This is a genomic window from Neobacillus niacini NBRC 15566 (genome assembly GCF_001591505.1).
Taxonomy (GTDB): domain Bacteria; phylum Bacillota; class Bacilli; order Bacillales; family Cytobacillaceae; genus Neobacillus; species Neobacillus niacini.
The window spans coordinates 1-57,671 of sequence record NZ_BCVA01000038.1 but is presented as its reverse complement, the minus strand read 5'-3'; the positions used below and the strand labels follow the sequence as shown (position 1 = coordinate 57,671).

General features: G+C 40.9%; 60 protein-coding genes and 1 pseudogene (1 of these 61 running past the window's edge). 18 read left to right on the top strand and 43 right to left on the bottom strand.

Translation table 11 applies throughout. From position 1 onward, the window contains the following. Positions 1 to 1,062 carry the 3' portion of a transglycosylase domain-containing protein gene (locus BANA01_RS21905; RefSeq protein ID WP_063254762.1) on the top strand. It extends 1,008 nt beyond the left edge of the window, so the window shows 1,062 of its 2,070 coding nt (coding positions 1,009–2,070); the start codon falls outside the window, past its left edge; the stop codon is at positions 1,060 to 1,062. 158 nt (positions 1,063 to 1,220) lie between these two features. Here BANA01_RS21905 and BANA01_RS21900 read toward each other — a convergent pair whose 3' ends face one another. Both BANA01_RS21900 and BANA01_RS21895 read right to left on the bottom strand, forming a co-directional pair. After that, the gene (locus BANA01_RS21900; RefSeq protein ID WP_063254761.1) at positions 1,221 to 1,733 is read right to left on the bottom strand and encodes a YwhD family protein; all 513 of its coding nucleotides are present in this window, start codon (positions 1,731 to 1,733) and stop codon (positions 1,221 to 1,223) included. 21 nt (positions 1,734 to 1,754) lie between these two features. Further along, positions 1,755 to 2,408 carry a site-2 protease family protein gene (locus BANA01_RS21895; protein ID WP_063254760.1) on the bottom strand — a complete coding sequence of 218 codons (654 nt, stop codon included), beginning with the start codon at positions 2,406 to 2,408 and terminating at the stop codon, positions 1,755 to 1,757. Positions 2,409 to 2,517: 109 nt separating this feature from the next. On the opposite strand from BANA01_RS21895, the gene BANA01_RS21890 reads away from it, so the two are divergent. Then, on the top strand, positions 2,518 to 2,703 hold the full coding sequence (locus BANA01_RS21890; protein WP_045515968.1) for a 2-hydroxymuconate tautomerase: 186 nt from the start codon (positions 2,518 to 2,520) through the stop codon (positions 2,701 to 2,703). A 90-nt stretch (positions 2,704 to 2,793) separates the two neighbouring features. Here BANA01_RS21890 and BANA01_RS21885 read toward each other — a convergent pair whose 3' ends face one another. From BANA01_RS21885 to BANA01_RS21875, 3 genes are all read right to left on the bottom strand, one after another. Next, positions 2,794 to 3,297 carry a YwgA family protein gene (locus BANA01_RS21885; RefSeq protein WP_063254759.1) on the bottom strand — a complete coding sequence of 168 codons (504 nt, stop codon included), beginning with the start codon at positions 3,295 to 3,297 and terminating at the stop codon, positions 2,794 to 2,796. Between the two features lie 23 nt (positions 3,298 to 3,320). Further along, positions 3,321 to 4,619 carry an HD domain-containing protein gene (locus BANA01_RS21880; protein WP_063254758.1) on the bottom strand — a complete coding sequence of 433 codons (1,299 nt, stop codon included), beginning with the start codon at positions 4,617 to 4,619 and terminating at the stop codon, positions 3,321 to 3,323. Between the two features lie 119 nt (positions 4,620 to 4,738). Continuing rightward, a complete protein-coding gene (locus BANA01_RS21875; protein ID WP_063254757.1) occupies positions 4,739 to 4,960 on the bottom strand; it encodes a YuzB family protein in 222 nt (73 codons plus the stop codon). 259 nt (positions 4,961 to 5,219) lie between these two features. Here BANA01_RS21875 and BANA01_RS21870 point away from each other — a divergent pair, with 259 nt between their 5' ends. Beyond that, the gene (locus tag BANA01_RS21870) at positions 5,220 to 5,978 is read left to right on the top strand and encodes an RsfA family transcriptional regulator (protein WP_063254756.1); all 759 of its coding nucleotides are present in this window, start codon (positions 5,220 to 5,222) and stop codon (positions 5,976 to 5,978) included. Positions 5,979 to 6,045: 67 nt separating this feature from the next. Here the strand turns inward: BANA01_RS21870 and lipL are convergent, their stop codons facing one another. Then, positions 6,046 to 6,876: an octanoyl-[GcvH]:protein N-octanoyltransferase gene (lipL, locus tag BANA01_RS21865; RefSeq protein WP_063254755.1), complete on the bottom strand. Its 831-nt coding sequence runs from the start codon at positions 6,874 to 6,876 to the stop codon at positions 6,046 to 6,048. Between the two features lie 83 nt (positions 6,877 to 6,959). Then, the gene (gene pta, locus BANA01_RS21860) at positions 6,960 to 7,934 is read right to left on the bottom strand and encodes a phosphate acetyltransferase (RefSeq protein ID WP_063254754.1); all 975 of its coding nucleotides are present in this window, start codon (positions 7,932 to 7,934) and stop codon (positions 6,960 to 6,962) included. 235 nt (positions 7,935 to 8,169) lie between these two features. On the opposite strand from pta, the gene hemQ reads away from it, so the two are divergent. Together hemQ and gerQ are read left to right on the top strand one after the other, a co-directional pair. Then, positions 8,170 to 8,913, top strand: coding sequence for a hydrogen peroxide-dependent heme synthase (gene hemQ / locus BANA01_RS21855; protein ID WP_063254753.1), 744 nt, complete (start codon positions 8,170 to 8,172; stop codon positions 8,911 to 8,913). A gap of 212 nt (positions 8,914 to 9,125) precedes the next feature. After that, positions 9,126 to 9,590: a spore coat protein GerQ gene (gene gerQ, locus BANA01_RS21850; RefSeq protein WP_063254752.1), complete on the top strand. Its 465-nt coding sequence runs from the start codon at positions 9,126 to 9,128 to the stop codon at positions 9,588 to 9,590. Between the two features lie 43 nt (positions 9,591 to 9,633). Here the strand turns inward: gerQ and BANA01_RS21845 are convergent, their stop codons facing one another. The 14 genes and pseudogenes from BANA01_RS21845 to fdhD form a co-directional block, all read right to left on the bottom strand. Beyond that, positions 9,634 to 10,005 (bottom strand): DUF423 domain-containing protein, encoded by a 372-nt coding sequence (locus BANA01_RS21845; protein WP_063254751.1) that lies wholly within the window; start codon positions 10,003 to 10,005, stop codon positions 9,634 to 9,636. Positions 10,006 to 10,288: 283 nt separating this feature from the next. Continuing rightward, a complete protein-coding gene (locus BANA01_RS21835; RefSeq protein WP_063254749.1) occupies positions 10,289 to 10,576 on the bottom strand; it encodes a YwdI family protein in 288 nt (95 codons plus the stop codon). Between the two features lie 419 nt (positions 10,577 to 10,995). After that, positions 10,996 to 12,015 (bottom strand): MoeB/ThiF family adenylyltransferase, encoded by a 1,020-nt coding sequence (locus tag BANA01_RS21830; RefSeq protein ID WP_063254748.1) that lies wholly within the window; start codon positions 12,013 to 12,015, stop codon positions 10,996 to 10,998. A 28-nt stretch (positions 12,016 to 12,043) separates the two neighbouring features. Beyond that, positions 12,044 to 12,277, bottom strand: coding sequence for a molybdopterin converting factor subunit 1 (gene moaD / locus BANA01_RS21825; RefSeq protein WP_063254747.1), 234 nt, complete (start codon positions 12,275 to 12,277; stop codon positions 12,044 to 12,046). Further along, on the bottom strand, positions 12,270 to 12,734 hold the full coding sequence (locus tag BANA01_RS21820; protein WP_063254746.1) for a molybdenum cofactor biosynthesis protein MoaE: 465 nt from the start codon (positions 12,732 to 12,734) through the stop codon (positions 12,270 to 12,272). Before BANA01_RS21820 ends, moaD begins: the two co-directional genes overlap by 8 nt. Before the next feature lie 13 nt (positions 12,735 to 12,747). Then, on the bottom strand, positions 12,748 to 14,670 hold the full coding sequence (locus tag BANA01_RS21815) for a molybdopterin biosynthesis protein (RefSeq protein ID WP_063254745.1): 1,923 nt from the start codon (positions 14,668 to 14,670) through the stop codon (positions 12,748 to 12,750). Positions 14,671 to 14,683: 13 nt separating this feature from the next. Next, a complete protein-coding gene (locus tag BANA01_RS21810) occupies positions 14,684 to 15,916 on the bottom strand; it encodes a molybdopterin molybdotransferase MoeA (RefSeq protein ID WP_063254744.1) in 1,233 nt (410 codons plus the stop codon). 6 nt (positions 15,917 to 15,922) lie between these two features. Beyond that, the gene (gene mobA / locus BANA01_RS21805) at positions 15,923 to 16,534 is read right to left on the bottom strand and encodes a molybdenum cofactor guanylyltransferase (RefSeq protein ID WP_063254743.1); all 612 of its coding nucleotides are present in this window, start codon (positions 16,532 to 16,534) and stop codon (positions 15,923 to 15,925) included. A 15-nt stretch (positions 16,535 to 16,549) separates the two neighbouring features. After that, complete coding sequence (locus tag BANA01_RS21800) at positions 16,550 to 17,359, bottom strand: formate dehydrogenase accessory protein FdhE (RefSeq protein WP_063254742.1); 810 nt, start codon at positions 17,357 to 17,359, stop codon at positions 16,550 to 16,552. Between the two features lie 330 nt (positions 17,360 to 17,689). After that, positions 17,690 to 18,427, bottom strand: a complete 738-nt coding sequence (locus BANA01_RS21795; protein WP_063254741.1) for a formate dehydrogenase subunit gamma — start codon at positions 18,425 to 18,427, stop codon at positions 17,690 to 17,692. Beyond that, positions 18,420 to 19,250 (bottom strand): 4Fe-4S dicluster domain-containing protein, encoded by an 831-nt coding sequence (locus tag BANA01_RS21790; RefSeq protein WP_063254740.1) that lies wholly within the window; start codon positions 19,248 to 19,250, stop codon positions 18,420 to 18,422. The genes BANA01_RS21795 and BANA01_RS21790 overlap by 8 nt, the downstream gene beginning before the upstream one ends. Positions 19,251 to 19,252: 2 nt before the next feature. Beyond that, a pseudogene (gene fdnG, locus BANA01_RS21785) lies at positions 19,253 to 21,649 on the bottom strand (formate dehydrogenase-N subunit alpha); the annotation flags it as partial. Positions 21,650 to 21,661: 12 nt separating this feature from the next. After that, positions 21,662 to 22,234 (bottom strand): twin-arginine translocation signal domain-containing protein, encoded by a 573-nt coding sequence (locus BANA01_RS30835; protein WP_063254738.1) that lies wholly within the window; start codon positions 22,232 to 22,234, stop codon positions 21,662 to 21,664. 73 nt (positions 22,235 to 22,307) lie between these two features. Beyond that, on the bottom strand, positions 22,308 to 23,069 hold the full coding sequence (gene fdhD / locus BANA01_RS21775; protein WP_063254737.1) for a formate dehydrogenase accessory sulfurtransferase FdhD: 762 nt from the start codon (positions 23,067 to 23,069) through the stop codon (positions 22,308 to 22,310). A gap of 466 nt (positions 23,070 to 23,535) precedes the next feature. Between fdhD and pdxK the strand changes: the two genes are divergently transcribed. The 3 genes from pdxK (at position 23,536) to bshB2 (ending at position 25,554) form a co-directional block, all read left to right on the top strand. Further along, positions 23,536 to 24,363, top strand: a complete 828-nt coding sequence (pdxK, locus tag BANA01_RS21770) for a pyridoxine/pyridoxal/pyridoxamine kinase (RefSeq protein ID WP_063254736.1) — start codon at positions 23,536 to 23,538, stop codon at positions 24,361 to 24,363. Positions 24,364 to 24,512: 149 nt separating this feature from the next. After that, entirely contained in the window at positions 24,513 to 24,863 is a 351-nt protein-coding gene (locus BANA01_RS21765) for a YojF family protein (RefSeq protein WP_063254735.1), read from the top strand. Between the two features lie 19 nt (positions 24,864 to 24,882). Beyond that, the gene (bshB2, locus tag BANA01_RS21760) at positions 24,883 to 25,554 is read left to right on the top strand and encodes a bacillithiol biosynthesis deacetylase BshB2 (RefSeq protein ID WP_063254734.1); all 672 of its coding nucleotides are present in this window, start codon (positions 24,883 to 24,885) and stop codon (positions 25,552 to 25,554) included. 540 nt (positions 25,555 to 26,094) lie between these two features. On the opposite strand, the gene BANA01_RS21755 is transcribed toward bshB2, so the two are convergent. Continuing rightward, positions 26,095 to 26,838, bottom strand: coding sequence for a Crp/Fnr family transcriptional regulator (locus BANA01_RS21755; RefSeq protein ID WP_063254733.1), 744 nt, complete (start codon positions 26,836 to 26,838; stop codon positions 26,095 to 26,097). Positions 26,839 to 27,070: 232 nt separating this feature from the next. On the opposite strand from BANA01_RS21755, the gene BANA01_RS21750 reads away from it, so the two are divergent. From BANA01_RS21750 to BANA01_RS21720, 7 genes are all read left to right on the top strand, one after another. Further along, the gene (locus BANA01_RS21750; RefSeq protein ID WP_063254732.1) at positions 27,071 to 27,514 is read left to right on the top strand and encodes a cytochrome C; all 444 of its coding nucleotides are present in this window, start codon (positions 27,071 to 27,073) and stop codon (positions 27,512 to 27,514) included. A gap of 16 nt (positions 27,515 to 27,530) precedes the next feature. Further along, positions 27,531 to 29,399: a Sec-dependent nitrous-oxide reductase gene (gene nosZ, locus BANA01_RS21745; protein WP_063254731.1), complete on the top strand. Its 1,869-nt coding sequence runs from the start codon at positions 27,531 to 27,533 to the stop codon at positions 29,397 to 29,399. 67 nt (positions 29,400 to 29,466) lie between these two features. Further along, positions 29,467 to 30,033, top strand: coding sequence for a hypothetical protein (locus tag BANA01_RS21740; protein ID WP_063254730.1), 567 nt, complete (start codon positions 29,467 to 29,469; stop codon positions 30,031 to 30,033). Then, positions 30,030 to 31,346 carry a nitrous oxide reductase family maturation protein NosD gene (gene nosD, locus BANA01_RS21735; RefSeq protein ID WP_063254729.1) on the top strand — a complete coding sequence of 439 codons (1,317 nt, stop codon included), beginning with the start codon at positions 30,030 to 30,032 and terminating at the stop codon, positions 31,344 to 31,346. Before BANA01_RS21740 ends, nosD begins: the two co-directional genes overlap by 4 nt. A 177-nt stretch (positions 31,347 to 31,523) precedes the next feature. Further along, positions 31,524 to 32,321 carry an ABC transporter permease gene (locus BANA01_RS21730; protein WP_063254728.1) on the top strand — a complete coding sequence of 266 codons (798 nt, stop codon included), beginning with the start codon at positions 31,524 to 31,526 and terminating at the stop codon, positions 32,319 to 32,321. Beyond that, positions 32,318 to 32,995 (top strand): ABC transporter ATP-binding protein, encoded by a 678-nt coding sequence (locus BANA01_RS21725; RefSeq protein ID WP_063254727.1) that lies wholly within the window; start codon positions 32,318 to 32,320, stop codon positions 32,993 to 32,995. The genes BANA01_RS21730 and BANA01_RS21725 overlap by 4 nt, the downstream gene beginning before the upstream one ends. Beyond that, on the top strand, positions 32,992 to 33,894 hold the full coding sequence (locus BANA01_RS21720; RefSeq protein WP_063254726.1) for a FixH family protein: 903 nt from the start codon (positions 32,992 to 32,994) through the stop codon (positions 33,892 to 33,894). The genes BANA01_RS21725 and BANA01_RS21720 overlap by 4 nt, the downstream gene beginning before the upstream one ends. A 96-nt stretch (positions 33,895 to 33,990) precedes the next feature. Here the strand turns inward: BANA01_RS21720 and BANA01_RS21715 are convergent, their stop codons facing one another. The 4 genes from BANA01_RS21715 to BANA01_RS21700 all read right to left on the bottom strand — a co-directional run bounded on the left by BANA01_RS21715 (position 33,991) and on the right by BANA01_RS21700 (position 36,929). Then, positions 33,991 to 34,224 (bottom strand): hypothetical protein, encoded by a 234-nt coding sequence (locus BANA01_RS21715; protein WP_063254725.1) that lies wholly within the window; start codon positions 34,222 to 34,224, stop codon positions 33,991 to 33,993. Positions 34,225 to 34,238: 14 nt separating this feature from the next. Further along, a complete protein-coding gene (locus tag BANA01_RS21710) occupies positions 34,239 to 35,321 on the bottom strand; it encodes a PQQ-dependent sugar dehydrogenase (protein ID WP_063254724.1) in 1,083 nt (360 codons plus the stop codon). Between the two features lie 15 nt (positions 35,322 to 35,336). Continuing rightward, on the bottom strand, positions 35,337 to 36,191 hold the full coding sequence (locus BANA01_RS21705; RefSeq protein WP_063254723.1) for a Cof-type HAD-IIB family hydrolase: 855 nt from the start codon (positions 36,189 to 36,191) through the stop codon (positions 35,337 to 35,339). 72 nt (positions 36,192 to 36,263) lie between these two features. Continuing rightward, positions 36,264 to 36,929: a DNA alkylation repair protein gene (locus tag BANA01_RS21700; protein ID WP_063254722.1), complete on the bottom strand. Its 666-nt coding sequence runs from the start codon at positions 36,927 to 36,929 to the stop codon at positions 36,264 to 36,266. 148 nt (positions 36,930 to 37,077) lie between these two features. Between BANA01_RS21700 and BANA01_RS30015 the strand changes: the two genes are divergently transcribed. Beyond that, the gene (locus BANA01_RS30015; protein WP_169803734.1) at positions 37,078 to 37,233 is read left to right on the top strand and encodes a hypothetical protein; all 156 of its coding nucleotides are present in this window, start codon (positions 37,078 to 37,080) and stop codon (positions 37,231 to 37,233) included. A gap of 44 nt (positions 37,234 to 37,277) precedes the next feature. Here BANA01_RS30015 and BANA01_RS21695 read toward each other — a convergent pair whose 3' ends face one another. From BANA01_RS21695 to BANA01_RS21680, 4 genes are all read right to left on the bottom strand, one after another. After that, positions 37,278 to 37,481: a hypothetical protein gene (locus BANA01_RS21695; protein WP_063254721.1), complete on the bottom strand. Its 204-nt coding sequence runs from the start codon at positions 37,479 to 37,481 to the stop codon at positions 37,278 to 37,280. 123 nt (positions 37,482 to 37,604) lie between these two features. Continuing rightward, on the bottom strand, positions 37,605 to 38,720 hold the full coding sequence (locus tag BANA01_RS21690; RefSeq protein WP_063254720.1) for a PRK06851 family protein: 1,116 nt from the start codon (positions 38,718 to 38,720) through the stop codon (positions 37,605 to 37,607). A 185-nt stretch (positions 38,721 to 38,905) separates the two neighbouring features. Continuing rightward, positions 38,906 to 39,382: a Cys-tRNA(Pro) deacylase gene (ybaK, locus tag BANA01_RS21685; RefSeq protein WP_157411856.1), complete on the bottom strand. Its 477-nt coding sequence runs from the start codon at positions 39,380 to 39,382 to the stop codon at positions 38,906 to 38,908. A gap of 97 nt (positions 39,383 to 39,479) precedes the next feature. After that, a complete protein-coding gene (locus BANA01_RS21680) occupies positions 39,480 to 39,881 on the bottom strand; it encodes a hypothetical protein (RefSeq protein WP_082799626.1) in 402 nt (133 codons plus the stop codon). A gap of 317 nt (positions 39,882 to 40,198) precedes the next feature. Here BANA01_RS21680 and BANA01_RS21675 point away from each other — a divergent pair, with 317 nt between their 5' ends. Then, the gene (locus BANA01_RS21675; protein WP_063254717.1) at positions 40,199 to 42,010 is read left to right on the top strand and encodes a TIGR04190 family B12-binding domain/radical SAM domain protein; all 1,812 of its coding nucleotides are present in this window, start codon (positions 40,199 to 40,201) and stop codon (positions 42,008 to 42,010) included. A 35-nt stretch (positions 42,011 to 42,045) separates the two neighbouring features. Here BANA01_RS21675 and BANA01_RS21670 read toward each other — a convergent pair whose 3' ends face one another. From BANA01_RS21670 to BANA01_RS21610, 13 genes are all read right to left on the bottom strand, one after another. Beyond that, on the bottom strand, positions 42,046 to 42,753 hold the full coding sequence (locus BANA01_RS21670) for an ABC transporter ATP-binding protein (protein WP_063254716.1): 708 nt from the start codon (positions 42,751 to 42,753) through the stop codon (positions 42,046 to 42,048). After that, positions 42,753 to 43,532, bottom strand: a complete 780-nt coding sequence (locus BANA01_RS21665) for an ABC transporter ATP-binding protein (protein ID WP_063254715.1) — start codon at positions 43,530 to 43,532, stop codon at positions 42,753 to 42,755. Before BANA01_RS21665 ends, BANA01_RS21670 begins: the two co-directional genes overlap by 1 nt. Next, positions 43,507 to 44,481 (bottom strand): branched-chain amino acid ABC transporter permease, encoded by a 975-nt coding sequence (locus tag BANA01_RS21660; RefSeq protein ID WP_063254714.1) that lies wholly within the window; start codon positions 44,479 to 44,481, stop codon positions 43,507 to 43,509. Before BANA01_RS21660 ends, BANA01_RS21665 begins: the two co-directional genes overlap by 26 nt. Positions 44,482 to 44,493: 12 nt before the next feature. After that, complete coding sequence (locus BANA01_RS21655) at positions 44,494 to 45,372, bottom strand: branched-chain amino acid ABC transporter permease (RefSeq protein WP_063254713.1); 879 nt, start codon at positions 45,370 to 45,372, stop codon at positions 44,494 to 44,496. Positions 45,373 to 45,503: 131 nt separating this feature from the next. Next, entirely contained in the window at positions 45,504 to 46,682 is a 1,179-nt protein-coding gene (locus BANA01_RS21650; protein ID WP_063254712.1) for an ABC transporter substrate-binding protein, read from the bottom strand. Between the two features lie 289 nt (positions 46,683 to 46,971). Further along, entirely contained in the window at positions 46,972 to 48,171 is a 1,200-nt protein-coding gene (locus BANA01_RS21645; protein ID WP_063254711.1) for an MFS transporter, read from the bottom strand. A gap of 59 nt (positions 48,172 to 48,230) precedes the next feature. Beyond that, a complete protein-coding gene (locus tag BANA01_RS21640; protein WP_063254710.1) occupies positions 48,231 to 50,090 on the bottom strand; it encodes an ABC transporter ATP-binding protein in 1,860 nt (619 codons plus the stop codon). Next, positions 50,091 to 51,821 carry an ABC transporter ATP-binding protein gene (locus tag BANA01_RS21635; protein ID WP_063254709.1) on the bottom strand — a complete coding sequence of 577 codons (1,731 nt, stop codon included), beginning with the start codon at positions 51,819 to 51,821 and terminating at the stop codon, positions 50,091 to 50,093. Between the two features lie 95 nt (positions 51,822 to 51,916). Next, on the bottom strand, positions 51,917 to 52,264 hold the full coding sequence (locus BANA01_RS21630; protein ID WP_063254708.1) for an ASCH domain-containing protein: 348 nt from the start codon (positions 52,262 to 52,264) through the stop codon (positions 51,917 to 51,919). Between the two features lie 68 nt (positions 52,265 to 52,332). Next, complete coding sequence (locus BANA01_RS21625) at positions 52,333 to 53,130, bottom strand: ABC transporter permease subunit (RefSeq protein ID WP_063254707.1); 798 nt, start codon at positions 53,128 to 53,130, stop codon at positions 52,333 to 52,335. A 28-nt stretch (positions 53,131 to 53,158) separates the two neighbouring features. Then, entirely contained in the window at positions 53,159 to 53,962 is an 804-nt protein-coding gene (locus BANA01_RS21620; protein ID WP_326160877.1) for an ABC transporter permease subunit, read from the bottom strand. Beyond that, positions 53,963 to 54,847 carry an ABC transporter ATP-binding protein gene (locus BANA01_RS21615; RefSeq protein WP_063254706.1) on the bottom strand — a complete coding sequence of 295 codons (885 nt, stop codon included), beginning with the start codon at positions 54,845 to 54,847 and terminating at the stop codon, positions 53,963 to 53,965. Positions 54,848 to 54,860: 13 nt separating this feature from the next. Continuing rightward, positions 54,861 to 55,484, bottom strand: a complete 624-nt coding sequence (locus BANA01_RS21610) for a TetR/AcrR family transcriptional regulator (protein WP_063254705.1) — start codon at positions 55,482 to 55,484, stop codon at positions 54,861 to 54,863. Between the two features lie 328 nt (positions 55,485 to 55,812). On the opposite strand from BANA01_RS21610, the gene BANA01_RS21605 reads away from it, so the two are divergent. Then, the gene (locus BANA01_RS21605) at positions 55,813 to 57,528 is read left to right on the top strand and encodes an LPXTG cell wall anchor domain-containing protein (protein ID WP_063254704.1); all 1,716 of its coding nucleotides are present in this window, start codon (positions 55,813 to 55,815) and stop codon (positions 57,526 to 57,528) included. Positions 57,529 to 57,671: the final 143 nt, after the last annotated feature.

Sequence of the window (57,671 nt, the reverse complement as noted above, 5' to 3'; positions counted from 1 at the left end):
GGATATGTAAAAGCCATGGTCGGCGGCCGCAATTATGAACAAAGTCCATTTAATCGGGCGGTTCAAGCGGTTCGTCAGCCGGGCTCAACGATAAAACCTATCTTATATTACGCGGCACTAAGTCATGGCTTTACACCATCCTCTACAATGAGAAGTGAACTAACAACCTTTAAACTGGATGATGGCCAAACAGAATATTCACCGCATAACTTTAATAACAAGTATGCTGATGGTGAAATTACACTTGCTCAAGCCCTTGCCGTCTCTGATAACATTTACGCTGTTAAAACTCACCTTTTTATGGGGACTGAAACCCTCATTAATCAAGTTAAGAAGTTTGGTATTTCAACAAAAATGGATAAAGTTCCATCGCTGGCTCTAGGAACCTCAGGCGTGCGTGTCATTGATATGGCAAATGCCTATAGTCTTTTTGCCAACGGCGGTAAAAAAGTAACCCCTACACTTATTACAAGAGTAGAAGATTATAATGGCGATGTTATTTTTGAAAGTAATACTGAAGCAGAAAAAGTCTTAGACCCTGCTAAAGCTTTTGTCATGACACAAATGATGACAGGGATGTTTGATAAAAAGCTGAACGGCTATGCGAAGGTAACGGGCAACTCCCTGATTGATGACATTACACGTCCTTATGCTGGAAAATCTGGCTCGACAGAAACAGACAGCTGGATGATTGGGTATACACCTCAGCTGGTAACGGCGGTTTGGGCTGGTCATGATGTTGGAAAACCAATAACCCTAACAGCTGAAAAAAGTTATGCTAAAAAGATTTGGGTAAAGTTTATGGAGGAGTCGCTAAAAGGTAAGCCAGTCAAGGCCTTTAGCCCGCCGAAAGAAGGAGTCATAGGTGTTTATATTGACCCTGAAAACGGCAAGCTAGCTTCAAAGGATTGCCCTGTCCGCCGGTTTACCTACTTTGTTACTGGAACCGAGCCGACAGAATACTGTACTGATCATTTAAATCATAAAGAAGATAGACCAAAAGGAAAGAAACAGGAAACAAAGGACCCATGGTATAAGAGGATTTTTAATTGGGGTAATTAAAAGGCTCTAGATATGAATGTTCGCAGGTGTGATAGCTGGATTAAATGGAAAAGCTCCGGGGATTGGTCTCCGGAGCTTTTCCTGTCCTAGTCTTACAGTGTTTACACACTGCATATATTTTACAACTTTTCGGCAAAAATTGCTATTGTAAAAAATGATTATTCTACAGCTAATCCCTTTTTCAGCTCTTCCGCTGAGTTATTCCACATATCTTGATTGTGATTTTGGAGAAAATCGGATAGAATTTTCTTCGATTTATCGTCCATATGATCGACGATGATATGACGCTTCAATGATTTATCCATTCTGTTTACATGTTCAGGAAGTGATTTGTAACCGCGGCGGATTTCACGGTCCACAGTCATTTCACAGGCCGTAACTCCCGCATAATAAGGACCCTCTTGCTTTCTGTCCACAGTCACCCAAACCAGCCAGTATGGTTTCGCATTGGGAACTTCTTCTTTGGTCTTAAGGAATTTAATTCCCTTTTCAACCACACTGCGTGCATGCATAGCGCCCACATCAATAACCGCGTCACCAGCATCGACATCTATAATGACCGGGGAAACATTATCAAGGCTTAATGCTCCCTTGCCAAAGCCTTTATGTCCATCCGTTGGATCAGGTTTTATAATATTAAAGCCAAGTGGTTTTTTCTTATTTTCTTCCATTAAAAATTCTAACCTCCTATGTTAAAAAAACAAATTATAAAAGAAATTATTTAATCCCTGCCAGAGTCCAGGGATAATGAATTGGAAAATCGGCTGAATGGTGTAACGATCAAGAGGAGTAATCACCAATATCAGAAAAATTAATACGCCGTACTGTTCAAATTGAGTCATTTTTGCCCGAATATGGTTTGGAGCTAAATCCTCGACAATCCGATAGCCATCCAGTGGCGGAAATGGCAATAAATTAAAGACAAACAGCACGAGATTAAGCCAGTTAAAAATCTCAAAAAACTCAAATATACCTGGGAGATTTCCTGCTAACCCTGTCCGTGCTAATCCAAATGCCATCAAAAAACCAAGTGCGGCTAGGACAAGATTACTAAGAGGACCAGCTACAGAAACTAATATACCTGCAAGGCGCGGTTTTTTAAAGAAAAAACGGTTAACGGGCACCGGACGAGCCCAGCCGAATCCGGCAATAAAAATTAAGATTGTCCCAAATGGATCGAGGTGCTTCAGTGGGTTCAATGTCAAACGCCCCTGCTTTTGAGCCGTATGATCTCCGAACTTATAGGCGACATAAGCATGTGCAAATTCATGAAACGTGAACGCGATCATCAATGTAATCGCGACATAGGGAATTTCCCTTAATGAATAGGCAAGAAATCCTTCCAAATTAGTTTCCCCATTTCTCCTCTTTTTTCCTATAAGTATACCTTAAACTGGATATAAAATGAAAATGTTTGCTAAACTATCCTTGTAGTAATCAAAGGAGGAATACATAATGCCATATGTGACTGTAAAAATGCTTCCAGGACGTACAGATGATCAAAAAAGAGCACTTGTTGAAAAAGTAACGGACGCTGTCAGTGAAACGACTGGCGCTCCAAAAGAGGCCGTTGTTGTTTTTATTGAAGAAATGCAGAAAGAACATTACGGTGTTGCCGGCGTTAGAGCAAGCGACAAATAAGAATAGTGGAGGCGCCTAGGCGCCGAAGCTGGACATAATGAAAAAAGTGTCCGTGTCTTTGAAGGCAGCTTCAAAAACGCGGACACTTTTCTAGTTAAGCTTAGCTTTTAATGCAGCAATATAAGCATAGGCCTGGTCAATTTCTTCTTCTGTATAGCGCTGGCTGCTTTTTAACGTAAATACTTTGTCGGTTACTTCTTCTTTCGATAGATTATCAAAATATAAAACCGTCGAAACTAGCTCGAGGAATCTAGCATTCTGCTCGTTCATGTCTTCAAGGCAATCTTGTAAAAATGGCATCTCGACTTCATTTAAGCTTAAAAACTCTTTCCCCGTATCTGTCAGCGTATAGCGATATTGAAAATAGCCGCCTTTTTTCTCTTTTATTTCATTGAGAAAACCCATATTGCAAAGCTCTTCAACACGCAGCGTTAGCTCCTCAGAATATGGACCATAAAAATGAAACTGAAACCGCTCGTGGAACGGAAAGGACACCTTTTTAGCAATGTATATCATCTTCTGCAGCTTTTTTCTCCCAATAATCTCTCCGGATACTAAAACAGCCTGCATCAGCTTGGCATGATCTTTTAACAACACAGTCATCTCCTACTCCAGGATTATATCTCTAATAGGGTACGTATTTGTCTTTTTATGTCTGTTTCCGAGGATTCATCCTGTAGGAAATCACCGGGGTAATATAATTTATGGTCGGTTCTCCTCTTACCAGAGATGGCATCCACAATCTCGGACTCCCGGGAAAGCTCCTTCAATTCCCCGCTTTTCATTAATAAATGAATTGGCAATCGCTCTTCTTCTTCACCTGGACGATAGAAATCGTATGGTAAATCAGAAGATGAATCGACAACTAAGTAATATTCCGGGTCAATCCCTGCTTTTTCAAAAAGACGGGTCAGTTCAGCGAGCTTCTTATATTCCTTTGCAGGGTCAAACTCGGCATATTTAAAAAGATTACGGTTCACAAATCGCCGGCAAAGGTCGCTTAAAATATCGTCGTCCTCTTCCTGCCAGATTTGGAAGTAATACAATATAATGGATTCATCTAACTTTAAATAGTCTTCTAGCGTTACTTTATCGGTAAAAAAAGTATAAAAGTGCAACGGTTCATTTTTAAAAGAATAGTTGTTTTCATACAGCTGCTTGGCACGGTGAAGAATTTTGGTCAAAATAACCTCAGCACTGCGGGACACAGGATGAAAGTATACCTGCCAATACATCTGATAGCGGCTCATAATATAATCCTCAACCGCATGCATACCGCTCTTTTTAATGACTACTTGGTCTTCTTGCGGCCTCATGACACGAAGAATCCGCTCCATATCAAATTGGCCATAGCTCACTCCGGTAAAATAAGCGTCTCGCTGCAAATAGTCCATCCGATCGGCATCGATTTGACTGGAAATCAAGCTGACGACTAGTTTTTTTGCAGATGTTTTCGCAATCACCTCAGCAACTTGCTGAGGAAAATTCGGACTAACCTTTTTTAGAACAGCGTTAACCTCTGTATTTCCTAAAACGATATTCTGGGTAAAATCTTCATGGTCAAAATCGAAGACTTTTTCAAACGAATGGGAAAATGGGCCATGCCCTAAATCGTGGAGAAGTGCAGCACATAGGGTTAGGAGGCGGTCATCATCATTCCATTCCGGTCTGCCTGCAAACACATCATCAATGATACGGCGGACGATTTCATATACTCCGAGAGAGTGGTTGAAACGACTGTGCTCAGCTCCATGGAACGTTAAAAAAGTGGTTCCGAGCTGTTTAATACGGCGCAGGCGCTGAAACTCTTTTGTTCCGACTAGATCCCAAATGACACGGTCACGTACATGAATGTAGCGGTGAACAGGATCTTTAAACACTTTTTCTTCACTCAGTTTTTCCGCCGAATATAGCATTGCTTTCCCTCTTCCTCTAAACTTTCTTCTATTATATCCCAATTTCCAGCAATTTTCTGCAGGATTTTTCGACAATCCTATAAAAAGAAAAATCACCTTCGTTCGTAAGAAAAAGGTGATTATTTTAGCTTTTTATTTACTTTCTCCATTAATTCCTCTTCCGTTAGGGCAGCAACCGGACGGTTATTGACAAAGGCAAATGTTTTCTTCCGGCCAGGTCCACAATAAGATTGGCAGCCAACTTTGATTTCAGCTTCAGGATCCAATTCTTTCAAACGAGGGATTAATGTCTTTAGATTCACGGCCTGACAATCATCACAAACGCGGAATTCATTTGACATTACTTCCACCCTTTCTTATCTATTACTACTATTTTAGCCAACTTTATAACCGTTTAACTCCTTAGATATCTTACAATTTCTTTTAATTCATTGCAAGTTGCTTTTCTTTAGCAATCCTACCAACTCTTTCAGTTAAAAAAACTATTATCCTTGCAGACATTTTGGTATAAACCTTGACAAACTTGTCCAAGATAAGACTAGAACTTTTAAAAACTCATCTCGAGTTAATCGTAATTATTATTTAGGGAGTTGAAAAGATATGAAAGTAAGGCAAGATGCATGGACAGATGAAAATGATCTTTTGTTAGCTGAAACCGTTCTTCGACATGTACGCGAGGGCAGTACCCAGCTAAATGCTTTTGAAGAGGTAGGCGACAAGTTAAATCGGACTTCTGCAGCGTGTGGATTCAGATGGAATGCCGTTGTGCGCCACCGCTATGAAAAAGCATTGCAATTAGCAAAAAAACAACGGAAACAGAGACAAAGAGTACTAGGGAAAGACCAAGGAGGAAAGAAGAAGTTACTCTACAATCCTCCCGTACCTGCTGCTGATGACTTTGAAACACTTTCAGCACCAGTGGAAGTACCAATGGAAACTTCCTATGAAATGCCAGATTTAACGGTGGAAGCTGCCGAGGAAACGTATGTAAAACCTGAAGTGTATGTGAAGCAGCCGGTTCAAACGTACAGACCATCCGTACCAGCAGGTGGTTTATCGCTTGATAGCGTGATTGATTACTTACAAAACTTCAATCATGCGAATCTGCAAAATGAAGCATTAAAAAGTGAGAATGAAAGATTAAAGCGTGAAATTGCAGATCTGCGCAGACAAAATGAGGAAATGGCAGCAAAAATTGAAGGCCTCGAGCAAAATACCGAAACCATCCAAGAAGATTACGAGACACTCATGAAAATTATGAACCGTGCTCGTAAGCTTGTATTATTCGAAGAAGAAGAAAGACCTGCGACAAAATTCAAAATGGACCGCAATGGGAATTTAGAGAAGGTCGCTGAGTAAGATAATCTGGGAGAAGAACAATATCCTCTTTAAGAAAGCCGTAAATCCTTTTGAGATTTACGGCCTTTTACATTTCATCCAGTTTTAGATTTCGTTCCACGATTCTTTGGTGATAACCGGGGAGAAGTTCTAGTTCAAATTCATTTAAAGATCCCGAATACAGATGTTCGGTGTTGTTTTTTAATTGGTTTAATAGACGCAGTAAACAATCCGAGATGGTTAAAGGTGTTTCCAAAAGCTCAGATAGTGACGCCATTACTTCCGGGAAAATCTCCGGATATGTAAATTTTGAAGGCTGCTCTTTTTTGGCAATTTCATAAAACTGTTTAATTACCTCGGCACGCTCACTGCCGCTCCCATTGACACACAAATAAATTTGTACCGCCACCCCTTTTTTGAGCCGGCGCTGTGAGATACCCGCAAATTTTCTTCCTTTGATACTAAGGTCATAGCTTCCCGGACAATAGGAGCCAACGATTTCTCTTGCCTCGATACTCTTATTAAAATCAGCAAACATGTTTTCAACAAGCTGCCACATCGTATCGTAGCCTCGGTTGATATCAATACCCTTTTCACTCTCAGGTAATATCAACGATATATTTAGGACCCCTTCATCGAGGACAACCGCTAAGCCGCCCGAATTGCGTACAATGGACTGATAGCCCTGTTCCCTTAGAAACTGCCTTCCTTCTTTTAAAAATGGCAGTTTCGTATCTTGTATCCCGAGAACGATGGTATTGTCATGAACCCAGGTTCGTGCCGTTGCTGGAGCCTTTCCTGAGCCGACTGAGGCACAAAGTGTATCGTCTATCCCGAATGACTGTAACGCTTGAAAATGCCTGCCAGCGGCGGATTGATCGATAATCCTCCATTCTGGCTGACGTAATAAACCTTCCATATTGGTTTCTCCTCATAATAGGTAGTAAGTTTATTTTAGCAAAAAGAAATAGCCAGTCCAACACTGGACTGGCATGATCCGTCTTATTTTATTCCTTGCGCCGCTGTGATTAATGCTAACTTATAAACATCTTCTTCGTTACAGCCGCGTGAAAGGTCATTCACAGGTTTATTTAACCCTTGAAGGATTGGTCCTACTGCTTCAAATCCGCCTAAACGCTGGGCAATTTTGTAGCCTATGTTTCCAGCTTCCAGACTTGGGAAGATAAACACATTTGCATCCCCTTGAAGTGGTGAATTTGGTGCTTTACTTTTTGCAACAGATGGAACAAATGCCGCATCAAATTGGAACTCACCATCAATCACTAATGATGGGTCACGACGTTTTGCTTCTTCCACTGCCCCTGAAACTCTCTCTGTTTCTGGAGATTTTGCTGAACCCTTTGTTGAAAAGCTCAGCATAGCGATTCTTGGCTCGATATCAAACATATCTGCTGTTTTCGCACTTTCCACGGCAATTTCCGCTAAATCATTGCTGTCTGGCGCAATATTGATGGCACAATCAGCAAATACATATTTTTCATCCTCGCGAACCATGATGAAGACGCCAGATGTTTTCTTCACGCCTGCTTTTGTTTTAATAATTTGTAAGGCAGGACGAACTGTGTCTGCTGTAGAGTGCGCCGCACCACTTACCAAACCGTCCGCTTTATTTAGATACACCAACATGGTGCCAAAATAGTTTTCATCTAATAAGATTTTTCTGGCGTCCTCTTCAGTTGCTTTTCCTTTTCGGCGTTCAACAAACGCTGCTACTAGCTCGTCCATTGCCGCATAGCTTGCAGGGTCATAGATCTCAGCTGCATCTAAGGAAACCCCAAGCTCCTGTGCCTTAGCCTGAACTTGTTCGATATTTCCAATCAAAATAGGAGTTAGTCGCTTTTCCTCAGCCAGTCTGCTTGCAGCTCGGACAATTCTCTCATCTAAACCTTCAGGAAAAACGATTTTCATATCGCGACCGGATAATTTTTGTTTTAAGCCTTCAAATAAATCAGCCATCTTACATCCTCCCTAAATATATCTACCTAATTTAGCATACTTTACCTGTGGAAAAATTCAACTCAGGCAGCGTTTACATGACAAATGTTCTTTTATTCAAAAAACTTCACACTTCTCTTTACTATTACCTCTTTTCTAAAAATTATCCGTGGTGGTTTATTCGAGCGAGTCTTGGTCAAACTATGTTATAGTAAAGATTGTAAATAAGAAGAATGATTATTTAGGAGTGATTGTAATGAGTGAAGCAGCTCAAACGCTTGATGGCTGGTATTGTCTGCATGATTTCCGTACCGTTGATTGGACAACTTGGAAAATGCTCTCGAGTGATGAACGCCAATCCGCGATTCACGAGTTTTTAAGTCTAGTTGAAAAATGGAATCACACGCAAGAACGTAACGAAGGCAGTCATGCTTTATATACAATTGTTGGTCAAAAAGCAGATTTCATGATGATGATCTTACGCCCAACCATGCAAGAACTTAATGAGATTGAAACAGAGTTTAATAAAACAAAATTAGCAGAATATACAATTCCTGCACATTCGTATGTATCCGTTGTGGAGCTAAGCAATTATTTGCCTGCCGGTGAGGATCCATACCAAAACCCACAAATTCTTGCTCGTTTATATCCGAAATTACCTAGAACAAAGTATGTTTGTTTCTACCCAATGGATAAGAAACGTGAAGGTAACGATAACTGGTATATGCTCCCGATGGAAGAGCGCCGCAATATGATGCGCAGCCACGGAATGATTGGCCGTACATATGCAGGGAAAGTAAAGCAGATCATTACAGGTTCCGTTGGTTTTGATGACTATGAATGGGGCGTAACGCTTTTTGCAGAAGATGTTCTTCAATTTAAAAAGCTTGTCTATGAAATGCGTTTTGATGAAGTAAGTGCACGCTATGGTGAATTCGGTGCTTTCTTTGTTGGTAACCTATTAGAAGCGGAAAGAGTTTCTCGATTCTTACACGTTTAATCAGAAAGTTCTCGGCGTATGCTGAGGACTTTTTTTCTAGTTTTCATGAGTCATATTTCCCTTTCTCTCCTCATACTAATAAAACAGCGAGTCTAGAGTTTTAGCTCCGAATCAACTCATATCGGACCTTCCCGATTGTCACCAATTAAAGGTCTTTAGAGTATGAATAGTCTGTTGGGCATTCATTTCGTTATTTTTTAGGAGGGGAAAACATGAGTCAATATTATAATCAACAAGGGTATCAGCCTTATCCCGCTAGACAACAAGCAGGGAATCAATTTCAAGGGCAAGGACAAGGATTTTTTCCTGGTACACAACAGCAAGGATTCCCGCAGTTTCCACCGGCTAGTGCACCTCAGTCACCGCCCGGAACTGTTCAGCCGCAAGGAATGCTGCCGTTAGAGCAATCGTACATCGAAAATATTTTACGCTTAAACAAAGGGAAATTAGCAACGGTATATGCCACTTTTGAAGGCAACAGCCAATGGAATGGGAAGAAATTTGTCGGCATTATTGAAGCTGCAGGTCGTGATCATCTCATTTTAAGTGATCCACAAACTGGCCAGCGTACGCTCATCCCAATGGTTGCTTTTGATTATGCTACATTTGATGAAGAACTTGAATACGAATACCCTTTTGGGGGTTCACCTGGTTTAAGTACTTTCCCGCCAAGATAATAGTAAAAGGCATTGGAACTCAAGTCCAATGCCTTTTACTATTTTATAAATCTTTTACCGTGCCAATGATCATTAAAATCCAACCTGCTAAGAAGCAAACTCCTCCAAGCGGTGTGATAGCGCCAAGTACTCCTATTTTCGTTAAGCTTAATACATAGAGACTGCCGCTAAAAAGAATAATCCCAATTAGAAATAACCAGCCTGACCAAGTGAAGAATGTACTCGCTGCCACTTTACCTAGCAGGATTCCAATCACCAAAAGTGCTGTTGCGTGAAACATTTGATAGGTAACGCCTGTTTTCCAAATATCTAAGTAATAGGGATCTAGCTTATCCTTAAGTCCATGAGCTCCAAAGGCTCCAAGTGCCACCGCTAAAAAAGCGTTAATTGCACCGATAATAATAAATGTTTTCATGTTCTCTCCCCCTCGTCCACATTTTTTGGTTTAGCTGTTTTAATATGGTCTGTTGATTTCCGCTCCACTAAGGAAAGCTTCTTCGAATAATCACCGCAGGGACAGGCGGTTTTTGCCTGTCGCGAGGCACTTCGCTTTCCGCGGGCGGTCCGGGGAGCCTCCTCGGCGCTTAAGCGCCTGCGGGGTCTCCCCTGCCCCATCCTCCCGCAGGAGTCTTCGTGCCTTCCGCTCCAATCAACAGAATGCAAAAATTCATTTAGTACTGACACAGCCTAGCCTTCTATTAAAAATCAAATAGTGAATCGCCGTTTGCTTCGTCTTCCATTTCTAGTTTTTTTGGTTGATTTAATGTTACTGGCTGCTGAAAGGATGGCTGTACGGTTACAGGCTGATAGGCAGGGACAGGCTTTAGCGGTGCTTCCTGCTGCCTTTGTTTTTCATCCAGAATCAGCTCGCATAATATTTTAATAGAGTACACTTTTTCCCGCAAGTTTTCTTGCTTTGTGCTGTTTTTTGCCAGCGTCAATTCCTCTTCGATTTTCCTTAATAATTTATCTACAGATATATTCACGATTTTATAAACTCCTCTATAGCATTCTTTATATCATCATCATACCAAATCTGACAGCTAAATAGAAATTCGACATGTTTCACGTGAAACATGTCGATTTATAAAAAGGGCTCTGGTAAATGAGGCTGTTGATGTACGCTCCAGGTATTAGCAAAAGTAAAATTAGCGGAGACATTCCGGTTAAATGCAGAATGGAGCCTGTTTTGGGGTTAATAAGGGGAGGTTTTCCGGTTAGGCAAAGCAATCTTATCCGATTTCACGTATTTCGGATCAATAGACGGAATCTCTCCGTCTATTCAGGCTATTTATATTAGTAATGACTAAATAAGCGAGATTTCTCCGTCTATCTAGAGTCTTAAAATTAGTAAAATTAACCATAACCTTTAAAGCCGCCAATCGAATCACTGGCGGCCTATTGATTATCCTAAAATTCGTTGGTATATAGATTTGGCATGGGTTAAATCTTTTGTGCCGTGAATGAGCGCGCGACCGTCGTTGAAGATGACCATTCGCAGAGAACCCATTTCTACTGATAAAAGATACGGATTTCCTTTAACCGTATACCCGAGTGTACTCAGTTGACCTGCGAGCCTCTCTAGTGATAGGTCACCTTGTGTGGATGGACGAACTTGAACCGTATCCCGGCCGCACAAGACTGTCGTCTTTGTCATATTTTCCTGGTCTAAGTAAGGATAGGTCCTTTCCTCGCCGCACGATAGGCAGCCAGCAAATTTAGCTTTACCCATTTTCAAACTAGTATATTGGTTTCGCCATAAATCAAAGCTCACAAATGAAGTCCGAACCGCATCCCAATCCTCGACAAGCATTTTTAGCACTTCTGCGCTTTGATGAGAAATCACCATTTGGACAGCAGGTGAGATGATCCCGCCTGTATCACAGGTTAATCCTTGCATAGGAATGGTCCGTAACAAACAATTTAAACAAGGTGTTTTCCCTGGAATAATGGAAAAACTCATTCCATAACTGCCAACACACGCACCATAAATCCAAGGGATCTTATACTTTTGTGAAACATCATTAATGGCCATTCGCGTTTCAAAGTTATCAGTCGCGTCGATAATGACATCGACATCATGCACTAAGTCCTCCAGCATAGCGGGAGTGGCATCCCCGATAATCGCTTTTACTTCGACATCTGAATTGATGGCACTTAAGCGTTTCTTAGCTGCGGCGGCCTTCGGAAGCTTTTCAGCTACATCTTCTTCTGTATAAAGCTGTTGGCGCTGGAGATTACTAGCCTCCACATAATCTCTATCCACGATGGTAAGCCGGCCAACTCCTGCCCGGGTAAGCACCTCCGCATTACCAGAACCGAGGGCGCCAGCCCCTATCATTAATACATGCTTCTTGCAAATTTTTTCTTGTCCTGCTTTACCGATTCCTGGAAAGAGGACCTGCCTTGAGTATCGTTCATCCATTCTGTTTTCCCCTTTTCCAAAAACCGTATCAACCGCCGCTTACTGGCGGGATAAAGGCAATTTCATCACCATCTTGAATCACTTCATCATCTTGGGCAAATTCTTCATTAACAGCGGTCATAACGGTATCTAATTTAGGTAGATTGTAGCTCCCAGCCAATTCCACTTTTAATTCTCCTACGGTTTTCCCCGTGGCATTCAACTTCAGATATTCTTCTCCCACCGCATCGCGCAGATGAGCGAAAAACAATATTTTATTCATTTAAATCGTCCTCCTCAGGCTTTCCACTAGGATAAGCAACGGTTTCAAGCTGGTTGCCCATCCACTCTTCACCATCTTCCCAATGCTCTTTTTTCCATATCGGGACTATTTCTTTAATTCTTTCAATTGCATAGCGGTTCGCTTCATAGGCATCGGCACGGTGAGGAGTAGAAACGGCAATAACTACAGCAATATCCGTTATATCCAGCCTGCCCACTCGATGGGTAATGGCTACCTGAGCACCTTCCCAGCGCTCTTCAATTTCCCTGCCGATTTGCTCTAACTTTTTCACTGCCATCGCTTCGTATGCGTCATATATTAAAAATAGTGTCTTTTTTCCTTTGGTTAATTCACGAACGGTTCCAATAAAAGTAGTAATGGCTCCCGCATTACGCTGAACAACTTTATCTATTACAGATTGAATATCAATCGGTTCTTTCGAAATTTGAAAATTCATTTTGTGCACCTCTTCAGACCAATTTCTTTGGCTCTGCATTTTCTACCACTTCATATCCGCCAATCTTTTCGACCTGCTGTTTAAAAATTGGTGATTGAATAATCTCTATTAACAGTTTTCCGCTTTCACTTTCATAGAAGCTCCTCGTCATCAGTAAATCATACTCTTCGTCTGCAACGGGAACAAAGTCCAGGTTCATCGCTTTTGCCGCTGGAAAGATTCCTAAGCCGGCTCCATGGCTGTCTCCATTTACCTCTGCCGCTACTGCTAGATGTGAAAACATTTCACGGTCGTAGCCGATCATTTCTTCTGATGAAATACCGTTTTCCTCTAACAGCATATCGAGGAGGATTCTCGTGCCTGCACCTTTTTGACGGTTGACGAAAATCGCTTTTTTCTCAACTATATCTGCTACTGTTTCAATACCAAGCGGGTTTCCCTTGGGTAAAATCCATCCTTGCTTTCTTTTTAAAAATGGATAGAGTACAACATCCAATCCAGCTGCTATTTTCTTAACATATGAAATATTATATTGCTTTGTATTGGGGTCAAGCAAATGAATGCCCGCTACATGGGCCTCTCCTTTTCGAATCGCCATTATTCCTGCCATACTGCCAACATGGGAGGAAACTATTTTCATATCAGCGCGGACTCTTTTTAACTGAGAGGATAAAAGGTCAATGGTTAAATCGTGACTTCCAGAAAACATAATCGCGTTTTTAATTTCCTCAAGCGGTCTTAAAAGCTCCACCTCAGCAAACTCACCTTGTTCATAGCCAATTACGTTGGCTGGTACGACAAGAAGGCCATCTGCTCGAACATAGGACATCGTTACACCTGCTGCTCTTGTCAGTGGATTGGCGACAAACTGTCCATTCACATAGCCGATATTCATTCGTACAAAGTCCTCAGCACCCATACTCGAAACAATCCGGCGGCCAAGCTTGACTGTTACCGTTTGTCTTTTGGGCTCAGGTATCTGCAAATACTTGCAAATTAACGGGCGGACAAACCACTCTAATGCTAAATAGGCTGAAACAGGATAACCTGGAACACCTACAACAATCTTTTCATTTATTTCCCCTAAAATAACAGGTTTTCCAGGTCTTGCGGCCACACCATGGGTAAAGACGGTACCAATTTCAGCAATGATATGAACCGTATAATCCTTTGAACCTGCTGAAGATCCAGCGTTAATAACGATAATATCAGAGGTTTCGGCAGCTTCCAGCAAGACTGACTTAATTTTTTCAGGGTCATCCTTCACAATCCTGTTAAGTCTAGGCTCCCCGCCCCATTCTTTTACAAAATTCGCAAATACTGTTCCATTAAATTCAATAATATTTCCTGATGAAAGCTGAGTGTCTGCCTCAACAAGCTCATTCCCTGTTGGGATAATCGTGACAACTGGTTTTTTGATGACCGGAATATGGAGCTGCTGACTTGCTAATAGAACGCCTAAATCTGCAGGTCTTAATATATGTCCCTGTGGAAACAGCATTTCCTCCTGGACAATATCCTCGCCGATTGGGCGAATATGCTGCCAAGGTGTTGCCGGCTCAATGATTTCAATCGTTTCCTCATCAATCATATCGACATGTTCAATCATAATGACGGCATTATACGGAGCAGGAATGGCATTTCCTGTATCCACAATGGAAAAGTCCTTCCCCAGCTTAAGCCGTAATGGATTCTGTTCATGAGCGGTATATGTTTTTTCTGCAATAACCGCAATACCATCCATTGCGGAGGCATGGTAGTGAGGCATGGAGACATTTGCAAAGATTGGCTCAGCCGTCACACGTCCAAGGGCGTCACTTGTTGGGATCATTTCTTTTTCAAGGGGCAGTTGAAAGTTCTCGAGAATTTCTCGCTTTGCTTCCGATCGGGGTTTGTCCTCTAAATATATTTTCCGTTTATAGTGTTTCTGGTCCATATTCTTATCCCCCTCATCGTGTTGCCATCACAGGAACATAGTCTCCCTGTGAAATTCCCTCTTTTTCTGAACTAATCTCAACAATTCCATCACTTTTTACTAGTGTTGTAATTAAACCTGATTTCCCAATGATAGGCTCTGCCCACCATTCTCCTTCTTTCTCAACCAACCGGACCCGTATATAATCGGACCGTCCTGGTGCTGAAGGAATATTCTTCGTAATCCTTGCAAAAATGCGATCAGGTGTCTTATCTATCTTTTCGCCTTTTAATTTTCGTAGAATTTTTTCACCAAAAAGCATGAAAATGATCATCGCTGAAGCCGGGTGGCCAGGCAGGCCAATGACAGGTTTTCCATTTGCCATGGCAAGAATCGTAGGCTTTCCAGGTTTGATTGAAATACCATGAACAAAAACGCCTGGTGAACCTAGGGATTGAATCACATCTGTGGTGTAATCCTTGGCACCGACTGAGCTTCCCCCTGAAAGAATTAAGCAGTCCACTTCATCATATAGGCCTTGAGCTTTTTTCTGAAATTCCTGATAGTCATCTTTTACGATTCCACCATATACAACCTCGATATTCCATTGTTTAGCGAGTCCTGCAATCGTTAAAAAATTGATATCCCGGATTTGCCCTTCTGCAAGTTTTTCTGTTTGATAGGGTACAATTTCGTCACCAGATGATAGATAACCAACCTTTAATTTACGATAGACCGTAACATGACTAATTCCAAGCGAGGCAATCGCGCCTAACTCCTGAGGTCTAAGCATGGTCCCTTCTGGAAGAAGAAGTTCCCCTTCACGGATATCTTCACCTGCACGAATAATATTTTCACCAGGTGCCACTGGCTTGTAGGTGTTTAACAGACCATCATGGTCTTCACAGTGTTCAATCATGATTACACTGTCACTGCCCGGAGGAATCATCCCTCCTGTTGGGACATATACTGCCTCGCCTTGACCAACAGAAATCAGGGCAGACTCACCCATTCTGACTTCTCCCACCACCGTTAAAAAACCCGGCATAGAATCAGATGTACCATATGTGTCTTTTGCTTTAACAGCATATCCATCAACGGTTGAGCGGTCAAAACTAGGGACATTTTCTTTCGCGGTGACGCACGCCGCAGTTATATAATGGAGAGCCTCTTCAAGTGAGCGCTCCTCGGTATCTTTTATAGATGGAATTTGTTCTTCGATCATTGCAAAGGTTTCTTCAACTGTCTTTACTTTTAAAAATTGCACTGTGCCTTACATCCTTCCTGCATCATCAGCTTCAAGCCACTTTTTAGCGTCCTCATACTCATGCGGGTGATTCATATTGAAAAAGACACGCTCCAAATCAATGTTGCTATCAACTTCTAGATCTTTTTCCGTTACATACAGGACATTTACATGTTCAAGCAGATGTTTAATCGGAAGACGTCCATTTTCAATACATTCTTCAATTTTCTTGACCGTCTTTTGTTGAAAAACCGCACAAAGGGTTTGCATTTTTCCATTTACAACTGGCACTACAGCATCATAATGGTCCATTTTTTTTACAAGTGTCGAAGCAAGCTCACCAGAAATAAACGGCATATCACAGGCTACAATGAAATTCACATCATAGTCAGTGGCCAATAAGCCGGCATGAAAGCCCGCCAGCGGTCCCTTTCCAGGATAGTGATCGGACACCATTTTTACCCCTAAGGACTGATACGTTTCCATATCATTGGTTACAAGGATGATGTCATCAAAATAGACTTTAAGAATATCAACCATTCTTTCTATTGTTGTTTTCTCATTCAGTTTTAAGAGAGCCTTGTTCGTACCCATTCTACTAGATTTTCCACCTGATAAAATAATAGCCGCAGCCTTCATGAATAGCGCACCTTCTTAATTTGTTTGTTTTATCTGCCCAACTGCTTGGTAACCTTGTTCTTGGGCCACAAAGTCTAGGTGAATGGTATTTAGGTCCAGCATGGAAGCGGATGGCTTGCTGAGATATTGTCTTGTATCTATCACTTTAATATATCCTGTACACTTGTCGCAAACCTGGATTTGAGAGGAAGCATCGCCCTCAATGGTCAAGAACTGAATGGTTTTATGGTCATCATTACCACAGTGTGCACATTCAACCCTTTTTGCATTCCAATGTGCAAGACAGCGCGGACAGGTCATCACTTTTTTTCCTTCATCCTCTAAAACTGCAAGTCGTGCAGGTTCACCGCAAATTGGACATCCGGAACCAGGAACAGCATGAGTAATTTCGTGCTGTATTTTTTCTGCGGTTACCTGCAAATATGGTCGAAGCGCCGTTTCTGCAAGAAATTGCGGAATCCACTCTTCTAATCCATTATCTTCAGCAAACCTAGCAAAATAAACACTGTTAAACGAAAAGGCCTCATCAATCCAGCGAATGGCTGTTTCTTCGTCTAATAGACTCAGAACTACTGAAAGCTTTGGTTCCAATTCAGCGTTATTTTTTGTTAATAGTTCATTTATCTCCTCTATCCACTGTAAGAATAGTGAAATTTCAAAATTAATAGACGTTAATGCCGCTGCAGGCACTCCTGCTGATATTGCTCCCGCATCTAGATTAGGAATAATCGATTCTGGATTAATCCTCTCTTTCCAATTCTCCTGAAGTGCTATAATTTCCTTCTGTAAATTCAGATATTCTTTTGAAACAACGGATTTTTTCATCGTTGTGCACCTCTTTTATAATTTATAAAGCAATGGCTGTCCTGTTACAGACAGCCATTTCAGTTTATTCGTTCTATGGCTGTGTCTAGCTACAGCGCCTAGTGGCTCGGGGTCATAAGCTTGTCTAGTTTCGGCTCCTTGGGACTCGAGTCATAAGCCGCCCCCTGAAGAAGGCAAAGAGCGCCTTCTTGCAGGGTTCGTCTTATGCCTTCGTCCCAGGGCAGTCGCCTCCACATTTCCGACAATCCGTCAAGAAGGTTAAAGAGCAACCTTCTCGCCGGCTCGTCTTATGCCTGTCGCCCCTGGGCAAGGCGCTTCCGCTTTTCGGTTTTACGCGCCTTTTTTCTTATTTTTGTTAGGACTAGTTGGTTTTTTTGGATTGCCATTCGCATCAATGTCAGGGAAGTTACCCTTTTTAACTTCTTCTTCATACCATTCTTCATAGTGCTCTTTCGCCCACCATGCTGGTACTTCTCCAGTAACAACACCGGAATAGCCTGGTCGTGAGTTTTTGTGTACAACACTCAAGTAAACATGTCCCACAACTACTGCAATAGCCAGACCGAAGCCTACGTTGTGTAATAAATATCCCCATTGAACAAGTGCTCTTGGGAAATATTCAGAGAACCACATTGGAATACCTGAACCAATAATCAAAATCGCCGTAAAAATTTGAATTAGCGAGTTGATTTTTTCACCCGCGTTAAAGAAAGTTTGTCTTACATGATCGAACCTGAGACCAAATAATTCTTTCACAAAGTTACCAAAGAATGCGATATCTCTCTTTTTCCAGGTAACCAGTTCTTTCATCCAAAGTTTAAAGCCTTTGAAGTCAAAGATTACCCAGATAAACGTTGGCATTACAAAAGCAACCGCGAAAATCCGGTGAAGGAGACGTGCTCCCTCTGGTCCGCCAAGAACGGGATATAACCAGTCAAAAAACTCCGTATACATTGGAAGCGCCGTGATATAAAGAGCAAAGAACGAAATTGCGTTCACTGCATGCGCCCAGACAAATGCCTTGGAAAAACGTTTTACTTTTACTGTCGACTTTTGAGGTTTACTCATGGCTTTCACCTCCGTCTTCGTCATGACCATTCGTTTTTTTACTGAAAATCTTGTTGGTAATAAATGCTCCAACCACTGCCATCGTAGTTGCACCAATCATCATTTTACCAATTGGCTGTGCATAATCCTTCCAAACAACCGCAGATGTAGGCACTTTAGGGTTTTCAGGTAATCCATAAACAGATGGCTTTTCAGCAAGAACATAAACCGTATGAGTGCCGCCAACACCTTGCGGATTATAGACCATTGCATTCGGATAACGGTCTTTAATTTGCTTCACACGCTCTTCTGCCTTCTTGATCATGGCAGCTTTGTCGCCAAACTCCATGGCCCCAGTGTGACAAGTTGTTACACATGCTGGCTGCAAGCCTTCTTCCAAACGATCTGTACACATTGTACATTTATTTGCTTTACGGTATTTATCACCATTTTTATCTACATATTCCTTAAGGGAAATAACTTCAAATGGACAGTTATTTACGCAGTAGCCACATCCAACACATTTCTCATGATCAATCACAACTGTACCAAATTCAGTGTAGCTGATCGCATTTTCTGGACACACTTTTTCACAGGCAGCGTCCGTACAATGGAAGCATGCGGAGTGACGGAATAGATAATCGAGACCGCCCTTTGAGTTCTCATGCTCGATATATTGCAATACATTCCAAGTATCAGCTGTTGTTTTTACATGTGATTGAGCGCTTCCGAGGAAATCCTGCGGTTCCGCTGGAAGGTCATTCCAGTTTTTACAGGCAACCATACAAGCACGACAGCCATCACATTTGGTTACATCGACAAATTTTACATATTCAGTTGCCATTGTTAGGCCCTCCTTACGTCGCAGAGGAATGCCTTATATTCAGGAATGGTTGTATTTGCATCCCCGATATGAGGTGTCAGGCGATTAGCTGTTTCCCCAGTTGCAATACCTTTGTAACCAAAATGCCATGGCATTCCGATTTGGTGAACATTTTTTCCATTAATCTTATGAGGCTTAAAGCGCTTCGTCACCATTGCATAAGCCTTTACCTCGCCGCGAGCTGAGGTTACAATGACTTCGTCTTTATTTTTAATGCCTTTTTCTTTTGCTAGCTCTTCGCTCATTTCGATATACATATGAGGTACAAGTTCTGATAACCATTCTTGGTTACGAGTCATCGTTCCAGATTGCCAGTGCTCACTTACCCGGTAAGTTGTTGCAACAATTGGATAATCTGCCTTAAAACCTCGCTTATTGAAGTCACCCTCAATTACTACAGCAGCCGGGTTTAACTCCTGACTTGAGAAAGCATTCGGAATTGGGCTTTCAAATGGCTCGTAATGCTCAGGGAACGGACCATCATTCAATGTTGGTGCATACAGTAAACCTACTCCATCTTTGTTCATGATAAATGGATCCGTTCCTGTTGGATCTGTTGGTGCTTTCGTTGGGACAAAGTCTGGTACATCATTACCGACCCATTTCGCTTGGAGGTCATCCCACCAGATAACAGCTTTATCCTTACTCCAAGGCTTACCGCTTGGATCGGCTGAAGCACGGTTATAGATAATACGGCGGTTTGCTGGCCATGAGAATGCCCAGTTCAAGTAATTGCTCATGCCTGTATCTTTATTGTCACGGTTTTTTGAACGGTTCTTTCCTTCTTCAGGATAGAAGCCTGAATAAATCCAGTTCCCAGAACATGTCGAGCCGTCATCTTTAAGAGCAGCAAAGCCAGCCACCTGTTTACCTGTATTAACGTCATAACCATTGATTTCCTTACATACAAGGTCGATATCTGGATGGTGACCTTCACCATAATTCCAATAAAGAGCATTGATTGGAGCAGCTTGAGGACCAGCTTCATTTTTATAAAGACCTTTAATTCTAGTTGCAAGCTCATGAATGATCTCTATGTCTGGTTTTGATTCGCCTAATGGTTTAATAGCCTGCCAACGGTACTGCATCCAGCGGCCGCTGTTTGAGATACTTCCTTCTTTTTCATAAGAAGAACATGCTGGGAGGAAGAACACCTCTGTATTAATCTTGGCTGGGTTGCTGCCAGCAGATTCTTGCCAGAATGCAGATGTTTCTGTTTCCCAAAGGTCAACCGCTACTAACCATTTCAGATTGCTTAGAGATTCTTTTTCTTTTCCAGCATTCGGACCGCCTACTACAGGGTTTGTTCCGAAAAGGAAAGCTCCTTCTAATGTGCCTTCATACATAGCCTTAAACAAATTAATATGTGAGTAGTTTTTATTGCCTTTTGGCAGATATTGATAGCCAAATTCATTGGCTGCCGTTGCATTCGGACCATACCAAGCTTTTAATAGGCTGGCAACAAATTTTGGCTTATTGCTTTGGTAGCCTGTTGGAGGTGTTTCTTTTGCGTTATATGCTGCAAGTGTAGCATGCTCTGGAATTGCCTTAGGTGCTGTTAAATAGCCAGGAATTGTGTCATACAATAAAGCGAAGTCCGTTGATCCTTGAACGTTTGATTCACCGCGCATAGCATTAATTCCGCCGCCAGGCATCCCGATATTTCCAAGCAGCATTTGTATAATGGCGAAAGCACGAACGTTTTGTGTTCCAACGGTATGCTGGGTTGTTCCCATTGCATACATAATGGTTCCAGATTTACCAACCTGGCCAGTTTCACAGAACGCTTCATAAACTTTTAATAAGTCTTCTTTTGGTGTTCCGGTTACTTTTGAAACAGTATCCACATCATAACGTGAGTAGTGTTTTTTCATTAATTGGAACACGGAACGCGGATGTTGTAAGGTTTCATCCTTTACCGGCTTTCCGTCTTCTGCTGTTTCCCATGCCCATTTCGTTTTATCATAGGCACGTTTTGATTCGTCATAGCCTGAGAATAGACCGTCTTCGAATGTAAAGCTATCCTTTACGATAAAGCTTGCGTTAGTATATTTAGCAACATACTCTTTGTGGTAAAGATTATTATCAAGGGCATGCTTAATCATCCCGCCCATAAACGGAATATCCGTTCCGGAACGAAGTGGAGCATAAATGTCAGCCATTGACGACGTTCTTGTGAAACGCGGGTCAACAGAAACAATTTTTCCTCCCTTTTCCTTCGCCTTTGTTAACCATCTAAAGCTGATTGGATGGTTTTCAGCAGGATTTGCGCCCATAATCAATGCACAATCAGTATACTGCAGATCATTCCAATGGTTAGTCATTGCTCCACGACCAAATGAAGGTGCCAGACCGGCAACCGTAGAACTATGTCATATTCGTGCCTGGTGCTCTAAATAGGTAACACCAAGCCCTCTCATCATTTTTGCAAGCAGGTAACACTCTTCATTATCAAGAGCTGCTCCGCCAAGGCTTGCAATTGCCTCGGTCTTATTTACAGTTAAGCCGTTTTCTGTGGCTACAAATGTTTTGTCACGTGTTTCTTTTACACGTTTGGCAATGGTTTCATACATCCATTCCCAGTCTTTTTCTACCCACTTATTGCTGCCTGGTGCGCGATAAAGCGGTTTCTTTACTCGTTTTTCAGAGGTATATAATTGTCTAATAGTAGTACCCTTGCTGCATAGCTTACCTTCGTTAATTGGGTTATCCGGATCCCCTTCCGTATAAACCACTGTGTTGTCCTTTGTATGGACTAAAATTCCACAGCCAACGCCGCAAAAGCAGCAAATGGTTGGTGTTACAGTTGATTTGGCAATTTTAAATTCTTTAGTTGCTGCATGGGCTTTTTTTGTATCAAAGCCTAATTCAACAACAGCCAATGTTGCCGCAGTTGCTCCTGACAACTTCAAGAATTGCCGGCGGTTTAAGTTGATTTCAACCATTTTTCTATCTCCTTCCCAGAATTGAATAGAACATCCCTTTTTCTCTAATTACTTACCTTGTTTATTCCCCCTTTCAATGCATCTCTACAGCGGGTTCCTCCACTACATCATTTTGAACTCGGCCTGTTGAGGTATAAATATTAGCCATTTTCCCTCGTAAATAGCCAATTACCTCGATATTTAAATATTTAGCCAGTTGAACAGCCTGTTTGGTGGCTGCTGTTCGTGAACCAATAACAGGAAAGCCAAATTTTGCTGCTTTGGAGAGCATTTCATATGAAACCCGTCCGGTTGTTAATAAAACTAACCTTTCAGGCTGCAAACCCATTCGTATGGTGTGGCCAATGATCTTATCGACTGCATTGTGCCGCCCAATGTCTTCCCGGACGGTGATATTGCCTGCTTTATCTACAATACAGGCTCCATGCATGCCGCCAGTTTCCAAGTAAAACGGAGAATTTCGAGCAAATTCACTCTGTTTTTTTAATAAATAACTCAATTTATAGCTGTGCAGAGAAGATACTTTTTGAAAATTTTTCACGTCTGTCATTGAGAAAAATGTAACTCCGCGGCCGCAGCCTGCTGTATAGTGCTTCTTCTTCGTAAACAACTCTTCTTCATTAAAACCATTCAGAAGTGAAACATGTATGCTGCCCATTTCATCATTTATACTAATGGAACCGACATCACTCGATCCGTGAATAAATCCTTCAGAAAACAAATAACCATAGGCCCAATCCTCTAAATCATGTTTCGTTAGTTGGAATACGGCAATTTCATACCCATTTAAAATCAAGGTAATGGGGTATTCATCAGGACATCCTTTGCGATACATTGTTTTCCCTCCTTTCAGGAATACCTTCATGGCGTTTCAATTGTAATGATGTTACCTAGCCTTCTCAGCGACATTTGTCACAATGAATAGCAAAACCAATATGAATTAGGCTATCTATACTAAATTTATAATAAATGTCAGTCGCTAAATTCTTAGGCTTTGACGAATTTCGGTCGATTTTGTGTCGAATTTTCGAATCTTTGTCCAAGCCAGTTTCTTTAGCACCATAAAATCACCATATTGTAAGCGATTGCATTTAAAGATTTGTGTCTTTAGTACTATCGTACGATGAGCCCTTTTTCTCTGAAGTAAGATTTATCACATAAAACTATATAATTAGGGTAAAAACGGTAAATTGTCATGTTTCCGACAAAATCAGAGTGATTGTAAAATTTCTACTATATTTTCATGTTTGTTTTATAATAGGAATAGTGAGATTCACCAACTCGTTTTAGGAGGAGTACATATGACAATCAAAAAGGTTATGACAATCGCTGGTTCAGATACAAGCGGGGGTGCAGGGATTCAGGCCGATATAAAAACATTCCAAGAGTTAGGTGTTTATGGGATGACCGCCCTGACCACTATCGTAACGATGGATCCAAAGGATTGGCACCATAGTGTTTTTCCAATCTCCGTTGAGACATTAAAACCGCAAATTGATACTGTCTTATCTGTAGGAATTGACGCAATGAAAACAGGTATGCTTGGTACTGTCGAGATTATTGAGTTAGTGGCAAAAGTCATTGATGAACATAAATTAGAAACGGTCGTAATCGATCCTGTTATGGTTTGTAAGGGTGAGGATGAAGTCTTAAATCCAGAAACGACCGACGCTATGCGCGAGCTATTATTACCGCGTGCGTTAGTTGTGACACCGAACCTGTTCGAAGCAGGCCAATTAGCTCAAACTGGTCCGGTTAAAACATTAGAGCAGATGAAAGAAGCTGCCATTAAAATACATGATTTAGGTGCAAAGTATGTTGTCATTAAAGGCGGAAGCAAGCTTTTAACAGAAGAAAAGTCCATTGACCTTCTATACGATGGCAAAAACTTTACTGTATTTGAATCTGAGAAGGTGGAAACAAACTTTACACACGGAGCAGGCTGTACCTTCTCGTCTGCTATTACAGCAGAGCTTGCTAAAGGCAGTTCTGTTGTTGAAGCGGTCGAGGTGGCAAAAGACTTCATTTCAGCTGCCATCAGCCAAGGCTTCCGCTTAAATGAATTTGTCGGACCTACTTGGCATGGTGCCTACCGCGGTGCTAAAACGGAATACTGCACAGATTGCTAATGGAAAAAAAACAGAGTCGGACCTTGGGTTCGACTCTGGTTTTTTAAAGCAAGGATTTCGCTTTTTTAATGTGATTTTAGTATGATAGTTACATTATTAAATACACTTGTTTTGATTACATACCTTGCATAGAGAAAGGAGATAGAATTATGGAACCGATTAAGAATCATCGCCAGGTTCAAGAAGCGATTAACGCATACGCGAACCAGGATGTATACATTCACTTGGAAACAACAAATGGTGCCTATGCATCTCATCACGATCAAACTTTCTTTTCAGCAGGTGCCTATATCCGCAACGCATTGGTTCGATACGAAATTGGGAAAATCACCGGAAACGACCCCTATCGTGTTGGCTTAAAAATAAACCTTGGCTGGATTTACGCGGAAGGTCTCACTCATTTCGAAGTAGATGAGCAAAACCGTTTGCTGCTAGCTGGTCATGATAACAAAGGAAAACTCGCGGTAGCTCTTGAAATCAGTGCTACACCGTTTGAGTAAAGGAAAGGAGCAGCCTATTATGGAAAAAGAACGTCATGTATTAGTCATCTTTCCACATCCGGATGATGAAGCATTTGGAGTGTCAGGAACCATCGCCACTCATGTACAGAATGGTACTCCTGTCACCTATGCTTGTTTAACCTTGGGCGAGATGGGAAGGAATATGGGGAATCCCCCTTTTACCAACCGTGAAAATCTCCCGAAAATTAGAAAAGAAGAACTTAAGGCTGCTGCAGCGGCATTAGGTATCCAGGATTTGCGGATGTTAGGATACCGTGATAAAACAGTTGAGTTTGAAGACGACGAAAAACTTGCAAATGCAATGTTGTCAATCATAAATGAAGTAAATCCATCATTAATCATTACTTTTTATCCAGGCTACTCTGTTCACCCTGACCATGACGCCACCGGTGCGGCCGTTGTCAGAGCAGTAGAAAAACTTCCCGCGGACGCAAGACCTACACTGCATTGTGTGGCTTTTTCAAACAATTGTGTCGAGGAGCTCGGTGAGGCCGACATTGTCCATAATATTAGTGCCGTTGCGGATAAAAAACTTGCTGCGATCCAAGCACATCGTTCCCAAACAGAGCAAATGTTTGGCGACGTGACGGAGAAGCTGAAAAACCAAGATCCGCAAATGATGGTATGGATCAATAATGAACGATTCTGGACGTATAAATTTGAAAAATAACTCTCTTCACTAAAAATACTTATTGAAGACAATTTCAGGCTGACTCATGAGAGATATGTCCTCAAGACTGCTAATTGAGGACATATCTCTACTAACTCATCTGAGTTTTGTCCCCAAGAGTCCTTATTGAGGACATATCTCTATCAGCTCACCTGAGATTTGTCCCCAAGACTGCTTATTGAGGACATATCTCTACTGACTCATCTAAGATTTGTCCCCAAGAGTCCTTATTGAGGACATATCTCTACTGACTCATCTAAGATTTGTCCCCAATAGTCCTTATTGAGGACAAATCTCTACTGACTCACCTGGGTTTTGTTCCCAAGAGCCCTTATTGAGGACAAATCTTTACTGGATCAGCTTAGTTTTGTCCCCAAGACTGCTTATTGAGGACATATCTCTACTGGATCATCTAAGTTTTGTCCCCAAGAGTCCTTATTGAGGACATATCTCAATCAGCTCATCTGAGTTTTGTCCTCAAAAGCCATCTCTTCACAAACAAACCCTTCGCCCAACAAAAACATGGACGAAGGGTTTATTTTAATAGGAATGATTCATCAGTGCACAAAGCCGGCACATATCAAGAATAATGATTTTCCTTGATTTCATTTCGATGATTTCCTCTTTTTTCAATTTCGAGAATACCCGGCTTACACTTTCCCTCGTTGTCCCCACCACGGTTGCAAACTCCTGAATCGTCAAGGGTATCTCAATGTTCCATCTTGATGTAGAGGTATTAAATTTATTCCCTAACCGTTCTAACGTCTTCACTGTCTTCGCATAAACATCTAACAACGCTACGTCCCTTAATGTTGAGGTCATCTCGCGCAGCGAATCACTCATGTATTGAATCATTTGAACAGCAAGCTCCGGATATTCATGAAGCCCTTTCTCTAATTCCATTTTATCCAAATAGAAAAGCTGTCCATCTTGGAGCATGGTGGCGGTGGCTGGATACAGCTCTGAAGTCTTTGAAAATAGACAAGCCTCCGCAAACACATCGCCCTTTTGCTTCATACAAACGATGATCTCATTTCCACTTTCATCTTGTTTCGTCAGCTTTACGGCTCCAGCTTGGATAAAAAACACCCCTTTGGCCGCGTCATTCTCACAAATCACTTGTACTCCTTTTTTAACCGTTAACGTCTGAATACGATTTGCGATAAGATGAAGGGATTTCGCCGATAAATCCTTAAAAATCACAATTTTCCGCAGGAAGTCTTCGAGTTTCAACGCTCTTACTCTTCCTAAAGGCTGTTCCTCTAAAGCATGTACGGGATTCATTTTTGCCCTCCTCTCCTTAAAGTTTCACTTATTTGTTACTTCCCATTGTAGTAAAAAAAATTGCAGCTCGAAGTGATTATCTTCACAAAACGTTCAATTTTTAAAACACTTACATATCAAGCTTCTTCACAAAACGTTCAAGAGTATATAAAAAACAGTGAGGTTCATCACAAATTCACGCTTGAAATCCGATTAGGATGAAGTTGTTGAATAGACAGAAGGAGGGGGAAGTATGAAAAAGGCAATTATCAGCTTTGCAGTCAGCATTGTAATTGGTTTTGGTCTTGGTTACTTGGTGTTTGGTGTTATTATGGGAGCTTCTGATAAACAGCCCCAAGTTGCTCAAACAGAGCCAACCGAGGAAAAAGCCGCAACAGAGGACCAAAAGGAAGAAACAAAGACGGAAACAGCTACTGTTGATGCCAATAACATTCTTAACAGCAAGGGCTGTCTCGGCTGCCACGCTGTTGATAAACTGGGCTTAAAAGGCGGGGCCACGGGGCCAGATCTTTCCAAAGCCTTTACTGAGGTTGAAGGCAAGCATGGCAAGCCGATTGAAGAGTTCTTAAAAGAACCAACTTCTGCGGTTATGTCTAGCGTAATCGGCGGCAATCCATTAACAGATGAAGAACGCACACAAGTGCTAGATATGTTGAAACAAGCTTCTGAAAAATAAAAAGGCGGTGTGATAGATGAAGAAATGGGTTCCAATTGCCTCTGGTTTACTAGCAGGTTTTGTAGCAGCAACGATTTCATTTGCCGATTTTTCACAGAGCACAAACACTCAAGTTGCCTCAGGCAGTACGAAAAGTAACGCAGAGAAAGTTTATGTTCCCTTCGGTGAAAAAGATGATTATTACTTATTTGCGTCAGGCGGCCACTCTGGTCAAATGTTTATCTATGGTGTTCCATCCATGCGTCATATCCGTACCGTACCGGTCTTCTCACAAGACTCTGCAACAGGATATGGATTTGATGAGCATTCTAAGAAAATGATGGGCGGGTACACATGGGGAGACCTCCATCACCCAGCATTCTCTGAAACAAAAGGTGACTATGACGGTAAATACATGTTTGCCACAGATGTTGGAAACAGCCGTGCAGCAGCAATGGATTTAGAAACGTTTACGGTTAAAGACATTATTAATGTTCCAAACACAAGCGGTCCGCACTGTGCGGCGTTCGTTACGGAGAATACTGAGTACATGTTCCTGCCAACACGTTTCGCGGTTCCAATTGGCTCTGAATACAAGTCTTTAGACGAATACAGCGACCAGTACCGAGGTGTAATGTCAGCCGTAACGTTTGACCAAAACAAAGAAAAGCTTAACATTGCCTACCAAGTGGCGCTTCCGCCATGGTCTTATGATTTATCAGACGCCGGAAAGAAAAGCTCTGCTGATTGGGCAGTTATGACCACTTACAACACAGAAGAAGCGACTACGAATCTAGAAATCAACGCCTCTCAGGCTGACCGTGACTACATTGTTCTTTTTAACTGGAAAGAGCTAGAAAAAATGGTCGCTGAGGGACAATATGATGAAGTTACTGGTCAAAAAATGATTTTCCCTGAAAAGCATAAGGGCGGTATTTACTTAGTTCCTGTTGCGAAATCACCACATGGTGTGGACGTAACGCCTGACGGTAAGCACTTTATCGCTTCAGGTAAGCTTGCACCATCTATGACAGTGTTCTCTTTTGAAAAAGCATTTGAAGCTGTTAAGAACCAAGATTTCTCTGGTGAACGTAACGGTATTCCAATCTTAAAATATGAATCTGTAATGGAAAGAGAAGTTAACCCTGAAAACGCACTTGGACCACTTCACACTCAGTTTGATGATAAGGGTATGGCCTACACAACGATGTTCATTTCTTCTGAAATCGTCAAATGGGATCCTAAAACAGGAGAAACGTTAGACCGTGTTCCTGTTCAGTATTCACCAGGACACTCTGTAGCGGCTGAAGGTGACACTGTTTCACCTGATGGAAAATGGCTGATTGCCTTGAACAAAATTGCAAAAGACAGCTATTTATCCGTTGGACCTTCACATCCTGAGTCTATGCAATTGATTGATATCAGCGGCAAGATGAAAGTGATTCAATCTTCACCTGTAAACCCTGAGCCGCACTACGCTCAAATTATTAAGGCAGATAAGATTAAAACGATTGAAGTTTATCCGAAGGATGAAAACAACAAGCTTGCAACGTATAAGCAAGAGGATGCGAAAATCGTCCGCAATGGAAATGAAGTTCACGTCTACGGTATCGCCATGCGGTCAAAATTTATCTTTGACGCGAAAGCAAAACGACCTGATGTGATTGAGGTCAATCAAGGAGATAAGGTGTTTATCCACTTAACGAATACGGATTTTGATGAGGATATTACCCATGGATTTGCCATCAACAGCTATAACTTAAACATGGAAGTTCAGCCTGGCCAAACAAATACGCTAGAATTTACTGCAGATAAAGCAGGTACGTTCCCGCTTTATTGTACTAACTTCTGTTCAGCCCTACACCAAGAAATGACTGGCTACTTCCTTGTTAAACCTACAAAGTAAAATGGATGGTAAGGGTATCAATTGAATCAATTGGTACCCTTCTCCATTTAGAAAGGACTTGTTTTACATGAAGGCAAAAAAATTATCACTTGTTTCATCGATATTGATTGCCCTTGCTGCGGTCCTAGTCGGACTTTCATTATTCTTTCCTTGGTGGCAAATGATCTTCTTTGCTCCGCAGTATCCAGAAGGGTTAAATATTATTGTTTACCCTAATAAGCTTGAAGGTGAAATCGATATCGTTAATGGTCTGAACCACTATATCGGAATGGAAAATTTCAGCGAAGAGAACTTCCCAGAATTATCCTATCTATCCTACTTAGTAATAGGTTTAGCAGTGATTACTCTTTTGACAGCCATTCTGCGAAAAAAATCAGTGCTATATGGATTAATTGGTGTGTTTATCATTGGCGGCAGTCTCGGTGTTTGGGACCTTACACGTGCCCTTCGTAAATTTGGCACCAACTTAAGCCCAACCGCACCGATAAAAATTGACCCATTTGTTCCGCCGCTTATAGGGCATAATACAGTTGCAAACTTTGTCACAGAAAGTATCCTTGGCTACGGTTCGTATTTCCTAATTGCAGCCTTTATTTTATTATTGATTCCGCTATGGAAGGATCGGACAAGATGAAAAAATTACTGCTCTTTCTTTTGGTTTTCTCTATCACTTTTTTAGTATTTCCCGAGAAAAATAGTGCTGCCGAAAACTTGCAAGCCATGATCGACAGCTTGGAAGAAGGAGCAGTTTTACAACTTGAAAATAAAACATATGAGGGCAATATCGTCATCAATAAATCAGTGACTTTAGTTAGCACTGTTAATACGGTGATAAAAGGAGATGGAACGGGAAATGTCATCTCGATTAAAGCCCCTAATGTGACCATTAAAAAACTTAGCGTCACCAATAGCAGTATGGACCGTAATTCTTCTGAGGAGTATGCGGGGATTAAGATTCATACCAACGGGAATGTAATAGATGACATCAAAATTACAGATTCCTTTCATGGAATCTATTTAAGTCAAGCACACGAAAATAAAATCACCAACGTTGAAATCAAAGGGATGGGCAAAGGAGAAATTGCGGCACAGGGTAATGGGATTCATATCTATTACTCCAATCATAACCTCTTATCCCATAACACCATTGAAGGAACGCGTGATGGCATGTTTTTTGACTACGGTAACAAGAATGAAAGCTATCAAAATAATATTAGTCATACACGGTACGGTCTGCATTACATGTATTCCGATGAAAATATTTTTAAGAAGAATACCTTTACGATGAATACGGGCGGCGCTGCGGTCATGAATTCCAATCACTTAGTTTTAGAAGATAATCACTTTATCGTAAACTATGGAAACCAATCATTTGGATTACTGTTGCTGCAAGCCAATGATAATCAAATTAAAAACAATACGTTTTACATGAACCAAAGAGGAATGTACATTGACCAGGCTACAAGAAACCGTTTTGAAGGCAATAAAATTTCTCAAAACCAAATTGGAATTGAGCTTTGGGCCAGCTCCAATGAACAAATTTTTTCTAAAAACCTTATTACCGAAAATACAATTCCCGCTGTTACCATTGGTGGAAGTGGTGAGAATAATTTCTGGAGTTATAATGGCAAAGGAAATGACTGGGGAAGCTCCTTCCCGCTCACCGATTTAAACCAGGATGATATTGGGGACTTTCCTATAACTTATCACTCTTCTTTATATCAATTACTCGAAGACCAAGAATTATCTTATTTATTTTTAAAAAGTCCCGCATTACCCATCTATGAAAAATTGAATGCGGTATGGATGGACGAAAAAGTTATGTTTAATGACCCGCACCCGCTGGCTGCTGCCAAAGGCAAGAACCATTTCATTTTGATTGCAGTGATGGGACTGGCCGCAGTGCTGATTTTAATAAAGGCACGTTATCGTAATAATAATTGTTAAAATCCTAAAGCCGATTTTAACGTGGAAATAGCTATTTTAGCGACGTAGTGGAGTTTGCATGCTCTTTTCTCATTCGTTTTCACATATTTCAATGATAATCAATTTAATCGACCATAATGATATTTTAATTAGCTACACAGTTGAGAAAAGAGACTTACTAAAAGGGAGACAAATACTATGCATTACATTTGGAAGGAATGGAAGGAAAATATAAGAGGAAAAGGATTATGGCTCGCCTTAAGCATCATTGTTCTGATTTCAATTAGTATTTTGTTTCGTTCCACGGCCCTTTCATTTGATAAAGGCTTTTATGTCCTCTTACTGAATTTGTTTGATACGATTATTTATTTCATCCCAATTCTTTGCTTGTTTATCGGCGCCTTTTCTATTTTTCAGGAAAAGGAACAAAAGACGTTGATCATGCTGCTGACCAAGAAAGATAACTATACGAGCTTTTTATTACGAAAAAGTATAGGACTCTATACGGTTGTACTTATACCAATCATCGTGTGGTTTTTTCTTTATTTATTATTGCTTAAGTTTCAATTCCAGCTTGATATAAAGGCATATTTGATCTTTATTGCAGCCATTGTGACCATGTCTCTCGTGTTCCTGCAAATGGGAGCAGCTATCGGAAGTTTTAGCACTTCAAGAATGCAGATTATTGGGTATACCATATTTGTTTGGTTCTACTTTTTCTTCTTACATGATTTTCTCTTACTCTCACTGCTGCCTGACGTTACCTATGAAAATGTAAAATTATTTTCTGCAGGATACTTTTTAAATCCATTGCAGTCGGTAAGAATGTTCCTAGAAACAGGCATGGGTGTTTATTCCTTTGGTCACATGTCAAGGCTACTCCAAGCCTTCATGTGGACCAAGCCCGTTTTCTTTTTACTCGGGAATCTGGTATTCTGGTTCATCAGCTCTATTGCTGCAGCGATTATTTTTCACCGTAAGGAGGGCTTTGAATGATTACGGTATCTGATTTAAACCAATCCTTCGGGAAAAAAGTCATCCTGGAGTCGATCGATATTGAGATTCATAAAAATGAAATTTGCGCTCTTGTCGGTCGTAATGGTGCCGGAAAGTCAACTTTTATTAACAGCCTTCTTGGCCTTCTCCCTGTGAAACAGGGTTCGATTTTGATTAATGGCGTTCAGGTCACAAAGAAAAGTCATGAATGGAAAAAAGCAATCGCCTACTTGCCAGAAAAGTTCCAGCTCTATCCCATGCTGACGGGTCTTGAAAATATTACCTTCTTTGCTGAGGCTGTTGGCAAGAAAGCTGACCAAGGACGAATTGAGAATGTTCTTAGATCGGTAAGTTTGTGGGATGACTGCGATGTACAGGTCAAAAAATATTCAAAAGGCATGCTGCAGCGGCTTGGATTAGCTATCACACTCTATCAAGACTCAAGTATATTGATTCTTGATGAGCCGACAAGCGGAATCGACCCAATGGGAAGAAAGGAAATTTTAGAAGTGTTAAAATCGCTTCATGATAAAACCATCCTCCTCTCCTCCCATCATCTCGATGAAATCAGGCAGGTCTGTACGCATGTCGCCTACTTAAATAATGGAAAAATGGAGAAATACACAGTGGAGGAATTCTTGCAAACACATAATCTTGGAGGGATAGAGTCATGAAAAAAGCGATAAGGTTGACTGCACTGCTGCTAGCAGCACTGCTTGGGGGCTGTAGTGCGGGCCCTGACTATAGTATTGAAATCACAAAGCCGATTTACCAGGAGCCAGATAAGGAAATGCCTATGGAAATTCAAGTAAAGGAAAAAGACGATAGTGTAACCGGGTTAGATGTTACTGCTGAATTTTCTATGGCGAATATGGATCATGGAATGACAAAAGTGGAATTAACGGAAGGGGAAGATGGAATTTATTCCGGTAATGTTGAGCTTCCGATGCCCGGGAAATATGAAATACTCTTTATCTTAGAAAAGGATGGGGATAAGACTGAAAAAGTAATCAGTTATGAAGTGGAAAAACCGAACGGCGTTGCGTCCATTAATGGTGAATGGATTACCTATGAAGATTTAGATTTTTATAAGCTTATTAATTATCTCCAACTTGCGATTAATCGTGAAACCGATCAAAAGCGCTACACAGGCGACCAATTGAAGGAATCATTAGCCTATTGGACGTCCCAAGAAAAGCTGGTTGAAGATCAGAACCAATTATTAACCCAGATCATCCGCCTTCGTTCAATGGCCATGCTTGCTGAAGAAAAAGGACACACCGCAACCGACGCAGAAATCGAAACAGAACTCAACAAGGTCCGGGCTCAATACGATCAATTCGCCTCAGCAAAAGCGATGATCAACGAATACGGTGAAGAAAAATTCTGGGAAACCGAAAAGCAGCAATACCAACTCATCGTCCTTTCCCAAAAAGTACAAAAAGACATGATTGAAAAAGTAAAAAAAGAAAACCCAGAAATGAGCCAACAAGAAATCAACTTCCAAGCCCAAAAACAATACGAAGAACTCCTAGTCTCACAAGTTAACTCATTAAAAATAGAAATCCTTTAAATCATCAACTCCACTGCCTGCGCCGTCGCCAAATATACAAAAACCGCTGCATAAACAGCGGTTTTTGTATATTTGGTGCCTGTCACCATTCATTCTTTAGTCTTCTGGTGTGTTAATAATCTTTAGGGTTTTGAAGCCGAGGTTGATTTTGTAGTTTAGGTTCCAGTTTGCGCCATGGATTTCGATTTCGTTTTCTTGGAGGGTAAATCTGAGCATGACGTCATTGTCTTCGTCGATGATGACGTAGGAGTTTTTGTTTGTAAAGATTTGATAGGTTGGATGGGCAATCAGTGTCCATCCGTATTGTAATTTATTGCTTTTTGTCGTCATAATCACACCAGCCTTTACCCGTTCAGATTGGTTAGCAGCACTCGGTACAATTTGTCATCCTTTTCATCAGGATTTCCCCTGCCATCTGTATTGTTGCTGACAAAATAGAGGTATTCACCATCCACATACACATCTCGTAACCTGCCTAATCCTGTAATAACCGGCCTGGTTGTATTCTTTTCCAGGTCAAATTCCCGGATTGCATTTCCTCTTAATGTTGCGGCATATAGCTTCCCATTATGGGTCGCCATTCCTGAAGGAGCCCAGGTTTCGTCACCGGACTGGAACAATGGCGTCTCCATTCCAGCTTTCTTTTCATTTCCTTGGATCACTGGCCAGCCATAATTTTTACCTGGCTTTATTAGATTTATTTCATCATGTGCGGATTGACCGTGCTCACTCGCATATAGCATTTCCCCCACCCACACAAGCCCTTGAGGATTCCGATGACCATAACTGTAAACATAAGAATTCTCAAATGAATTATCAGCCGGAATACTGCCGTCTAAATTCATTCTTAAAATCTTCCCATTCAAGGACTTAAGATTCTGTGAAAGTTCAGGGGTAGTGGCATCGCCTGTAGTAATATACAGCTTGCCTTCCGGTCCAATCTTCAAACGACCTCCATGATGGTACGCGGCACTCGGAATCTCATCAAGCAGAATCCTCTCTTCCGTCCACTTATTCCCTGCCAGCTGCAAGACTACAACACGGTTAAACTGTCCCTGTCCATTCTCATACGTATAATACGCATATGCCTTTTGATTCTCAGGGAATTCCGGATCTAGCACAAAGCCAAGCAGTCCAGCTTCCGCTGCTTTTGCGAGCGGCTTTCGTAACTCTACTTGTTGTCGTTCCATTTTTCCATTATCAACCTTCACGATACTTCCTGTTCGTTCACTCACATAAAAAGTCTCATTAACCTTATGAATCGACCATGGGACACTCAGTGTATCTGCAACAACTTCCATTTCCGGCTGCAGGACAATTGCTTCATCCTCTTCATGGTCTTTCGGCTGCAGCTTTTCTTTTTCAAAAAGGGAACAACCTGATATCAATAGGATCATTGATAAAAAAATGGAACATACTTTGACCATCCATCTCTTCCTTTCTTATAAAACTTCGAGGATCGCCTTGGCTACACCATGTTCTTCATTTGTAGCGGTGATGACATCACAAAGAGATTTAATTTCATAGTCAGCATTTCCCATCGCGACGGCCCTGCCGACCCGCTCAAGCATGGAAACGTCATTAAAACTATCACCCATTGCCATCGTTTCGGACATATCGATTCCTTTTGATTTAACAAACGTTTCTAACGCAATTCCTTTTTGAGCATTTCGATGTGTTATTTCTAGATTGTTATGTCCTGAACTAGACACTGCCAACTCGGTTAATTCTTTTAGTGCGTCTTCCGCAGCTCCACGCCTGTCTGCATCCATAGCAAATCCAAAAAGCTTGTAAATTTGATGTGTTTCATCATTAAATAGAAGATCATAACTATCAACCTGATGGACTAATCCATGACGAGTTCTCTCTCCTGCTCGTTTAACTACATCATCCCGGTCCACATCAGGATTCGCACTGACTACAATATCAACTAAAATTTCTACAGCTTTATTAGGATCTAGCGAGTATGTACCTTGATTTGTATATACTTCAAAATAGATATCCTTTTCCATTAGCTTTTCTGCAGCCTTTTTAGCTACGTGCTTTTCAATAGGTACGGCAGATAGTATTTCTCCGTCTTTTGTGCGGACTTCTGCTCCATTTACACATATGGCCGGGCAATCGATACCCGCTTCATCAAGTACAAACCGTATTTCTTGATATGATCTACCCGATGCAATTACTACTTCAATTCCCTGGGACTGGGCTTTTAGAATCGCTTCTTTATTTTCCTGACTAACTTGTTGATTTGAATTTAATAAGGTACCATCCATATCTGATGCAATGCACTTAATCATGTTGTTCACCTGTTTCCTTTATATGTTATTGCCATTCTAACATGATTCCACTAGACATTTTCACCATTATGCTCATGAAAGATACTTACTGCCTTCTCTAACACTTAAGGAAGCTAGCACATGTCCTTCAATAAACTTCTTAACGGACACTGGATTTGTTTTGGAGTATTCTCTTAACGCCCAGCCTATCGCTTTTTCAATAAAGAATTCTTTACTACCGGCGTTCTTTGTGATGTATTCATAGAGAAGTTCTTCATTGGTTTGTTGTTTAAATTTTAATTGAAAAAGAATTGCGGTTCTCCGCAGCCAAACGTTATCATCGACCGCCCAGCTATTAATCGTCTCTTCTATTACTTCAGGATACCTCCGAGCGAGTTCTCCCACTAAAGGGACAATGGAATCAACACTATCCCACCACGATTTAGTTGTGATTAACTGTTCTATAAAAGCAATGCTATCTTTCGGTAATTTCTTTACGAATTTCCCCATATATGTAATCGCAGTATATTGATATTCTCTTTCATCTTTCTCCCAAAGTTCTTCAACAAACTCCTGGTTAAATGGCTTTTTCAAAATCTCTGTTTCTTTAAAAAATTCCTTCTCAAGCTCTTTGCGAAGCGGTGACTTCATTCCTAAGAAGGGAAAATGGTCTTTCATATACTTTTTCATCGGACCTGCATTTTCTTCATTCCGGTGTTCTTCATACAAAAGTGTTAGCCTCTCAAGATCGTTTATCAAAAAGGTTCCCCCCTAGAAAATTGCGATCGTTCTATTTTAACTCTCCTAGTAATTCTATAAACACTTTCTATCCCCTCTATAAAAGTGCATAAAGAATGATGCAAATGCCAAACTAAACTGTACCGAAAGACGAAAGGAGACAATCATTATGACAAAAAAGGTTAATAAAGGAAGTAAAAACCAAAATTCACCGCGTGCAGGACATGCTGAAGCTGAATTTGCTAGTGAGTTCGTAAGCGGAGATAATAGCAAGGGGAATAAGCGAAATAAGAGTCAGCAAAGCAAGACCAATCCTCATGAATAAAAGAGAGTCGGCTTACCGCTAAGGAAGGCCGACTCTCGTTGGGTTTACTGAGGGGTGGCAATGGCTGCAGGCGAAGTACGAATATCTTTATGTTCATCATGATTGAACTGATTCTGCAGCTCGATGTTAGCTTTTTCTGCCTCTGAACTTGCTTGTACGGGCTCATGAACCTTTCCATCTTCCAATTGGTTATTGATATCAATGTTCGCTTCTACAATCTTATTTGATGAATTTGGATCATTTTTCACGATAAAAAAACTCCTTCTGAAGTAAAATAATAGGCACTACTATTATTTTCCCCTAGTCTGCACAGAAGTATCAAAAATAAACTGCCCCTATTTGGGACAGTTCACATACTTCCGCTTTTTTTATCATGACTTGGTGTTTACAATTATATCATGTTCTAATTCTCGAATTTCCTCTGAAATTCTTTCCTGAATATGATCAACAACCGCAAAATTCATTGCCGGCACATAAATACCTTCTAGGTGATCATGAAGTTCTTTCGCTCTCGCTAAATACGAGATGGCTTCTTTCATTTTCCCTTTGTAGCTTTCAGCAATCGGCTTAATTTTATCCTCATAGGCTTCGTCTGTACCCGGGGTAATCAGCAGTTCATACATATCAATGATTTCATCGCTGTCACGGTCTGGAAAATACTCATGAGGAGCTGTACTGTCAAAGATGGCAATGCCCAGCTCTCTAAAAATCACCATATCCAAGCTGTTGGGGTCAAACCCACAGTGATAAACCTCTGCATCAATTCCTCTTTCTTCTGCAGCTGCCGCGAGCTTCTTCAGCATGGTTGATTTTCCGGAACCAGGACGTCCTTTAATGAAGTAACGTTTTTCGATATCCTCTGTTAAGTTCGGGACAAAATCCACTGCTCCTTTTGGTGTTGCCGCTCCCAAAAATCGATGGCGGATATCCGATTGCTTATTTACCTTTAACTTACCAAAAAAGGATTGAATCAATTTATTGGTTAGCTGGTCAGCCTTTTCGAAATCCATGTTTTCAATATAGATTTTCTCCCAGTCATCGTGCACATCTAAAGCCTGCTTAAAGGTTGAATACGCCAAATTAAAGGAGGCGCTGATTTGATTGGTTAACCGCTGAATATTTTTTTTCTCACCGACAAGTGCCTTTGCATCCCATGCTGCCCCTAGATTGATATATTCTTCCACTGCTCCTGGAGCTTTGGGCTCAATTACATGTGGAGCCGTTCCATCCACAATCCCCACTTTTAATGCAGGAATAATCACTCCATCGATGGAATTATTATCTGACGAGCAATGTAGGAACTCAATCGCATACCCTTTTTCCTTCCACTCATTGCCTATGTTTTTCATCAACGAGGATTTTCCCGTTCCGGGTCCGCCTTTAAGGATAAAGATCCGTTCCAGTCCTTGAAGATTTGAATCATATAAGTTATGGAACCCTCTAGCTGTATTCCCGCCTGCATAATAGTTTTTTATCTTTCCTGCCACTCGCAAACACTCTCCTTTACGTGACATAGCAAAGTTTCATTTATCCAGCTGCAGCGCCTAGCCAAAATCGAACTTCTTTTTTTCCCTAGGAAAAAAGCAGTTCATTTTTTCCTTAGCAAGGCGCTTCCGCTATTCTTTTCACCATATCTTATGCAGGGGGTGTTTATAGGTGAATGCCTACTTCATTATTTTCTAACAAGGGGAGTTTCAGCCTTTGTCAGGCCGATTAAAAATTTGGGATTTATGACAATTTGGACACCTATTTTCCCAGCACTGACAACCATATTTTCCAGCTCTAAACAGCTTTCATCAATAAATGTCTTATATTCCTTTTTCATCCCAATCGGTGAGCAGCCGCCGCGGATATATCCCGTCCATTTCAGAATATCTTTAACTGGAATCATTTCCACATTCTTTTCCCCTGCAGCTCTTGCCGCCTTTTTTAAATCTAATTCAGCTTCCACGGGTATCACATATACATAAATGTTTTTACTTGCCCCTTGGGCGACCAGCGTTTTATATACTTCACGCGCCTCCCTGCCAATCTTCAACGCGACAGAAACTCCATCTATTTGTCCATCTTGGTTATCGTATGTAAGCACCTCATAGGCAATCTTTTTGCTATCGAGGATCCGAATTGCATTCGTTTTGACCTTTGCCAAGTTCCTCATCCTCATCTTTTTTCTTTATTATAACAATTTTCTCCAACAAAGATAAAAAAGGTAAGGAATCGCAGGCTTCCTTACCTCTCGTTTGCTTTTATGAGCATCTAAATGATCGAATTCTTCTTAAGTCTGTTCCATAATATACCCAGCGGAATCCTCTCCAGCGATATCCAGCAATTGAATCTCTTCCAACATATGTTGGATAAAACCAGAAATTGCTGCCATTGTTAAGCCAAATATAGGTGTATCGGTAAAGGCAGCCTCTAATTGCTCCGGGGTCTACAGCGTATAAAGAGGGTGATTCCTGTGGCGTGTAAGATGGTGGTGGTGAGGATGGTGCCCCGCCATGTTGTTGTCCTCCGCCTTGTTGGTGTCCTCCGCCAAAAGGCGGGAACCCTTGCTGTCCACCGCCGCCAAATGGAGGTGGCTGGAATCCAGGCGGCTGCCCACCGCCAAAACGAGCTTGCTGCTGGCTCTGATCTAAACTAGGATACATTTCGTACTGATTGGGATAACCATAATAATTCAAGACATATTCCTCCTTATGTGTGTTCCCATTAAAATATGCTCGAATCGTCTATTTGGATTTCATTTATTTCCACGGAATCTCCACATTGTTGTCACCCGTTTGTCACTCTATTAATCCATCATTATAGTAAAATAAAGGCAGATAGAAAATAATTACAGTTTTGGATTTTGGCAAGAGCTTATCTGACTATAACGTTGCCACGTTTAAATTATAGAAAATATGTGAAATTCTTCACAAGGATAAATATAAATATATAAATTTTTAAATGGAAAAGGGTGGCTTAAATGAAGTATGATTTGGTCCTTTTACACGCACCAAGTGTGTATGACTTTCGAAAAAACTCCCTGCTTGCAGGTCCAATCAGTGATGTAGTGCCGTCATCACCAGTGTTTGAAATGTATCCCATTGGATTAACAAGTATTGCTGACTATTTAGAGCGGTTCGGACTTCGTGTAAAAATTATCAATATCGCGAACCGAATGCTGATGAGTGAGAAATTTGATGTAGAAAAAAAGCTCAAAAAAATCAAAACACGTGCGTTCGGGATTGACCTGCACTGGCTGCCGCATGCACACGGCAGTATCGAACTAGCTAAAATTGTAAAAAAGCTTCACCCCGGGGCACCGATGATTTTTGGGGGCTTATCAGCCACCTATTATCATAAAGAGTTAATTAAATATCCTTTTATTGATTTCGTTATGCGTGGTGACTCAACAGAAAAGCTTATGCTTCTGCTGATGAATAAATTGGAGCTTGGAAATACGCACTATGCTGACATTCCAAATCTAACTTGGAAAAAAGGCAGTGAGATTGGTTATAACCCCCTCACTTATGTACCAAAGGATTTGGATGATATTGATGTTCCAGGCTATCGGTACACCGTCCGGTCTGTCTTTAAATATCGCAACTTCCTTGACCCGCTGCCATACAACGGCTGGCTGCAATATCCTAATACCGCATTACTGACAGCAAGAGGCTGTTCGCAAAACTGTCTCATCTGCGGCGGTTCAAAGGACGCTTATGATCAAAACTGCGGCAGAAGTTCTTTAGCATTACGGTCGCCAGAAAAGCTGGTTGAAGACATTCAATTTATCTCACGCTTCAGCCGTGCTCCAATCTTTATCCTGCATGATCTGCGTCAAGGCGGACGTGAATATGTAAAAGAATTCTTCAGCCGTCTTAAACAGCTTAATCTTAAAAATGAAATCGTGTTCGAATTATTCCAATATGCGGGTGAAGAGTTCTTCCAGATGATGAACGAAAGCTGTCCAAAATACAGCATTGAAATTACACTTGAAACTCATGATGAAAAAATTAGACGCTATAATGGTAAGTTTAATTGTACCAATCCTAAGGTAATTGAAACGCTCAATTTTGCCTTAAAGCATGGTGCCAAAAAAATTGATTTATTCTTTATGACAGGTATTCCGAGTCAAACCTATCAAAGTGCGCTTGAAAACATTGATTTCTGCGAGGAAATTCATCTTGCATGCAACCAAGATCCCAGACTTTTCTACTTTGTCGCACCGCTTGCACCGTTCCTTGACCCTGCAAGCCCAGCTTTTGAAAATCCAGAGCTTCACGGCTTTAAAAAATTCTGTCATACCCTTGAGGACCACCGCAAGGCCATTACCCAGCCATCTTGGAAGCATATGCTAAGCTATGAAACAACTCAGATGACACGCGATGATATTGTAAGATCAACCTATGATTCTGCTCAAAAATTGAACGATTTTAAATTAAAGTACAATTTGATTGATCAAGACGGCTACGAAGAAATTAAAGGCAAGATTGAAAAATCACAAGCCTATATTGAAAAGATTGATTATGTCCTTTCTCTTCCTGAGGCAGAACAGCAAGTAGAATTAGCAAAAATACAAAAAGAAATTGAAGAATTAAATAAATATAGCATTTGTGGTAAGAACGAATTAAAGTGGGAGGTTCAAAAGAATTATGCGAACTTCTTCTCCCTGGCATTAGTTGGTTTAGAGCAGCTATACGAAGAGTATGCGATTAAAATTAAACATGCCTTCCAGCCAAAGCTCCGCCATCAATTCAAACTTGACACGCAACACCAGAAGGCAAAAGTGTACTAATCCATGAAAAAAGACATGTGAATTCGCATGTCTTTTTAATGTCCACCTAGGTAGGCCATTCTTATTTGGTCACTTTGATTCAATTCATCTGAAGAGCCTGATAGGACGATTTTTCCTGTCTCAATTACATAGGCTCGGTCTGCAATGGATAAGGCCATGTTCGCATTTTGCTCGACCAACAGGATGGTAGTACCCGATTTATTAATCTCTTCGATAATTTTAAAAATCGTTTTAACTAATAGAGGAGCAAGTCCCATTGAAGGCTCGTCTAATAGCAAAAGCTTCGGACGCGCCATCAAGGCTCTGCCCATCGCAAGCATTTGCTGCTCGCCCCCGGATAATGTTCCAGACAGCTGCTTACGGCGCTCTAGAAGGCGCGGAAACAAGCTATAGACCTTCTCAAAGTCCTCCTTAATACCTTGTTTATCTTTTCGTAAATAAGCACCTAATTCAAGATTCTCTTCTACAGACATATTGGCAAAGACACGGCGTCCTTCAGGAACATGGGAAAGTCCTTGTTTTACAATGGTTTGTGCTACCTTCCCTGAAATCGATTGGCCCTCAAACAAAATGCTGCCGTTCTTTGGCTTTAGTAATCCGGAAATCGTTTTTAACAGCGTACTTTTTCCTGCTCCATTCGCTCCAATCAAGGTAACGATTTCCCCCTCATTGATATCGAGAGAAACACCCTTTAAGGCATGGATATTGCCATAGAATACATTGATATCTTCAATTTTAAGCATTACGAAACCTCCTCCCCAAGATACGCTTCGATGACTTTTGGATTATTTCTGATTTGCTCGGGAGTCCCATCTGCAATAAGCTGACCATGGTCAAGTACATAAATTCGCTCACATACACCCATAACAAGGAGCATGTCATGTTCAATCAAAAGAATCGTTAAATCAAACTTTTTACGAATTAAGGCAATGAGATTCATTAATTCTTCTGTTTCCTGTGGATTCATACCCGCTGCAGGTTCATCCAGCAGCAATAATTTCGGATTTGCTGCCAGTGCTCTAGCAATCTCTAGACGGCGCTGCTGGCCGTACGGCAGGTTCTTTGCCTTTTCATGTAAAACATTATCTAAATTAAAGATCTTCAAAAACTCAATCGCCTTTTCCTCCATATACTTTTCCTCTGAAAAGTGCTTAGGGAGGCGGAAAATCGAACTCATAATCGAATGCTTTGCAAGAGAGTGGTAGGCTACCTTTACATTATCAAGCACCGACAATTCATTAAACAAACGAATGTTTTGAAAGGTTCTGCTGATTCCTTTTTTCGTAATCTTATAAGGTGCTAATCCATTTAATTTATCTCCATCTAGCTCAATACTGCCTTCAGTTGGTACATATACGCCTGTTAACAAGTTGAAGAATGTGGTTTTACCGGCACCGTTTGGCCCAATTAACCCTACTAATTCACCTTGCTTCAACTCGAGGTTCACGTCTGAAACAGCCTTTAATCCGCCAAAACGGATGCCTGCATTATTTACTTTAAGCAACGGGTTGTTTGCTGTCATCATTGACTCCTCCTTTTCCAGACTTACCAAACTTAAAGAATGAAGTTAATTCTCTTGTTCCCATAATTCCTTGTGGACGGTAAAGCATCATAATGATTAATACTAAGCTATAAATAATCATCCGAAGTTCCGGATAGCTTTGCAGATAGGTCGAGACAATCGTTAGCAGGATGGCCGAAAGTACCGCCCCAGATAAACTGCCTAACCCGCCGAGAACGACAAAGATTAGGATATCAAACGATTTTAAGAAACCAAAGTTCGTCGGCTGGATAATGAAAAAGTTGTGCGCATATAAAGCACCCGCCACTCCAGCAAAAAATGCCCCAATGGCAAACGCAATGACCTTATAATAAGTAGTGTTAATCCCCATGGCGTCCGCCGCAATTTCATTTTCTCTTACAGAGATACAAGCTCGTCCATGCGTTGAATTCGTAAAGTTCCTGATGACAAGAAGTGTTAAAAGGATACTCCCGAAAAGCCATGGCCAAGTAGTCAGTTGCGTAACGGTCATCCCGCTTGCTCCGCCGACATATTCAATATTTAAAAAGATAATCCGGACAATTTCACCAAATCCCAGCGTGGCAATTGCAAGGTAATCTCCTTTTAGCCGAAGTGTAGGAATTCCAATAATTAAACCTGCAATAGCGGCTGCAACTCCTCCCGCCAATAATCCCAGTGAGAATGGCAGCTCTAATTTCATCGTAATAATAGCAGATGCATAAGCACCGACAGCAAGGAAGCCTGCATGTCCAATTGAAAACTGTCCTGTAATTCCAATAATCAGATGTAAGCTGGCAGCAAGAATTATGTTAATACCAATAAAATAAAGTGTGTTTACATAAAAGAAATTAATGATTTCGCCGGTAATTAAAAATTGCATGACAATACCAAAAACAACGGCTAAAACGATTGATGACCAAAAACCTTTTGCACCTTTAAGAATATTCATGCGCTTGCCCCCTTACACTTTTTCCCGTACATTTTTACCGAATAAACCGGCTGGACGGAAAATCAAAATTAAGATTAGTACGACAAACGCTACCCCATCTCTCCATAAGGAGAAGCCAGCAGCACTTACAAGTGACTCAATGACACCCAATAACAAGCCGCCAACCATTGCGCCTGGAATAATTCCGATACCACCCAGTACGGCCGCAACGAAGGCTTTAAGTCCTGGAATAATCCCCATTAATGGTTCAATCTTTGTATAATACATTCCAAACGCAACACCGGCTGCACCTGCTAGCGCAGACCCAATCGCAAAAGTTGCGGAAATGGTATTATTAACGTTTATTCCCATCAGTCTTGCAGCATCCATATCGTGGGATACAGCACGCATTGCCTTCCCAATTTTCGTCTTATGAACAATAAATTGTAATAAAATCATTAAAACGAGGGATGTACCTAAAATTAGCAGTGACTGACTGCTTACTTTAACTCCAAGGAAATCGATGCTTGTTGCTGGAATTAGATTGCCGGGATACGCCTCTGGCTGAGCACCGCGTACATAAATCATCCCATATTCAATTAACAGAGAGACTCCAATCGCAGTAATGAGTGCTGCAATCCTAGTGGCATTACGCAAAGGTTTATAGGCAATCCTTTCAATGAGAACCCCTAAGATGGCACAAGTTACCATGGAAATAAGCAAAGACGGGAAAAATCCTAAATCTAAGATAGTAATAGAATAAAAACCGATAAATGCACCAACCATGAAGACGTCTCCATGAGCAAAATTAATTAATTTTACAATTCCGTAGACCATTGTATAACCAAGGGCTATTAACGCATATATACTGCCTAATGACACCCCGTTAACCAGCTGTTGTAAAAATTCCATGTCTAGTCTCCTCCTAAAATTAGGAAAATATATTTCTAAATAGGAATAGGGAGACAAAATAGCTCCCTATTCTTTTTGACCACTATAAAATTTGTCCAGTGAAAGCAGCCCAGGCGCTTCCGCTTTTCTTTTTATTCTGGGTCTACCTTTGTATTAAACTCTTGCTTTCCGCCTTTGTATTCAAGAATGACAGCAGATTTAATTGGATCATGGTTTTTATCAAGTTTCATTGTTCCAGATACTAATTGAAGACCATCTGTTTCCTCAAGTGCTTTTTGAATTTTCTCAGGGTCAGCACTTCCTGCACGTTTAATTGCGTCAGCAAGGAAATATAGGGAGTCATAGCCTAATGCATTAAAGGCATCTGGAGATTTACCATCATACTTTGCTTCGAATGCTTTTACGAAATCTTGTACCTTTGGATCAGAGTCACCAGAAGAATAATGGTTGGTGATAAAGGTATTGTTTAACGGATCAGCACCAGCAATTTCTACTAGTTTAGGAGAATCCCAGCCATCGCCGCCCATGAATGGGGCTTCAATACCAAGAGCACGAGCTTGTTTGATAATTAAGCCAACTTCCTCATAATATCCAGGAAGGAAGATAAAATCAGGATTTGCAGATTTAATATTTGTTAAGATCGCATTAAAGTCTGTATCCTTGGCAACATAAGCTTCTTCCTTCACGATTTTTCCGCCATTTTTTTCAAATGCCGTTTGGAACGCGGCTGCAAGCCCTTTTGCATAGTCGCTTGAGCTGTCAATAATGATTGCTGCATTTTTCACCTTAAGGTCTTTAGCAGCAAAGTTGGCTGCAACTGTTCCTTGGAAAGGATCAATGAAGCAAGTACGGAACACAAAGTCACTTAAGACGCCGTCTTTATTTGTAATCGTTGGATTTGTACCAGTCGGTGTCAATAATGGAATTTTATTTTTCTGAGCGATTTGTACTTGCGCCAAAGTATTTGTACTAGTAGCTGCACCGATAATGGCCGCTACCTTATCTTGGCTGATTAGCTTGGTTGTACCGCTTGTTGCTTCCGCCGCGTCTGATTTATTATCGAATGTCACAAGTTCTAGTTTCTTTCCGTCAATACCTTCTTTATTGATCTCTTCCAATGCCAGTTTGATACCTTCTTCAATGGACTGGCCATAAGAAGCTACCCCGCCAGAGAGTTCAAGGTTGGCACCAATCTTAATGGTATCGCCGTCTTTTCCACCACTGGTACTGGCGGCACCACCGCAGCCAGCCAACACACCTGCCGCCATCATGAACGACATAAAAACACCTGCTAATTTTTTCTTTCTCACTGTTTAACCCCCCTATTTTTGAATAGTCCCCTTACCCGTTGTTATCTTCAAGATGTTTAAAAAAAGATAATATTCTGAAAACATTGTACAAAATAATTTCCTATTCGTCTAGTAGGAACTGCATTATTTTAATATAATTCTGAAAAATCAGTGTAAAAAGGAATTTCTACTACTATCATAAGATTAAACAGGTTCTGAATAATAGCTTTGGTGCACTAAAGGAATAAAATCATGCTGAGTTAAAAAACAAAAGAGAGATTCTTTAATAGGAATCTCTCTCATTTAAACATTATACTAATACTTTATTTTTTGTTTCTTTTCCTAAGAAAATAACGGCAATAGCAGCGATGAAAACCGAGATACAAAAGATTGTAAATATAGTCGAAATCGATGTTTCTTGTGCTACCAAATATCCTACCAATAAGGGACCTAACACCCCGCCTAACCGGCCAAATGCCGCTGCTGAGCCTGCCCCTGTGCCGCGGATAATCGTAGGATATTGTTCAGGAGTATAAGCATATAAGCCACCCCATGCACCGAGATTAAAGAAGGATAAAAGAATCCCTGATGTAATTAACAAGGCAGTAGACTCAGCATTTCCAAATAGAAACGCACTGATTGCTGTTCCAATTAAATAGACCGCTAAAACAAACTTCCGGCCGAATTTTTCAATACACCATGCAGCCGTAAAATATCCTGGCAATTGTGCTAGTGTCATAATTAAGACATATCCAAAGCTTTTAATGAGACTAAAACCTTTCAAAACCATTACACTTGGAAGCCATAAGAACATTCCGTAATAGGAAAAAACAACACAAAACCAAACAATCCAGAGCATTGTGGTTCTGCGGCGATACTCATTGGTCCATAGATTTGCAATACTTTGCCATGCGGAAATTTTCTCTTTATCCTTAAGCGCTTCAAATCTAGGAGAGTCCGGTAATCCAATGCGTAAATATAAGGCATACAGTGCAGGTGTGGCACTAATTAACAAGGCTGTTGACCAGCCGAATTTTGGAATAATAAAATAAGAAATGACAGCAGCAATCAGCCAGCCGGCCGCCCAAAAACTTTCTAATAACACGACAATACGGCCTCGTTTTTCTGCCGGAACGCTTTCCGAAACAAGAGTCGAGGCAACAGGAAGCTCACCGCCAAGTCCCATTCCGATAAAAAATCTTAATATAAGAAAAATGGTTATGGAAGTGGCAAATGCAGAAATCCCGCTTCCAATTGAGAATAATAATAAGGTTATGATAAATACATTTTTACGTCCAATTCGGTCGGCCATTAAGCCAAAAATCAGTGCCCCAACAGCCATTCCGATTGATTGGATACTGCCGATCCATCCCATTTGCTGCGCCGTTAAATCCCACTCCACACTTAATGCAGCAATAATAAAAGAAAGCATTCCTACATCCATTGCGTCAAACATCCAGCCCGTTCCAGAAACCCAGAGCAATCTCCGGTTAGAAATCTCCTTTTTCATAACCAACCCCCTTTATTGAATACCATTAGTGACATTATTCCCTAATGATTTGCCATTATTTAATCTACGGCAATTTCTACATTTTTAAATTGATTAAAGAACATATGATAATATCTTCCTTGCTGTTCCATGAGTTCTCCGTGGTTTCCTTGTTCTACTATTTTCCCATTGTCAATAACCATGATTCTATCCGCATCACGAATGGTGTTTAAACGATGGGCGATAATAAAGCTTGTTCTGCCCTCCATTAGCGATAGCAGCGCCTCTTGAATATGCAGCTCGGTACGGGTATCAATACTGCTAGTAGCCTCATCTAATATCAACACAGCAGGTTTTGCGAGGATCACTCTTGCAATGGCAATCAACTGGCGCTGCCCTTGACTTAAGTTTCCGCCATTTTCTGAGAGTATGGTCTCATATTGTTTAGGCAGACGTTTAATAAACGCATCTGCATTCGCCATTTTAGCCGCACTGATCACTTCCTCATCACTTGCTGACGGCTTTCCATATTTAATATTCTCCTTGATAGTCCCTGAAAACAAATACGTATCCTGCAAAACAAAGCCGAAACAGCTTCTTAAGCTATCGCGGGTATATTCGCGAATATCACGTCCGTCAAGCAATATTCTGCCCTCTGTGACATCATAAAACCTTGTCAGCAAATTAACGATGGTCGTTTTTCCCGCTCCCGTTGGTCCAACTAGAGCCGTACTGCTGCCAATGTCACTTTCAAAACTAACATTTTTCAAAATGGGTACATCGCCGCGGTAGCCAAAGCTGACATTTTCGAACACAACATGTCCCTTTGGATTGGTCAACGCAACTGCGTCTTCCAAATCATCTGGTTCCTCCTGCTCGTCGAGAATCTCAAAAACACGCTCTGCACCTGCTACACCTGACTGCAGCATATTAAAAATTTGCGCAAGATCATTAAGCGGCCGGACAAACTGACGAGAATAGGTGATAAAGCTCGCAATTGCACCTACGGTTATCATGTTTTCAACAGCAAGAAATCCCCCTGTTACGGCTACAATGGCAAAACCCAGATTATTTATTACGTTCATGATTGGCATAAGAAAGCCGGACCAAATTTGCGCCTTAAGGCCGACCTCACGCAGTTTCTGATTGACTTCTTCAAATTCAGAAATCACCTTTTCTTCATGGTTAAACGCCTTCACTACCTCAATACCTGAAATGGTTTCCTCAATTTGTCCATTTAGTTTTCCAAGTTGAATTTGCTGATCCTTAAACAGTACACTGGTTCGTTTTGCAATCGTCTTGGTTAACAGAAAGACGAGCGGAACGGTTACCAAGCTCGCCACAGTCAAAATCGGACTCAAAATCAGCATCATAATTAATGAGCCGCTGATCACAATGACCCCTGACATCAGCTGTGTCGTCGATTGCGAGATTGTACTGCTGACATTATCGATATCGTTGGAAAGCCGGCTCATTAATTCTCCATGTGTCCGCTTGTCAAAAAAGGCGACTGGCAGCTTTTGCAGCTTTTTAAAAAGCGCAGCGCGCAAACGTTTGACGATTCGCTGTGAAACTCCAGCCATCAACCAGCCCTGGAGAAACGTCAACACCGCGTCTAAAATAAAGGCTCCTATTAGAACCATCACCATGATCTCCAGAAAATGAAAATCCACTTGTGTATCAAGACTTATGGCGTCCACGGCTTTTCCAATTAAAAACGGAGATAGCAGTGATAATGCAGCACTCATTAAGATGAACAAAAACACAATGCTCAGCATTTTTCGTTCATTGCCAAAATAATGCCATAACCTTCTAATTGTTTGTTTAAAATTCTTCGGCTTGACAATGGGTGCACCCCGGCGATGGCCTCCAAAGCCTGGTCTTCCCGGAATTGACAGGGGAGGAGGAGTGTTACTTGATTGCTCTCGTGTTTTCGACATTTAGAGTGCCACCTCCTTACCCACTTGTGATTGATAAATTTCCTGGTAAACGCTGCAGTCTCTTAATAAATCCTCGTGCTTTCCTGTTCCGACGATTTCCCCGTGGTCCATGACGATAATCTTATCTGCATCGATAATCGAAGTAATCCGCTGGGCAATGAGAAGACAGGTAAGACCTTTTGCATATTTTTTTAAGCCCGCTTTAATCCCTGCCTCTGTGGTGACGTCAACCGCACTTGTACTATCATCTAATATCAATATATCAGGAGTTTTAATTAATGCCCTTGCGATCGATAGCCGCTGCTTTTGGCCGCCTGAAAAATTCACTCCGCCTTGTCCAATTCTCGTTTGATATCCTTCGGGAGAAGCGCTTATAAAATCATGTGCTCCGGCAATCTCCGCCGCTTTTATAATTTCTTCAATTGACGCGTGTTCTTTTCCCCATTTAATGTTTTCTTCAACACTTCCGGTAAAAAGAATTGTTTTTTGCGGAACAAAGGCAATTTTTTCCCGTAGTCTTTTAGGATCAACAAGGTGAATATCTTCACCATCCACCTTGATCCTTCCGGCACTTACATCATAAAAACGAGGTATTAAGCCAACAAGGGTGCTTTTACCAGAGCCTGTCGAGCCAATGATTCCCACGGTTTCACCTGGTAAAATGGATAGGTTAATATTTTTCAAAACAGGTTCTCCGCTCGTTCCTTCATAAGAAAAGGAGACATTGTTAAACTCTATTCCGCCTTTTTCACCTGGGTGCTGACTCTGTCCCTTCTCCCAAGTCAGGTCATCCTGCTGGGTAAAAACCTCGCCTATTCTAACTGCAGAAGTCCTTGCCCGGACAAACATATTAAACACCATCGAAATCATCATTAATGAAAAAAGAATTTGTGTCATGTAATTAATAAACGCAATAATATGGCCAACCTGTACATCGCCATTTGTTACGCCATAACCGCCGATCCAGAGGACAGCAACAATCCCAAGGTTAACTGTCAACATAATCGCAGGACCGAATACTGCCATTAACCTCGTGGCAGAAATCGATTGCTGTTTAAACTCTTCATTTGTCTTATCAAACTTGTTCACTTCAACATCAAAACGATTAAATGCCTTCACTACCCGGACACCAGACAAGTACTCACGCATTACACTGTTAACACGATCTAAAGCCTTTTGTACTTTTGAGAACTTTGGAAACCCAAGTCTAAGATTTAGAATAATAAATATTGCAACAATCGGGACAACGACAACCAATACAACGGATAAATGAAGGTTTAACCGCGTTGCCATGATTAATCCGCCAATCGCTAATAGGGGGGATTTTACAAAAATCCGCATTAAACCATTGGCAAAAACCTGGACCTGTGTCACATCATTGGTCAGCCTAGTGATTAACGACGCGCGTTCAAAACGGTCTATATTTTTGAATGACAGCGTTTGGATTTTTTTATATAAATCCGACCGTAACTCAGAACCAAAACTTTGCGAGACAATACTAGCTACTATACTCCTTGTAGAGGCTGCTATCGCTCCAAAAAGGGTAATCAGCAGCATGAACCCGCCCATTTTTAATACGTAGTTTAAATCCCTGCCTGCCACGCCAACATCAATGATTTTTGCCATGATGGTTGGCATTAACAAATCACTTATCGTCTCAAAGGTTAAAAACAAAACTGCTAAGCTAAAAGACTTCCAATATTTCTTTATGTATTTTGCTAAAAACCCCATGAACCTTCACCTCGAGGATTCCCCTTCAAATTTATGGATAAAGCTATTATAGCAAAAAAAAGTATGAGTTCTAGGATAAGAACTCATACTTTTGCTTAGTCTTCCAGCGGGCGAAACTCATGAACCCAAACCCGCATTTGTGGAAGCCATGGCATTCCAGGGTGATAGGCAAGAATCGATTGCTTATACTCTTCAACCGTAGAGAACCCCTCGCGGCGAGCGTCATCATCAGTTAATTCACCTAAACTTTGTGAATAAACTTTTTCTACGACAAATTGACGTCCCTCGAGCGTCATGATTTCTCCTGGATCGGCATATCTTCCATTTCTACGGGTTGCCGTTTTTTCTCCTGCAAGCACCTTTTTCACATCAGACTCCATCGTTACTAATCGTTCAATCGAGCAAGTTTTTGGCGGCAGTGTAGTGTTTTCATTTTGACTCATCTTGTTATCCTCCTTTTTTCAATTGTGCTTTCACTATTTTAACACTATCACCATGTTATTAAAAACGTTTACACATTCAAATCCCGCTTTTTATAAAAAATAAATGTTACTGCTGTGAGTACAGCAATCCATCCGCCTGATAATAGTACATAGATGAACTCCAGTCCGCCGCCAAACATTATATTCTTTGCCTCAAAATATTTAAATGGGGTGAGGTATTTTAATCCTTCGATTCCTTCATTTAAATCAATCACAACCGAAATCAGATACGTAAGTAATAGGATCACGGCTGCGAAGGAGGCCGCTGTTTTAGACTTCCTTTTTACTGCTGCAAGGGAACTGCCGATGACCATAAATAACAGCTGTAAAATAAACATCCCAGCCATTGTAATGGCAATATCACCCGTAACCACTTCACCATTGCTATATTTTCCAACTAATACGAGTGAGGAAACGAATGTCACGATATTCAAGATTAAGATATTTACAAACGCCGCAGCCAATTTTGCTAGAATGGCCCCATTTCTTGATACTGGTTTAACAAATAAAAACTCCGTGGTTTTATCCCGCTCTTCTTTAGCAATAATCGTTGCGCCGAGCATGGCTGAATGAATGGTCGCCATTAATAACAAATAAATATACAGTAATCCGTAATAACCGCTCGCTGTGGAGATATCAAATTCTCCTATTCCTAACACAGCCAGTAATGATTTTGGCATTCCTGCGAGCATTTCATTCATTGGCTGTCCAGAAGAAGAAAGACTCTCATATTTAACCATACCAGACGTGACCATAAGGAATATCCCAATACTCCAAAATATAAGCGATTTTCTATGTGACTTCAGTTCTTTTAAAAAAATATTCATGCTTCCATCACCCTCCTTTGGGCAGCCTTTATACCGTATGGATATCCTTTTTACCATAAATGAAATAACTGATTCCAATTGCGAGAATAATGAACAATGCGCTAGTGATTAAAAAGGGGGTTTCATAATTAGAATGTTCCATGATATACGCTGTATCAAAGTATTTAAACGGGGAAAGATACCGTTTTGCCTCATCACCTGAAGTCGAGCTGAACATCCCTAAAAAGTAAAAGGCAAAAACCGTTGCCAGCGACACCGTTAACACTGACTTAATCTTTTGAAAAATAACAGAAACGATGATTCCTAGTCCTAAAAATATTAATTGTATAAACAAGACAGTCAATGAAAGCAGGAGGAAAATGCCCACATCAAAATTTTCCGTTGCCACCTGATAAGCAAGTAGAATGGCTGCTGTTATATAAAAAATATTCGTCACGATGATGGAAATGAATGCAGCCAATAGTTTGTTCGTCAATATAGCGGCACGTGTAACAGGTTTTGTTAATAAGAAGTCAGCTGTTTTTTCCCTCACCTCTTTGCTGATAATACCCGTACCAAGGTTCATTGCTTGAATTGCGCCGCAAAGGGTAACAAACGACAGCCCATAACAGTAGAATCCAAGGATTGAAAAGAAATTGTCCAGGTTAATCCCGAACGCCTCTCTTAATGCAGCCGGATACCCCTCAAGCAGCTTTCTAAACTCCTCTGTATCCTTTGTAAAGGAAGGATAAAATGACATAAACAGTGCTGCAACCATGATTAATGAAATCGTCCAAATAATCGTAGACTTCCGATATGCCCTTAACTCATGCAACAGAATATTCATCCTCATTTAGGCCTCCTTTTCGTAATAATGCATAAAGATCTCCTCAAGGTCTGGCTCTTCAATCCATAGATTTGTAATTTCAACATCAGCAATTTTTCTCATAACTTCGTTAATATTCCCTTTAAACAAAAAGCTTGTATGGGTATCCTTTACCTCTAACTTATTAACTCCTGCGAGGTTAAAGTAATGAGGATCGAGGGCTGATTTTGTTTCTACTTTGAACTTTTTGTAGGTGTTCTCTTTTAATGTACTAATCTTCTCAACGGCCACAATCCTGCCCTCTTTAATAATGGCAACCCGATTACACAAACGTTGAACCTCCGTTAAAATATGAGAGGAAAATAGAATTGTCGCGCCTTTTCTATTCTCTTCTTCCAGCAGTTCAAAGAATTTTTGCTGCATTAGCGGGTCAAGCCCGCTCGTAGGTTCGTCAAGGATGATCAGTTTCGGCTCGTGAAGCAGCCCCTGAACAATCCCGACCTTCTTTTTATTTCCCAGTGAAAGGTCATCAATTTTTTTATTGAGATCTAAGTCCATAATATTTGCTAACTCTTTTATTCTCTTTCTACAATCTTTTTTATAAAAACTAGCTGAATAGTTTAATAGATCCTTCACCTTCATGTTGTCATAGTAGAATACCTCAGATGGTAAATAGCCAATTTCCTTTTTAATTTCGGGAGCAAATTGAACTATATCTTTGCCAAAAATCGTGGCACTGCCGCTTGTTGGATAGATGAGTGATAAAAGAGTACGAATGGTGGTTGACTTGCCTGCACCATTTGGACCGATAAAACCAAAAATTTCGCCTTCCTCAACGGTAAAGCTGATATCGCTAATTCCTCTTGACGCACCGTACATCTTTGTAAGATTCTTAATCTCAATCACATTCATCGTCACAGCCCCCTTATTTATAAAAGCATTTAATGAAAATCTCAAAATACTCTTCTGCTTCTAAAAAGACTTTTTCATAATCAATCTTGTGACCCGGAACCACCTTCGCTTTTTGCAGCTCCTCATCACTCATTTTTTCAAACGTCCAAGATATGACTTTTAAGATTTTTTGGACATCCACATCATCCCTAAATTTTGAGAGATCAATCCCATCATAAATAATCCCTGCATTAACTGAGTTTAGCTCCTGCTTCTTTTTATCAAATTCGTCTTTTATGTCCGGAGAGTCTTGCCTAAATGCCTCTTGGATAAAAGTTAAGATCTCTGGATATTTCGTTTGAAGGTCCATTTTAATGTGTACAGCCTGACGAATTCGTTTAAAAAAATCACGTTCGGTGAGGTCAACCTTTTTATAAAATTCATCGGCAACTAGGTTATAGCAGTAATCAAATAGAAAGAAAAACAACTGTTTTTTGCTTTGAAAATAATGAAAAAGCAGTCCCTTTGAGATACCCGCATCCTTTACGATTTCATTCGTTGAGGCACTATCATATCCTTTTTGGGCAAACTCTTTTATGGCTGCATTTATTATGCGGTCCTGTTTCTCCGAATCCAGGCTTAAAAATTTCGAAAACATCTGGGCTGGCCCCTTTCGATTAATCGTTGACCACATCAGTCAATTTCAGTTTACGCCTGTTGACTGGTCTGGTCAATGGTGAACAAGTTATATTTTTACAAAATTATGAAATTAAATCCTCCAGTTATTTTTGCTAGTGATTAATTCTTTATAGTGAAAATTTTGTTCAAAATAGAGAAATTGTGAAAATGGGAGAAAAAGGTGTAAAAATGGGTAAAAAATGTATATTTATTTACAAAAACGGCGGAAAACGGACTTTTTAAATTATCATTTTGTTCTATATACTGAACATATCCATTAAATCTTATTTTTGAAAGGAGGGGAAAGGATGCTAAAAAAGCTCTTACTTACAGCATTACTGTTACATACCTTTACAATGGGGTTAAACGTGACGAATGTTATGGCAGAGGGAAATGTGGAAGAACCCGTTGTTAGTGAACAAGAGGCAGAAAACTTAACATCCTTAAACGAATTACAAGCAGAATCTCCTAATTCTGAAGAAATTTCGTTCTCTGAAGAACAGACTAGTTCTGTTGAGAAGACTCATGAGCCACTTACCCCAATTGCTGAGGAACAAAATGCTTCTGAAGGAAAGATTGATCAAGACCAATCAGCTGATACAAGCGGAAGCCAAGATCAAAATGTAACGGAAGATATCGTGGTTGACCAGGACCAGCAAGTTACCGGCTCTCTTTGCCAAGAACAATCCGTTCATGCGACCATTTCCTGTGAAGAAAAACTCGAAAGTACTGTTGAAGGGAATATTGACCAAAGTCAAACCACTACAGTTGAAGCGGGGCAACAACAGAATGGTTTATCATCTGGAGCAGTAGAAGCAGAACAAAATCAAAATTTAAATGTTGAGGCAGAGCAGGTGCAGGGGGCTGCCAAACCGGCAGGAGAAAATACTTCACATGGCCAACAAACAAATGCGTCTTCAAGCCAAAAACAAACGGTAAGTGCAGAAGATCAAACATTGTTCGTACAGAACCAACTGGTTGACATAGCCGTTAATCAAAGACAACAGTTGTCTGACACGAATAAACCGGTGGACGAACTAAAACAACAAACCGCTATAGAAGCACTTCAAAGTCAAAACATGACGACTTCGGGTTCAGCTATAATGGAACAAACCCAAACAGCAGAAGTAAAAGGCAGTGCAGTTGATACCCTGAAAAAAGTTTTTGAAGCAGGTGTAGTTGTTACCTCTAGGAACTATATTGAGATTGTAAAAGACACAGCTGCAAATTTTGTAAAAGTCATTCAAGAAATTTTTGTAAATGATGAATTAGTGGATAGTATCAACCAAGATTACAACGTTGACGAAATTGGTATTCAGATGCCTCACCAAACCTACCAAAAAGATTATGATTGGGGAAGTATCTTTGTTCAGAACTTAGCAACGATTAATTATAATGAACCATTACACGTTTTTAACACGTCAATGACTAGTTTCCTATCTGTCGTTTTTGGTATCGAACGTTCATGTGCATGCAGCACAGAGCCAAAAGAAGAAGATAATGAAACTCCTGTTACGCCGCCGCCAGGTGATAATGAACAAACTCCTCCTGGTAATGAAGATGATAATAACGGCGAAACTCCTGTTACGCCGCCGCCAAGCGATAATGAACAAACTCCTCCTGGCAATGGGGATGGCAACAATGGCGAAACTCCTGTTACACCGCCGCCAGGTGAAAACGAACCAACTCCTCCTGGCAATGGGAATGACAACAATGGCGAAGCTCCTGTTACACCGCCGCCAAGTGAAAACGAACCAACTCCTCCCGGCAATGGGGATGGCAATACTAACGAGACTCCTGTAACGCCAGCGCCAGAGCAAAACGAGGTAAAACCCGTCGTAACTCCAGTCGTAAACGACATACAAAAATCTGCACCATCCGTAAATGTTGTAAAAACAGCTGCTGTACCTTCAAATGGCAACAGCCTTCCGGATACTGCAACAAACTCTTATAACTATCTAATTTTAGGTGCTTTCTTAGTTGCAGCAGGTGCATTATTTTTTAATAGAAGAAAAAGAGCATAAATAGAATGAGAACAGTATGGGAATAATCCTCTACTCGTTCTCATTTTTTTATTGGCTGGGCTTTCGATCTATCAATCTATACTCGTTCGATAATATCTCTTGAGTGGCCAGATAGATTTGTCCTCAATCCAGGGCTTTGAGGA

Bases quoted from the DNA above. Each gene is read 5' to 3' on its own strand.
- BANA01_RS21900 (WP_063254761.1), bottom strand. From the start codon at position 1,733: ATGGAAGAAAATAAGAAAAAACCACTTGGCTTTAATATTATAAAACCT.
- BANA01_RS21890 (WP_045515968.1), top strand. From the start codon at position 2,518: ATGCCATATGTGACTGTAAAAATGCTTCCAGGACGTACAGATGATCAA.
- BANA01_RS21880 (WP_063254758.1), bottom strand. From the start codon at position 4,619: ATGCTATATTCGGCGGAAAAACTGAGTGAAGAAAAAGTGTTTAAAGAT.
- BANA01_RS21875 (WP_063254757.1), bottom strand. From the start codon at position 4,960: ATGTCAAATGAATTCCGCGTTTGTGATGATTGTCAGGCCGTGAATCTA.
- BANA01_RS21870 (WP_063254756.1), top strand. From the start codon at position 5,220: ATGAAAGTAAGGCAAGATGCATGGACAGATGAAAATGATCTTTTGTTA.
- lipL (WP_063254755.1), bottom strand. From the start codon at position 6,876: ATGGAAGGTTTATTACGTCAGCCAGAATGGAGGATTATCGATCAATCC.
- pta (WP_063254754.1), bottom strand. From the start codon at position 7,934: ATGGCTGATTTATTTGAAGGCTTAAAACAAAAATTATCCGGTCGCGAT.
- hemQ (WP_063254753.1), top strand. From the start codon at position 8,170: ATGAGTGAAGCAGCTCAAACGCTTGATGGCTGGTATTGTCTGCATGAT.
- gerQ (WP_063254752.1), top strand. From the start codon at position 9,126: ATGAGTCAATATTATAATCAACAAGGGTATCAGCCTTATCCCGCTAGA.
- BANA01_RS21845 (WP_063254751.1), bottom strand. From the start codon at position 10,005: ATGAAAACATTTATTATTATCGGTGCAATTAACGCTTTTTTAGCGGTG.
- BANA01_RS21830 (WP_063254748.1), bottom strand. From the start codon at position 12,015: ATGGATGAACGATACTCAAGGCAGGTCCTCTTTCCAGGAATCGGTAAA.
- moaD (WP_063254747.1), bottom strand. From the start codon at position 12,277: ATGAATAAAATATTGTTTTTCGCTCATCTGCGCGATGCGGTGGGAGAA.
- BANA01_RS21820 (WP_063254746.1), bottom strand. From the start codon at position 12,734: ATGAATTTTCAAATTTCGAAAGAACCGATTGATATTCAATCTGTAATA.
- BANA01_RS21815 (WP_063254745.1), bottom strand. From the start codon at position 14,670: ATGGACCAGAAACACTATAAACGGAAAATATATTTAGAGGACAAACCC.
- mobA (WP_063254743.1), bottom strand. From the start codon at position 16,534: ATGAAGGCTGCGGCTATTATTTTATCAGGTGGAAAATCTAGTAGAATG.
- BANA01_RS21800 (WP_063254742.1), bottom strand. From the start codon at position 17,359: ATGAAAAAATCCGTTGTTTCAAAAGAATATCTGAATTTACAGAAGGAA.
- BANA01_RS21795 (WP_063254741.1), bottom strand. From the start codon at position 18,427: ATGAGTAAACCTCAAAAGTCGACAGTAAAAGTAAAACGTTTTTCCAAG.
- BANA01_RS21790 (WP_063254740.1), bottom strand. From the start codon at position 19,250: ATGGCAACTGAATATGTAAAATTTGTCGATGTAACCAAATGTGATGGC.
- BANA01_RS30835 (WP_063254738.1), bottom strand. From the start codon at position 22,234: ATGGTTGAAATCAACTTAAACCGCCGGCAATTCTTGAAGTTGTCAGGA.
- fdhD (WP_063254737.1), bottom strand. From the start codon at position 23,069: ATGTATCGCAAAGGATGTCCTGATGAATACCCCATTACCTTGATTTTA.
- pdxK (WP_063254736.1), top strand. From the start codon at position 23,536: ATGACAATCAAAAAGGTTATGACAATCGCTGGTTCAGATACAAGCGGG.
- BANA01_RS21765 (WP_063254735.1), top strand. From the start codon at position 24,513: ATGGAACCGATTAAGAATCATCGCCAGGTTCAAGAAGCGATTAACGCA.
- bshB2 (WP_063254734.1), top strand. From the start codon at position 24,883: ATGGAAAAAGAACGTCATGTATTAGTCATCTTTCCACATCCGGATGAT.
- BANA01_RS21755 (WP_063254733.1), bottom strand. From the start codon at position 26,838: ATGAATCCCGTACATGCTTTAGAGGAACAGCCTTTAGGAAGAGTAAGA.
- BANA01_RS21750 (WP_063254732.1), top strand. From the start codon at position 27,071: ATGAAAAAGGCAATTATCAGCTTTGCAGTCAGCATTGTAATTGGTTTT.
- nosZ (WP_063254731.1), top strand. From the start codon at position 27,531: ATGAAGAAATGGGTTCCAATTGCCTCTGGTTTACTAGCAGGTTTTGTA.
- BANA01_RS21740 (WP_063254730.1), top strand. From the start codon at position 29,467: ATGAAGGCAAAAAAATTATCACTTGTTTCATCGATATTGATTGCCCTT.
- nosD (WP_063254729.1), top strand. From the start codon at position 30,030: ATGAAAAAATTACTGCTCTTTCTTTTGGTTTTCTCTATCACTTTTTTA.
- BANA01_RS21730 (WP_063254728.1), top strand. From the start codon at position 31,524: ATGCATTACATTTGGAAGGAATGGAAGGAAAATATAAGAGGAAAAGGA.
- BANA01_RS21725 (WP_063254727.1), top strand. From the start codon at position 32,318: ATGATTACGGTATCTGATTTAAACCAATCCTTCGGGAAAAAAGTCATC.
- BANA01_RS21720 (WP_063254726.1), top strand. From the start codon at position 32,992: ATGAAAAAAGCGATAAGGTTGACTGCACTGCTGCTAGCAGCACTGCTT.
- BANA01_RS21715 (WP_063254725.1), bottom strand. From the start codon at position 34,224: ATGACGACAAAAAGCAATAAATTACAATACGGATGGACACTGATTGCC.
- BANA01_RS21710 (WP_063254724.1), bottom strand. From the start codon at position 35,321: ATGGTCAAAGTATGTTCCATTTTTTTATCAATGATCCTATTGATATCA.
- BANA01_RS21705 (WP_063254723.1), bottom strand. From the start codon at position 36,191: ATGATTAAGTGCATTGCATCAGATATGGATGGTACCTTATTAAATTCA.
- BANA01_RS30015 (WP_169803734.1), top strand. From the start codon at position 37,078: ATGACAAAAAAGGTTAATAAAGGAAGTAAAAACCAAAATTCACCGCGT.
- BANA01_RS21680 (WP_082799626.1), bottom strand. From the start codon at position 39,881: ATGTATCCTAGTTTAGATCAGAGCCAGCAGCAAGCTCGTTTTGGCGGT.
- BANA01_RS21675 (WP_063254717.1), top strand. From the start codon at position 40,199: ATGAAGTATGATTTGGTCCTTTTACACGCACCAAGTGTGTATGACTTT.
- BANA01_RS21670 (WP_063254716.1), bottom strand. From the start codon at position 42,753: ATGCTTAAAATTGAAGATATCAATGTATTCTATGGCAATATCCATGCC.
- BANA01_RS21665 (WP_063254715.1), bottom strand. From the start codon at position 43,532: ATGACAGCAAACAACCCGTTGCTTAAAGTAAATAATGCAGGCATCCGT.
- BANA01_RS21660 (WP_063254714.1), bottom strand. From the start codon at position 44,481: ATGAATATTCTTAAAGGTGCAAAAGGTTTTTGGTCATCAATCGTTTTA.
- BANA01_RS21655 (WP_063254713.1), bottom strand. From the start codon at position 45,372: ATGGAATTTTTACAACAGCTGGTTAACGGGGTGTCATTAGGCAGTATA.
- BANA01_RS21645 (WP_063254711.1), bottom strand. From the start codon at position 48,171: ATGAAAAAGGAGATTTCTAACCGGAGATTGCTCTGGGTTTCTGGAACG.
- BANA01_RS21640 (WP_063254710.1), bottom strand. From the start codon at position 50,090: ATGTCGAAAACACGAGAGCAATCAAGTAACACTCCTCCTCCCCTGTCA.
- BANA01_RS21635 (WP_063254709.1), bottom strand. From the start codon at position 51,821: ATGGGGTTTTTAGCAAAATACATAAAGAAATATTGGAAGTCTTTTAGC.
- BANA01_RS21630 (WP_063254708.1), bottom strand. From the start codon at position 52,264: ATGAGTCAAAATGAAAACACTACACTGCCGCCAAAAACTTGCTCGATT.
- BANA01_RS21625 (WP_063254707.1), bottom strand. From the start codon at position 53,130: ATGAATATTTTTTTAAAAGAACTGAAGTCACATAGAAAATCGCTTATA.
- BANA01_RS21620 (WP_326160877.1), bottom strand. From the start codon at position 53,962: ATGAGGATGAATATTCTGTTGCATGAGTTAAGGGCATATCGGAAGTCT.
- BANA01_RS21615 (WP_063254706.1), bottom strand. From the start codon at position 54,847: ATGAATGTGATTGAGATTAAGAATCTTACAAAGATGTACGGTGCGTCA.
- BANA01_RS21610 (WP_063254705.1), bottom strand. From the start codon at position 55,484: ATGTTTTCGAAATTTTTAAGCCTGGATTCGGAGAAACAGGACCGCATA.
- BANA01_RS21605 (WP_063254704.1), top strand. From the start codon at position 55,813: ATGCTAAAAAAGCTCTTACTTACAGCATTACTGTTACATACCTTTACA.